The organism is Streptomyces sp. NPDC058620, assembly GCF_042717135.1.
Lineage (GTDB): Bacteria > Actinomycetota > Actinomycetes > Streptomycetales > Streptomycetaceae > Streptomyces.
Genome location: NZ_JBHXQO010000027.1, coordinates 1 through 57,073 on the forward strand (window position 1 = coordinate 1; position 57,073 = coordinate 57,073).

Annotated in this window: 48 protein-coding genes, 2 tRNA genes, 1 other RNA gene, 1 pseudogene and 1 riboswitch (1 of these 53 cut by a window edge); of the genes and pseudogenes, 20 read left to right on the plus strand and 32 right to left on the minus strand. The window is 71.9% G+C overall.

What is annotated here, in order from left to right; genetic code table 11:
- Positions 1-100: 100 nt before the first annotated feature.
- From ACFWSK_RS23005 to ACFWSK_RS23020, 4 genes are all read right to left on the minus strand, one after another.
- Positions 101-1,297: an NAD(P)/FAD-dependent oxidoreductase gene (locus ACFWSK_RS23005; RefSeq protein ID WP_383789254.1), complete on the minus strand. Its 1,197-nt coding sequence runs from the start codon at positions 1,295-1,297 to the stop codon at positions 101-103.
- Positions 1,298-1,391: 94 nt separating this feature from the next.
- Entirely contained in the window at positions 1,392-2,336 is a 945-nt protein-coding gene (gene sigJ, locus ACFWSK_RS23010) for an RNA polymerase sigma factor SigJ (protein ID WP_383789257.1), read from the minus strand.
- Positions 2,337-2,362: 26 nt separating this feature from the next.
- Positions 2,363-2,749: a winged helix-turn-helix transcriptional regulator gene (locus ACFWSK_RS23015; RefSeq protein WP_383789260.1), complete on the minus strand. Its 387-nt coding sequence runs from the start codon at positions 2,747-2,749 to the stop codon at positions 2,363-2,365.
- On the minus strand, positions 2,746-3,198 hold the full coding sequence (locus ACFWSK_RS23020; RefSeq protein WP_383789263.1) for a GNAT family N-acetyltransferase: 453 nt from the start codon (positions 3,196-3,198) through the stop codon (positions 2,746-2,748). The genes ACFWSK_RS23015 and ACFWSK_RS23020 overlap by 4 nt, the downstream gene beginning before the upstream one ends.
- 75 nt (positions 3,199-3,273) lie before the next feature.
- Here ACFWSK_RS23020 and ACFWSK_RS23025 point away from each other — a divergent pair, with 75 nt between their 5' ends.
- The 8 genes from ACFWSK_RS23025 to ACFWSK_RS23060 all read left to right on the plus strand — a co-directional run bounded on the left by ACFWSK_RS23025 (position 3,274) and on the right by ACFWSK_RS23060 (position 13,644).
- Positions 3,274-4,158, plus strand: a complete 885-nt coding sequence (locus ACFWSK_RS23025; RefSeq protein WP_383789266.1) for a DUF2797 domain-containing protein — start codon at positions 3,274-3,276, stop codon at positions 4,156-4,158.
- A 44-nt stretch (positions 4,159-4,202) separates the two neighbouring features.
- Positions 4,203-5,075: an amidohydrolase family protein gene (locus ACFWSK_RS23030; protein WP_383789269.1), complete on the plus strand. Its 873-nt coding sequence runs from the start codon at positions 4,203-4,205 to the stop codon at positions 5,073-5,075.
- A 173-nt stretch (positions 5,076-5,248) separates the two neighbouring features.
- Complete coding sequence (locus tag ACFWSK_RS23035) at positions 5,249-5,986, plus strand: response regulator transcription factor (protein ID WP_383789272.1); 738 nt, start codon at positions 5,249-5,251, stop codon at positions 5,984-5,986.
- A complete protein-coding gene (locus ACFWSK_RS23040) occupies positions 5,979-7,523 on the plus strand; it encodes an ATP-binding protein (protein WP_383789275.1) in 1,545 nt (514 codons plus the stop codon). Before ACFWSK_RS23035 ends, ACFWSK_RS23040 begins: the two co-directional genes overlap by 8 nt.
- A gap of 75 nt (positions 7,524-7,598) precedes the next feature.
- Entirely contained in the window at positions 7,599-8,879 is a 1,281-nt protein-coding gene (locus tag ACFWSK_RS23045) for a glycosyltransferase (protein ID WP_383789278.1), read from the plus strand.
- A complete protein-coding gene (locus ACFWSK_RS23050; RefSeq protein ID WP_383789280.1) occupies positions 8,876-11,026 on the plus strand; it encodes an ArnT family glycosyltransferase in 2,151 nt (716 codons plus the stop codon). Before ACFWSK_RS23045 ends, ACFWSK_RS23050 begins: the two co-directional genes overlap by 4 nt.
- A gap of 140 nt (positions 11,027-11,166) precedes the next feature.
- Positions 11,167-12,720 carry an MFS transporter gene (locus ACFWSK_RS23055; RefSeq protein WP_383789283.1) on the plus strand — a complete coding sequence of 518 codons (1,554 nt, stop codon included), beginning with the start codon at positions 11,167-11,169 and terminating at the stop codon, positions 12,718-12,720.
- 150 nt (positions 12,721-12,870) lie between these two features.
- Positions 12,871-13,644, plus strand: a complete 774-nt coding sequence (locus ACFWSK_RS23060; RefSeq protein ID WP_383789285.1) for a TetR/AcrR family transcriptional regulator — start codon at positions 12,871-12,873, stop codon at positions 13,642-13,644.
- Here ACFWSK_RS23060 and ACFWSK_RS23065 read toward each other — a convergent pair.
- The 5 genes from ACFWSK_RS23065 to ACFWSK_RS23085 all read right to left on the minus strand — a co-directional run bounded on the left by ACFWSK_RS23065 (position 13,638) and on the right by ACFWSK_RS23085 (position 19,143).
- Positions 13,638-14,603 (minus strand): NAD(P)-dependent oxidoreductase, encoded by a 966-nt coding sequence (locus ACFWSK_RS23065; protein WP_383789288.1) that lies wholly within the window; start codon positions 14,601-14,603, stop codon positions 13,638-13,640. The two genes, ACFWSK_RS23060 and ACFWSK_RS23065, sit on opposite strands and share 7 nt — an antisense overlap.
- Before the next feature lie 8 nt (positions 14,604-14,611).
- Positions 14,612-15,082, minus strand: coding sequence for a PPOX class F420-dependent oxidoreductase (locus tag ACFWSK_RS23070; RefSeq protein WP_383789290.1), 471 nt, complete (start codon positions 15,080-15,082; stop codon positions 14,612-14,614).
- 29 nt (positions 15,083-15,111) lie between these two features.
- Positions 15,112-15,927, minus strand: a complete 816-nt coding sequence (locus ACFWSK_RS23075) for a YceI family protein (protein ID WP_383789293.1) — start codon at positions 15,925-15,927, stop codon at positions 15,112-15,114.
- 199 nt (positions 15,928-16,126) lie between these two features.
- A complete protein-coding gene (locus ACFWSK_RS23080) occupies positions 16,127-18,607 on the minus strand; it encodes an MFS transporter (RefSeq protein WP_383789296.1) in 2,481 nt (826 codons plus the stop codon).
- Positions 18,608-18,630: 23 nt separating this feature from the next.
- Complete coding sequence (locus ACFWSK_RS23085; protein ID WP_383789298.1) at positions 18,631-19,143, minus strand: MarR family winged helix-turn-helix transcriptional regulator; 513 nt, start codon at positions 19,141-19,143, stop codon at positions 18,631-18,633.
- A 279-nt stretch (positions 19,144-19,422) separates the two neighbouring features.
- Between ACFWSK_RS23085 and ACFWSK_RS23090 the strand changes: the two genes are divergently transcribed.
- Positions 19,423-19,638 (plus strand): hypothetical protein, encoded by a 216-nt coding sequence (locus ACFWSK_RS23090; protein WP_383789301.1) that lies wholly within the window; start codon positions 19,423-19,425, stop codon positions 19,636-19,638.
- A gap of 26 nt (positions 19,639-19,664) precedes the next feature.
- On the opposite strand, the gene ACFWSK_RS23095 is transcribed toward ACFWSK_RS23090, so the two are convergent.
- The 9 genes from ACFWSK_RS23095 to ACFWSK_RS23135 all read right to left on the minus strand — a co-directional run bounded on the left by ACFWSK_RS23095 (position 19,665) and on the right by ACFWSK_RS23135 (position 25,325).
- Positions 19,665-20,549: a hypothetical protein gene (locus ACFWSK_RS23095; RefSeq protein ID WP_383789304.1), complete on the minus strand. Its 885-nt coding sequence runs from the start codon at positions 20,547-20,549 to the stop codon at positions 19,665-19,667.
- Between the two features lie 57 nt (positions 20,550-20,606).
- The gene (locus tag ACFWSK_RS23100; RefSeq protein ID WP_383789306.1) at positions 20,607-21,473 is read right to left on the minus strand and encodes an RNA polymerase sigma factor SigF; all 867 of its coding nucleotides are present in this window, start codon (positions 21,471-21,473) and stop codon (positions 20,607-20,609) included.
- A gap of 234 nt (positions 21,474-21,707) precedes the next feature.
- On the minus strand, positions 21,708-22,565 hold the full coding sequence (locus tag ACFWSK_RS23105) for an RNA polymerase sigma factor SigF (protein ID WP_383789309.1): 858 nt from the start codon (positions 22,563-22,565) through the stop codon (positions 21,708-21,710).
- A gap of 188 nt (positions 22,566-22,753) precedes the next feature.
- Complete coding sequence (locus ACFWSK_RS23110; RefSeq protein WP_383789311.1) at positions 22,754-23,047, minus strand: Dabb family protein; 294 nt, start codon at positions 23,045-23,047, stop codon at positions 22,754-22,756.
- A gap of 9 nt (positions 23,048-23,056) precedes the next feature.
- A complete protein-coding gene (locus ACFWSK_RS23115) occupies positions 23,057-23,227 on the minus strand; it encodes a hypothetical protein (protein ID WP_383789464.1) in 171 nt (56 codons plus the stop codon).
- A gap of 435 nt (positions 23,228-23,662) precedes the next feature.
- Positions 23,663-23,747 (minus strand) — tRNA-Ser (locus tag ACFWSK_RS23120).
- Between the two features lie 45 nt (positions 23,748-23,792).
- Complete coding sequence (tadA, locus tag ACFWSK_RS23125) at positions 23,793-24,221, minus strand: tRNA adenosine(34) deaminase TadA (RefSeq protein ID WP_383789439.1); 429 nt, start codon at positions 24,219-24,221, stop codon at positions 23,793-23,795.
- 81 nt (positions 24,222-24,302) lie between these two features.
- On the minus strand, positions 24,303-24,875 hold the full coding sequence (locus ACFWSK_RS23130; RefSeq protein ID WP_383789442.1) for a hypothetical protein: 573 nt from the start codon (positions 24,873-24,875) through the stop codon (positions 24,303-24,305).
- A 204-nt stretch (positions 24,876-25,079) separates the two neighbouring features.
- Positions 25,080-25,325, minus strand: a complete 246-nt coding sequence (locus tag ACFWSK_RS23135; protein WP_383789314.1) for a hypothetical protein — start codon at positions 25,323-25,325, stop codon at positions 25,080-25,082.
- Between the two features lie 103 nt (positions 25,326-25,428).
- Between ACFWSK_RS23135 and upp the strand changes: the two genes are divergently transcribed.
- Complete coding sequence (gene upp, locus ACFWSK_RS23140; RefSeq protein ID WP_383789316.1) at positions 25,429-26,064, plus strand: uracil phosphoribosyltransferase; 636 nt, start codon at positions 25,429-25,431, stop codon at positions 26,062-26,064.
- 67 nt (positions 26,065-26,131) lie between these two features.
- Here the strand turns inward: upp and ACFWSK_RS23145 are convergent, their stop codons facing one another.
- The 4 genes from ACFWSK_RS23145 to ACFWSK_RS23160 all read right to left on the minus strand — a co-directional run bounded on the left by ACFWSK_RS23145 (position 26,132) and on the right by ACFWSK_RS23160 (position 29,779).
- Positions 26,132-26,728, minus strand: coding sequence for a LytR C-terminal domain-containing protein (locus ACFWSK_RS23145; protein ID WP_383789445.1), 597 nt, complete (start codon positions 26,726-26,728; stop codon positions 26,132-26,134).
- 141 nt (positions 26,729-26,869) lie between these two features.
- On the minus strand, positions 26,870-27,166 hold the full coding sequence (locus ACFWSK_RS23150; RefSeq protein ID WP_003955420.1) for a type II toxin-antitoxin system VapB family antitoxin: 297 nt from the start codon (positions 27,164-27,166) through the stop codon (positions 26,870-26,872).
- 316 nt (positions 27,167-27,482) lie between these two features.
- Positions 27,483-29,006 (minus strand): M28 family metallopeptidase, encoded by a 1,524-nt coding sequence (locus ACFWSK_RS23155; RefSeq protein WP_383789448.1) that lies wholly within the window; start codon positions 29,004-29,006, stop codon positions 27,483-27,485.
- Positions 29,007-29,134: 128 nt separating this feature from the next.
- Complete coding sequence (locus ACFWSK_RS23160) at positions 29,135-29,779, minus strand: HhH-GPD-type base excision DNA repair protein (protein WP_383789319.1); 645 nt, start codon at positions 29,777-29,779, stop codon at positions 29,135-29,137.
- Positions 29,780-30,330: 551 nt separating this feature from the next.
- On the opposite strand from ACFWSK_RS23160, the gene ACFWSK_RS23165 reads away from it, so the two are divergent.
- Positions 30,331-31,314 carry an aldo/keto reductase gene (locus ACFWSK_RS23165; RefSeq protein WP_383789322.1) on the plus strand — a complete coding sequence of 328 codons (984 nt, stop codon included), beginning with the start codon at positions 30,331-30,333 and terminating at the stop codon, positions 31,312-31,314.
- A gap of 23 nt (positions 31,315-31,337) precedes the next feature.
- Here ACFWSK_RS23165 and ACFWSK_RS23170 read toward each other — a convergent pair whose 3' ends face one another.
- Together ACFWSK_RS23170 and ACFWSK_RS23175 are read right to left on the minus strand one after the other, a co-directional pair.
- Complete coding sequence (locus ACFWSK_RS23170; RefSeq protein WP_383789324.1) at positions 31,338-32,570, minus strand: RNA polymerase sigma factor; 1,233 nt, start codon at positions 32,568-32,570, stop codon at positions 31,338-31,340.
- Positions 32,571-32,592: 22 nt separating this feature from the next.
- Positions 32,593-33,009 carry a YciI family protein gene (locus ACFWSK_RS23175; RefSeq protein ID WP_383789327.1) on the minus strand — a complete coding sequence of 139 codons (417 nt, stop codon included), beginning with the start codon at positions 33,007-33,009 and terminating at the stop codon, positions 32,593-32,595.
- A 218-nt stretch (positions 33,010-33,227) separates the two neighbouring features.
- On the opposite strand from ACFWSK_RS23175, the gene cbiE reads away from it, so the two are divergent.
- Together cbiE and cobM are read left to right on the plus strand one after the other, a co-directional pair.
- Entirely contained in the window at positions 33,228-34,499 is a 1,272-nt protein-coding gene (gene cbiE / locus ACFWSK_RS23180; RefSeq protein WP_383789330.1) for a precorrin-6y C5,15-methyltransferase (decarboxylating) subunit CbiE, read from the plus strand.
- Positions 34,496-35,245, plus strand: coding sequence for a precorrin-4 C(11)-methyltransferase (cobM, locus tag ACFWSK_RS23185; RefSeq protein WP_383789333.1), 750 nt, complete (start codon positions 34,496-34,498; stop codon positions 35,243-35,245). The genes cbiE and cobM overlap by 4 nt, the downstream gene beginning before the upstream one ends.
- Positions 35,246-35,343: 98 nt before the next feature.
- Here the strand turns inward: cobM and ACFWSK_RS23190 are convergent, their stop codons facing one another.
- Positions 35,344-36,462 (minus strand): cobalt-precorrin-5B (C(1))-methyltransferase, encoded by a 1,119-nt coding sequence (locus ACFWSK_RS23190; RefSeq protein ID WP_383789336.1) that lies wholly within the window; start codon positions 36,460-36,462, stop codon positions 35,344-35,346.
- A gap of 20 nt (positions 36,463-36,482) precedes the next feature.
- On the opposite strand from ACFWSK_RS23190, the gene ACFWSK_RS23195 reads away from it, so the two are divergent.
- Positions 36,483-37,235, plus strand: a complete 753-nt coding sequence (locus ACFWSK_RS23195; protein WP_383789451.1) for a cobalt-precorrin-6A reductase — start codon at positions 36,483-36,485, stop codon at positions 37,233-37,235.
- Positions 37,236-37,250: 15 nt separating this feature from the next.
- On the opposite strand, the gene ACFWSK_RS23200 is transcribed toward ACFWSK_RS23195, so the two are convergent.
- Genes ACFWSK_RS23200 through cobG form a run of 3 tightly spaced genes read right to left on the minus strand, consistent with a single transcriptional unit; the run spans position 37,251 to position 40,869 of the window.
- Positions 37,251-38,810, minus strand: coding sequence for a precorrin-2 C(20)-methyltransferase (locus ACFWSK_RS23200; RefSeq protein ID WP_383789454.1), 1,560 nt, complete (start codon positions 38,808-38,810; stop codon positions 37,251-37,253).
- Positions 38,811-38,830: 20 nt separating this feature from the next.
- Entirely contained in the window at positions 38,831-39,457 is a 627-nt protein-coding gene (locus tag ACFWSK_RS23205) for a precorrin-8X methylmutase (RefSeq protein WP_383789338.1), read from the minus strand.
- 44 nt (positions 39,458-39,501) lie between these two features.
- Positions 39,502-40,869: a precorrin-3B synthase gene (cobG, locus tag ACFWSK_RS23210; protein ID WP_383789341.1), complete on the minus strand. Its 1,368-nt coding sequence runs from the start codon at positions 40,867-40,869 to the stop codon at positions 39,502-39,504.
- A gap of 605 nt (positions 40,870-41,474) precedes the next feature.
- Positions 41,475-41,552: riboswitch (cobalamin riboswitch) on the plus strand.
- A gap of 91 nt (positions 41,553-41,643) precedes the next feature.
- On the opposite strand from cobG, the gene cobN reads away from it, so the two are divergent.
- Together cobN and ACFWSK_RS23220 are read left to right on the plus strand one after the other, a co-directional pair.
- A complete protein-coding gene (cobN, locus tag ACFWSK_RS23215; protein ID WP_383789344.1) occupies positions 41,644-45,249 on the plus strand; it encodes a cobaltochelatase subunit CobN in 3,606 nt (1,201 codons plus the stop codon).
- An 87-nt stretch (positions 45,250-45,336) separates the two neighbouring features.
- A complete protein-coding gene (locus ACFWSK_RS23220; RefSeq protein ID WP_383789347.1) occupies positions 45,337-46,416 on the plus strand; it encodes a hypothetical protein in 1,080 nt (359 codons plus the stop codon).
- 118 nt (positions 46,417-46,534) lie between these two features.
- Here the strand turns inward: ACFWSK_RS23220 and ACFWSK_RS23225 are convergent, their stop codons facing one another.
- The 4 genes and pseudogenes from ACFWSK_RS23225 to ACFWSK_RS23240 form a co-directional block, all read right to left on the minus strand.
- Complete coding sequence (locus tag ACFWSK_RS23225) at positions 46,535-48,226, minus strand: lysyl oxidase family protein (protein WP_383789350.1); 1,692 nt, start codon at positions 48,224-48,226, stop codon at positions 46,535-46,537.
- A gap of 259 nt (positions 48,227-48,485) precedes the next feature.
- The gene (locus tag ACFWSK_RS23230; protein WP_383789353.1) at positions 48,486-49,391 is read right to left on the minus strand and encodes a phosphorothioated DNA-binding restriction endonuclease; all 906 of its coding nucleotides are present in this window, start codon (positions 49,389-49,391) and stop codon (positions 48,486-48,488) included.
- 94 nt (positions 49,392-49,485) lie between these two features.
- Positions 49,486-51,913, minus strand: a pseudogene (locus ACFWSK_RS23235) (helicase C-terminal domain-containing protein).
- A 271-nt stretch (positions 51,914-52,184) separates the two neighbouring features.
- Positions 52,185-52,272, minus strand: a tRNA-Ser gene (locus tag ACFWSK_RS23240).
- Positions 52,273-52,393: 121 nt separating this feature from the next.
- Between ACFWSK_RS23240 and ffs the strand changes: the two genes are divergently transcribed.
- The 4 genes from ffs to ACFWSK_RS23260 form a co-directional block, all read left to right on the plus strand.
- Positions 52,394-52,490: signal recognition particle sRNA small type (gene ffs / locus ACFWSK_RS23245), an RNA gene on the plus strand.
- Positions 52,491-52,565: 75 nt separating this feature from the next.
- The gene (locus tag ACFWSK_RS23250) at positions 52,566-54,815 is read left to right on the plus strand and encodes a DNA polymerase III subunit gamma and tau (RefSeq protein ID WP_383789356.1); all 2,250 of its coding nucleotides are present in this window, start codon (positions 52,566-52,568) and stop codon (positions 54,813-54,815) included.
- Positions 54,816-55,020: 205 nt separating this feature from the next.
- Positions 55,021-56,271 (plus strand): phosphoribosylamine--glycine ligase, encoded by a 1,251-nt coding sequence (gene purD / locus ACFWSK_RS23255; protein ID WP_383789358.1) that lies wholly within the window; start codon positions 55,021-55,023, stop codon positions 56,269-56,271.
- 356 nt (positions 56,272-56,627) lie between these two features.
- On the plus strand, positions 56,628-57,073 hold the 5' end (the start) of the coding sequence (locus ACFWSK_RS23260; RefSeq protein WP_383789361.1) for a hypothetical protein. 1,261 nt of this gene lie beyond the right edge of the window; only the first 446 of its 1,707 coding nucleotides appear in the window; the start codon lies at positions 56,628-56,630; its stop codon lies off the right edge, out of view.

The following is a 57,073-nucleotide window of genomic DNA, read 5'->3' on the forward strand; positions in this document are numbered from 1 at the left end:
CGTGGGCCCTATATCTTTTAAAACGCCCTTTTAGTAACGGGTTACTAAGCGGGCTCCCGCGGGGGGGTTTCCGCGCCGGGGGCGCCCACCCCCCGCCGGGTCAGGCCGACTCCCTGACGACCGAGCCCGCCTGGGCCCGCTCCCGCACGACGCGGTGGCGGCGGGTCGGCATCCCGAGTGTCGGGTTGGCGACGCCCCAGGCCGCGCCCTTGCAGATCAGCTCCTTGTAGAGGGCGGCGAACCGTCCGGTCAGGGCCGCCCCCACGGCGCGGTCGTCGGCGGTGACGTACTGGATCAAGCCTTCCTTGCGGCCCAGTGAGATGCACTGGTTGAAGTAGCGGATCGGTGCGTTCGGGAGCTTCCTGCCGGTCAGGCGCGCCGCGATGGCGTCGGCGGCCTGCCACGCGGTGGGGGTGCCCGAGGCGCACGACATCCGCAGCGGCTTGTCGCCGGGGCCCTTCACCATGGCCGCGTCGCCGATGGCGTACACCTCCGGGTGCGAGACCGAGCGCATGGTTTCGTCGACCACGATCTGGCCCGTGCCGGTGACCTCCAGAGCGGTGGCCTTCGCGATCGGGTGGACCGCGAAGCCGGTGGTCCACACGGTGACCGCCGCGGGCACGGACGTGCCGTCGGCGGTGGCGACGCGGTCGGCCTCCACGGCGGTGACGGCGGTGTGCTCGTGCACGGTGATGCCGAGCCCGTCGAAGACCTTCCGCAGGTGCCGGCGGCCCTTGGGCGAGAGCCAGTCGCCGAGCGCGCCGCGTGCGGCGAGGGCGACGTCGAGGTCCGGGCGGGCCTCGGCGATCTCGGTCGCGGCCTCCAGGCCGGTGAGGCCGCCGCCGACGACGACCACGGGCTGTCCGGCCCCCAGGCCGGCCAGGCGCTCGCGCAGCCGGAGCGCTCCGGGGCGGCCGGCGATCTCGTGGGCGTACTCGGCGGTGCCGGGGACGCCTTGGCTGTTCCAGCCGCTGCCGAGGGCGTACACGAGGCTGTCGTACTCCAGCTCTTCGGCGCCGTTCGCGTCGATGACGGCGACGGTCTTGCGGTCGACGTCGACGCCGGTGACCTTCGCGAGCTTCAGTTCGACGCCGGTGCCCGCGAACATCTCGCTGAAGGGCCGGGGCTTGAGGTCCTGGCCGACCGCCAGCTGGTGCATCCGGACGCGCTCGACGAAGTCGGGCTCGGCGTTGACGAGGGTGAGGGTGACGTCCTCGCCGTGCAGCCGCTTGGCGAGGCGTCCGGCGGCGATGGCTCCGGTGTAGCCGGCTCCGATGACGATGATGCGGTGCTGCATGTCCTGGCTCCTGTCTCGCGCGGGTTCGCTACCTGAACCGGGCAGCCCGCCGATTCCTGACAGGGGTCCGATGTGAAGCACGTCACATCGGGGGTCAGAAGGCGTGGAGCAGGGGTTCCCCGTGGTCGGTGGCCGCCCACCGCCGGGTCGCGCGTTCGAGTTTGTCGGGGTTGGCCTGGTTGCGGAACGCGGCGATGCCCTCGGCGGTGACCTCCAGGCACATGACGCCGATGACCCGGCCGTCGAGGACCGCCACGATGGCGGGGGCGCCGTTGGCGGTCGTGGCGTAGATCTCGGGTGAGCCGCCGACGATGGCGCGCTTGGCCGTGCTGGGTTTGAAGAGGCCCCGCATGAACTTCGCGACCGCGAGGGCGCCCTCGAACGCCTTGGCGCGGGCCGGGACCTTCCCGCCACCGTCGCCGATCGCGAGGGAGTCGTCGGTGAGCAGCCGTACGAGCGGCTCGGTCCGGCCGCTGGTGGCGGCCGCGAGGAACTCCTCCACGATCCGCCGGGCGGCGGCCTCGTCGATCTCGGTGCGCGCCTTGCCGTGCGCGATGTGCTTCTTGGCGCGGTGGAAGATCTGCTGGCAGGCGGCCTCGGTGATGGTGAGGATCTCCGCGATCTCCCGGTGCGAGTAGCCGAAGGCCTCCCGCAGCACGTACACCACCCGCTCGTTGGGGGAAAGGCGCTCCATGAGGGCGAGGACGGCGTACGAGACCGATTCGCGCTGCTCGGCGGTCTCGTCCGGGCCGAGCATCGGGTCCCCGGCGAGCAGCGGCTCGGGCAGCCACTCGCCCACGTAGGTCTCGCGCCGGGCGCGGGCCGAGGTGAGCTGGTTGAGGCAGAGGTTGGTGAGGACCTTGGTCAGCCATGCCTCGGGGACCTCGATGCGGTCGACGTCGGCGGCCTGCCAGCGCAGGAACGTGTCCTGCACGGCGTCCTCGGCATCGCTCGCGGAACCGAGGAGGCGGTAGGCGATGGCCTCCAGGCGGGGCATGGAGGCCGCGAACCGGTCCGTGTCGTTCATGGTCGGGGCCATGGCCCGGATCCTAGCTCTCGCGGCAGTCAGTGATCGGTCGCGTCGTAGGCCAGGCGGGCCTGTTCGACCTTGGGCAGGTTGGTGGTCGCCCATGTGGCCAGGGTGGCGAACAGGGGGGCCAGGCTGCGGCCCAGTTCGGTGATCTCGTACTCCACGCGCGGTGGGACCTCGGGGTGGTACGTGCGCTCCACGAGGCCGTCGCGTTCGAGTTGGCGCAGGCGCTGGGTCAGCACCTTGGGGGTGATCGTGCCGATGCGGCGTTCCAGCTGGACGAAGCGCTGGCGGCCGTACTCGTTGAGGTTCAGGAGGATCGGTGTGGTCCAGCGGCTGAACACGATGTCGATGACAGGGCCCACGGGGCAGCTGAGCGGTCTGACCGCCGTGGGTGCGGGGTGGGCTTCGTCCACGGTCATGCGTCGTCCCCTTCGAGCCGCAGCGTGATCCAGTGGACGGTGTCGCCCGGCAGCAGGTAGCGCTTCGTCTCGACGAAACCGTGCTTCCGTGCGAACCGCAGGCCGTCCGTGTCGGAGGCCAGGACCACCGTCTCGATCCTCAGGGCGCCGAGGGTGCGTGCGTGCTTCAGGGAGCGTTCGTAGAGCTCGGTGCCGAAGCCCCGGCCCCGGTGGGCCGTGAGGACGCGGGCGATGACGGTCGCCGTGAAGGTGGCGTCGGCCGGGGGGCGGACGGTCGTGCAGCCCACGAGGATGTCGTCGAGGTACGCGACCTCCAGGTGGTTGTGCAGGGCGTGTTCCCGTGCGTCGTCGAGCGACAGGGGGTGGGCCGGGATGATCACGTTGTGGGCGTGCTGCCAGTCCTTGAGCATGGCGTCGCCGATGGGCTGTTCGATACGGAGACCGGTCATCGGAACAGGATGCCCCACCAGCGGCGCCCGTACCGTGGGTGCGCTGATGTTTCTGTCGAGTGGCGGGGGTTGCGCGTGGGATGGCGGTGCACCGGTCTGCGGTGGCCCGATGAGGGGCCCGAGCTGGGGTGGCGCAAGGACGGTGCGGCCGCTGTCCGGCGGGTGAGCGTCCTTGTGTACGGGAAGGAGCTCGGGTTCAGGGCCGTCGGGGAGCGGCACTGTGTCGGGGCGCGGGGCAACGTCTGTCCGGTGGCGGCCACGGTGCCGGCACGCAGTACCGGGGCGCGGTGTCCGGAGTGCGCGCGGCTGGACCGGGCGCATTCGGTCGCGGCCGACACGATCGCCGACGACCCGCGGACGTACCGCGTCTATCTCGCCTGGTTCGGGCCCGGGATGGTCAAGGTCGGGATCACCGCCGAGGAGCGGGGTGCGGCGCGGCTGCGGGAGCAGGGGGCTGTGGTGTTCAGCTGGCTGGGGCGCGGGCCGCTGATGGCCGCGCGCCGGACGGAGGAGCTGCTGCGGGCCGCGTTCGGGGTGCCGGACCGGATTCCCTACGCGAGGAAGAGGGCCGTGCGCGCCGTTTTGCCGGGGGCCGGGGAGCGGGCGGCCGAGGTGGCGGAGCTGTACGGGCGGGCCGCGGCGCTCGAAGGGGGCGGGTGGCCGGAGTCGTTGGAGCGTCTGCCGTTCGAGGCCGTCGACCATGGTGCGGTGTTCGGGTTCGGCGGGAAGGTCGAGGTGGCGCGGGCGGTGACCGGGCTGGTCGACGGGGGTGTGGTGGCCGGGCGGCTGGTGGCGGCGGCCGGGCCGGATCTGCATCTGGAGACCGGGGCGGGGGGTGTCGTGGTGGTGGACACCCGGCTGGTCACGGGGTGGGAGCTCACGGGGGCCGACGCGGGGGCGGGAGTCAAGGTGCCCGTGGTCGATATCGGGGGCGGGGGGGTGCAGCACGGCTTGTTCTGAGAGGGTCGGGACCGAGCGGGGAGGGTGTGAGAGGGGTGGCGGGCTTGAGCGGTGACAGCGCGGACGTCGTGCGGTTCTGGGAGCGGCTCGGGCTTCCCGGGATCATCGACGTCCATACGCACTTCATGCCGGAGCAGGTGCTGCGCAAGGTGTGGGCGTACTTCGACTCGGTGGGGCCGCTGACCGGTATGGAGTGGCCCATCGCCTACCGGCACGACGAGGACGAACGGCTCGCGCTGCTGCGGTCGTTCGGTGTGCTCCGCTTCACCTCGATGCTCTATCCGCACCGGGCGGGGATGGCGGCCTGGCTGAACGGCTGGGCCGCGGACTTCGCGGCGCGGGTGCCCGACTGTCTGCACACCGCGACCTTCTTTCCGGAGGAGGGCGTGGAGGCGTACGTGCGGGAGGCCGTCGAGGCGGGGGCCCGGGTGTTCAAGTCGCACCTCCAGGTCGGCGCCTACGACGCGAACGACCCGCTGCTGGAGCCCGTGTGGGGGCTGCTCGCGGAGGCCGGGGTGCCAGTGGTGACGCACTGCGGGTCCGGACCGGCGCCCGGCAAGTACACCGGGCCGGAACCGGTGGGCCGGCTGCTGGCGCGTCATCCGCGGCTGCGGCTCGTGGTAGCGCACATGGGGATGCCGGAGTACGCGGACTTCCTCGCGCTGGCGGAGACGTACCCCGGGGTGCGGCTCGATACGACGATGGCGTTCACGGACTTCAGCGAGGAGTTCACCCCGTTCCCCGTCGGGGAACGCGGGCGGCTCGCGGATCTGGAGGACCGGATTCTGCTGGGCACGGACTTCCCGAACATCCCGTATCCGTACGTCCATCAGCTGCACGCCCTGGAGCGGCTGGAGCTGGGCGATGACTGGTTGCGGGCCGTGTGCCACGGGAACGCGAGCGCTTTGTTCCACTGAGGGCTCCGAGGGCTCTGGGGGCTCTGGGGGCTCCGAGGTTGTGAAGGTCCGAGGGTTCTGAAGGCTCCGAGGCTGCTGAGGCCGCGCGGTCGTTTCAGTCGCTCCTGCCGTTTCTCAGGGAATTCACAGGAATGGGCAAGAGCTCTCTCACGGGCGCCTCCCAGGGTGGACGCATGACGATGACGACCTCGCCCCAGGGGCGTACCGAACTGCTCAGGCCGGACCGCAGTCCGGTCCGCGTACTCGTGGTGGACGACGAGGCTCCGCTTGCCGAGCTGCTCTCCATGGCCCTGCGGTACGAGGGCTGGGACGTGCGCAGTGCCGGGGACGGCGCGGGGGCCGTGCGCGCGGCGCGCGACTTCCGCCCCGACGCGGTCGTGCTCGACGTGATGCTGCCCGACATGGACGGGCTCGCCGTACTCGGCAGGATGCGCCGGGAGCTCTCCGACGTGCCGGTGCTGTTCCTGACGGCCCGCGACTCCGTCGAGGACCGCATCGCCGGGCTCACCGCCGGGGGCGACGACTACGTCACCAAGCCGTTCAGCCTGGAGGAGGTCGTGGCGCGGCTGCGCGGGCTGATCCGCAGGTCCGGTACGGCGGCGCGGAGCGATTCCACGCTCGTCGTCGGTGACCTGGTACTCAACGAGGACAGCCACGAGGTAAGCCGGGGCGAGCAGTCGATCCATCTCACGGCGACCGAGTTCGAGCTGCTCCGCTTCCTGATGCGCAATCCCCGCCGGGTGCTGAGCAAGGCCCAGATCCTGGACCGGGTGTGGAACTACGACTTCGGCGGCCAGGCCAATGTCGTCGAGCTCTACATCTCGTACCTCCGCAAGAAGATCGACGCGGGCCGCTCCCCGATGATCCACACCCGGCGCGGGGCCGGGTATCTGATCAAGCCCGGTGAGTAGGCGGGTGCGGCCGGCGGGCCGGCCGAGGCGGCCGTGGACGCTGCGGACCCGGCTCGTCGTCTCCGCCGTCTCGCTCATCGCGGTCGTGGCCGCCGTCATCGGCACGGTGACCGCCATCGCTTTCCAGAGCTACATGTACGGCAAGCTGGACGACCAGCTGCACTCCATCGCCGTACGGGCCGAACGTCCGCCCGGTTCACCGCTTCCGGCGGAGCTCCAGGACGCCGGACCGCTGGTGTTCGTCGGGATGGGCGGCCAGCCCCTCGGCACGGTCGGCGCGGCGGTCGCCGACGGCTCCGTCACCGAGTCGAAGGTGGTCGAGTACACGGGGCAGCGCGCCCAGGAGAGCACGAGAGCGCTGACCGGCACCGAATCACGGGCGCTGGAGGCGGCCGGGGCACACGTGGGTTCCGGGGTGCACGGCGTCGAGCTGCCGGGCCTCGGCAGTTATCGCGTGGTGGCCGTCGGTACGTCCGACGGGACCACGATCCTCGTCGGCATTCCCGCCGACGAGGTGCGCAGCGACCTCACCGCCCTGATCCTCGTGGAGGTCTGCGTCACCGCGGCCGGGCTCGTCGCCGCCGGGATCGCGGGCGCTGCCATCGTCGGCGTCGCCCTGCGACCGCTGCGACGGGTGGCCGCCACCGCGACCCGGGTCTCCGAACTCCCCCTGCACAGCGGCGAGGTGGACCTCGCGGAACGGGTGCCGGACGCCGAGGCCGATCCCCGTACCGAGGTCGGCCAGGTCGGTGCGGCGCTCAACCGGATGCTGGGACACGTCGGTTCGGCCCTGGAGGTGCGCCAGGAGAGCGAGACACGGGTACGGCAGTTCGTCGCCGACGCCAGCCATGAGCTGCGCACCCCGCTGGCCTCGATACGCGGCTACGCCGAACTGACCCGGCGCGGACGCGAGGACACCGGCCCCGACACCCGGCACGCCCTGGGGCGGATCGAGTCGGAGGCACAGCGGATGACCCGCATGGTGGAGGACCTGCTGCTCCTGGCCCGGCTCGACGCGGGGCGCCCGCTCTCGTACGAGAGCACCGATCTCTCGCCGCTCGTCGTCGACGCGGTGAGCGACGCGCGCGCGGCCGGCCGGACCGGGGAGGGCGGTGCGCGGGACGAGGAGCGCCACTGGCGGCTGGAGCTGCCTGACGTTCCCGCGTCCGTACGGGCCGATCCCACCCGGCTTCATCAGGTCCTGGTCAACCTCCTGGCGAACGCCCGTACCCACACCCCGCCCGGGACCACGGTCACCACGCGCGTCCGGGCCGCGGGCGCCGGGCGTCCCTGGGTGACGCTGGAGGTGCGGGACGACGGGCCGGGCATCGCGGCCGACCTGCTGCCGCACGTCTTCGAACGGTTCGCGCGGGGAGACGCCTCGCGCTCGCGCAACGCGGGCTCCACGGGTCTCGGACTCGCCATCGTGCAGGCCGTCGTCGCCGCCCACGACGGGCGGGTGGAAGTGCGGTCGGTGCCGGGGAACACGGTGTTCTCCGTGCGGCTTCCGGCCGATCCGGTGTACGCCGGGACGTAGCGCGATCCGCGGCTCACAGCACCGGCACAGGCTCAGCACACCGGTGTGACAGCGCGGTCGGCGAGCGTCAGTGGCATGCGAACCGACACCCCTTGGAGCACCCTGCCGGCCCGGGAGCATCTTCTGGCCGGAGCGGTCGACGCGGCCGGTGCACCCGTACTCGACGTCGTGGTCCCGGTCTTCAACGAGGAGAAGGATCTCGAACCCTGTGTGCGCCGGCTGCACGAACACCTGGTGCGGACCTTCCCGTACCCCTTCCGGATCACCGTCGCGGACAACGCGAGCACCGACCGTACGCCCCAGGTGGCGGCCCGGCTCGCGGCCACCGTCCCGGAGGTGTGCTCGTACCGGCTGGAGGAGAAGGGCCGCGGGCGGGCCCTGCGCACGGTCTGGTCCCACTCGGACGCGCCGGTCCTCGCCTACATGGACGTCGACCTCTCGACCGATCTCAACGCGCTGCTGCCGCTGGTCGCGCCCCTGATCTCGGGCCACTCCGACCTCGCCATCGGCTCCCGGCTGGCGCGCAGTTCGCGGGTGGTGCGCGGCTCGAAGCGGGAGTTCATCTCGCGGGCCTACAACCTCATCCTGCGCTCCTCGCTGGCCGCCCGTTTCAGCGACGCGCAGTGCGGATTCAAGGCGATACGGCGTGAGGTCGCGCAGCGGCTGCTGCCGATGGTCGAGGACACCGGCTGGTTCTTCGACACCGAGATGCTGGTGCTCGCCGAGCGGGCCGGTCTGCGCATCCACGAGGTGCCGGTCGACTGGGTCGACGACCCCGACTCCACGGTGCACATCGTGCGGACGGCGACCGACGACCTGAAGGGCGTGTGGCGGGTGGGGCGGGCGCTGGCCGTCGGCGCCCTGCCGCTGGACCGGCTGGCCCGGCCCTTCGGGGACGATCCGCGCGACCGCGCGCTGCCCGGGGTGCCGGGCGGGCTGGCCCGCCAGCTGGTCGGGTTCTGCGTCGTGGGCGCCCTCTCCACGCTCTTCTACCTCGTCCTGTACTCGCTGTTCCGGATGGGCTTCGGCCCGCAGTTCGCCAACGGCGGCGCGCTGCTGGTGTCGGCCGTCGCCAATACGGCAGCCAACCGGAGGCTCACCTTCCGAGTGCGGGGCCGGAGCGGAGCCGTACGGCACCAGGCGCAGGGGCTCGTCGTCTTCGCCATCGGTCTCGCGCTGACCAGCGGCTCACTCGCCGCACTCGGCTCGGCTTCCGGATCGCCCTCGCACGGCACGGAACTCGCCGTCCTGATCACGGCCAACCTCGCGGCGACGGTGCTGCGGTTTCTGCTCTTCCGCGCCTGGGTCTTCCCGGACCGGAGCGGCTCCGAACACGAACTGAGGAACGTCCGATGACCACCCGTCCCGACCATTTCCCCGGCCACCTCGCCACCCATCCGCCGGGCGTCTCCGCGGCACACGGCCGCCCCCGGGAGCCGCTCCCGCGCCGCATCCTGCGGGGCAGGGCGGACGACCCGCGCTGGGTGCGGCCGGCCGTGCTCGGCATGCTGCTCGTCGTGGGCCTGGCCTACCTGTGGAACCTCAGCGCCTCCGGGTACGCCAACTCCTTCTACTCCGCCGCCGTACAGGCCGGCAGCCAGAGCTGGAAGGCGTTCTTCTTCGGCTCGCTGGACTCCGCCAACGCCATCACCGTCGACAAACCCCCGGCCACGCTCTGGCCGATGGCCCTCTCGGTGCGGATCTTCGGCCTCAACACCTGGGCGCTTCTGGTCCCCCAGGTGCTGATGGGCGTGGCCACGGCCGGGGTGCTGTACGCCTCCGTGCGCCGCCGCTCCGGCGCGCCCGCCGGACTGATCACGATGGCGGTGTTCGCGCTCACGCCCGTCGCCGCGCTGATGTTCCGCTTCAACAACCCGGACGCCCTTCTCGCGCTGCTGATGACCGTCACCGTCTACTGCGTGCTGCGCGCGCTGGAGAACGGACGGACGAAGTGGCTGGTCTGGGCGGGCGCCGCGGTCGGGCTCGCGTTCCTGACGAAGACCCTCCAGGCGTTCCTGATCCTGCCGCCGCTCGCCGTGCTGTACGCGGTGTGCGCGCCCGTCTCCGTACGCGAGCGGCTGGGTCAACTCGCGCTGTCGGCAGGTGTGATGGTCGTCGCCGGTGGCTGGTGGGTGGCGATCGTCGAGCTGTGGCCCGCCTCTTCGCGTCCGTACATCGGCGGTTCGCAGAACAACTCGTTCCTGGAGCTGACCTTCGGCTACAACGGACTCGGCCGTCTCAACGGCGAGGAGACCGGCAGCGTCGGCGGTGGGGGCGGCGGCGGTCAGGGCGGCGGCTGGGGTGAGACCGGCATCGGCCGGATGTTCAACTCCGAGATCGGCGGCCAGATCTCCTGGCTGCTGCCCGCCGCGCTGATCCTGCTGATCGCGGGCGTGTGGCTGACCCGGAAGGCGAAGAGGACCGACGCCGCCCGTGCGGCGTTCCTCGCCTGGGGCGGCTCGCTGCTGATGACCGCGCTCGTCTTCAGCTTCATGGCCGGCATCTTCCACCAGTACTACACGGTGGCTCTGGCGCCCTGCCTCGCGGCGCTCGTCGGCATGGGCGTCACGGTCCTGTGGGAGGAACGCTCTCTGTGGTGGGCGCGGGCGGTCCTCGCCTGCACGCTCGCCGTCACGGTGTACTGGGCGTACGTCCTCCTGGGACGGACCCCGGACTATCTGCCGTGGCTGCGCTGGACCGTCCTGATCGCCGGACTCATCGGCGCGGTGGGCCTGCTGTTCGTCTCCCGGCTGGGGCGCCGGCTCGCGCTCGCCGTCGTGGGGCTCGGCTTCGCCGCGTCGCTCGCGGGGCCGACGGCGTACACGGTCAGCACGCTCGGCACGGGGCACCAGGGCTCGATCGTCACGGCCGGTCCGTCCGCCGGCGGAATGATGGGCGGCGGCCGGGGCGGTCCGGGCGGCGAGGCCCCGGGCGGCGGAATGGGCCGTCCCCCGGGCGGCGGCCAGCCGGGCCAGGCACCGCAGGGCCAGGGCCAGCAGCCGGGAGCCGTGCCCGGCGGTACGGCACCCGGCGGTACGGCCCCGGGTGGCACCGCACCTGGCGGTACCCCGCCCGCCGGCACCACCGGCGAAGGCCGCATGGGCGGCGGCGGTATGGGCGGGCTGCTCAACGGTGCGTCCGTCGGCGCGGAGGCCAAGAAGCTCCTGGAGGCGAACGCCGGGGACTACACCTGGGCCGCCGCGGCCATCGGTTCGCAGAACGCGGCGAGCTACCAGCTCGCCACCGGGGAGCCCGTGATGGCCATCGGCGGTTTCAACGGCAGCGACCCCGCCCCGACGCTCGCCCAGTTCAAGAGCTACGTCGAGGACGGGAGGATCCACTACTTCCTCTCGGGCGGCATGGGCGGCATGGGCGGCGGTGGCGGCGGAAACAGCGGCACCTCCTCGCAGATCTCCGCGTGGGTGGAGGACTCCTTCAAGAAGGTCACCGTCGGCAGCGCGACCTTCTACGACCTGACCCAGCCGACGGACGGGGCGCAGTAGCCGGAGGGAGCAGGGGCCGGAAACCCGTCCGGGCGGTGGTCGCGAAATGGACTTGTACGGCGTACAAGGGTGCCTTACGGTGTACGACGCCAGGCACTCCCATACACCGTACGAGCAGCAATGGAGCTCAAGGAGCCCGCATGACGGCGACCACCGCCGAGCCGAACGACCTCGCCCCCCAGGGGCACCCGCAGCGCTGGCTGATCCTCGGCGTCATTTGTCTGGCCCAGCTCACCGTGCTGCTCGACAACACCGTCCTGAACGTCGCCATCCCTTCCCTCACCACCGAACTGGACGCGTCCACCGCCGATGTGCAGTGGATGATCAACGCCTACTCGCTCGTCCAGTCCGGTCTGCTCCTCACGGCCGGCAGCGCCGCCGACCGCTACGGCCGCAAGCGGATGCTGGTCGCCGGACTCGCCCTCTTCGGCATCGGTTCCCTGGTGGCCGGCCTCGCGCAGTCCTCCGGCCAGCTCATCGCCGCCCGTGCGGGGATGGGCATCGGCGGCGCGCTGCTGATCACCACCACCCTGGCCGTGGTGGTCCAGATCTTCGACGACACCGAGCGGGTCAAGGCGATCGGCCTCTGGTCCACCGTCAACTCGCTGGGCTTCGCCACCGGTCCCCTCATCGGCGGGATCATGCTCGACCACTTCTGGTGGGGCGCCATCTTCCTGATCAACATCCCGGTCGCGATCGTCGGCCTGATCGCGGTCCTGCGCCTCGTGCCGGAGTCCAAGAACCCGCAGGGCGACCGGCCCGACCTGCTCGGCGCGCTGCTCTCCACGATCGGGATGACCGCCGTCGTGTACGCGATCATCTCCGGCCCGGAACACGGCTGGGCATCGGGCCAGGTCCTGCTCACGGCCTTCACGGGAGTCGCGGTGCTCACCGGGTTCGTCCTGTGGGAGCTCCACATCCCGTACCCGATGCTGGACATGCACTTCTTCCGGAACCAGAAGTTCATCGGGGCGGTCGCGGGCGCGATCCTGGTCGCCTTCGGGATGGGCGGTTCGCTCTTCCTGCTGACCCAGCACCTGCAGTTCGTGCTCGGGTACGGGCCGCTGGAGGCCGGACTCCGTACGGCTCCGCTCGCCCTCACCGTGGTCGCGCTCAACCTCACTGGTCTGGGTGCCCGCCTCGTACCGAAGCTGGGGACGCCCGCCACGATCGCGGCCGGGATGAGCCTGCTGGCCGCCGGGCTCGGCGCCATCGCGGTGCTGGGCAGCGACGGGTACGGCGGAATGCTCCTCGGCCTGGTCGTCATGGGTGCGGGAATCTCGCTCGCGATGCCCGCCATGGCCAACGCCATCATGAGCGCCATTCCGCCCGAGAAGGCGGGGGTGGGCGCCGGGGTCAACGGCACGCTCGCCGAATTCGGCAACGGCCTGGGGGTCGCCGTGCTCGGCGCCGTACTCAACTCGCGCTTCGCCGCCCTGGTACCTGCCGCCGTGGGAGCGGCCTCGCTGCCCGCTGCGCTCGCCGCGGCGGACGGCGAGGGGGAGCGGCAGCGCATCACGGACGCCTTCGCTTCCGGACTGGAGACGAGTCAGCTGGTCGGAGCGGTGGCGGTGCTCGCGGGCGGACTGCTGGCCGCGGCGCTGCTGAGGCGGGCCGAGCGGATGGAATCCGGGCCCGCGAGCCCTGCCGTGAAGGACTCGGCCGAGGCAGACTCGGCCGGAGCGGCGGCATAGCATCGGAGGGGACGCGTACCGGACTGTGGCCGTCCGGTACGTACCCCGCCACCCCGGTACGTCCCCACCACCCCGGTACGTACCCCGCCACCCCGGTACGTCCCCCATCGCCCCGGTCCGTCCCGTCCGGCAGAACGAGGAGAGTGCGTCATGGTGTCCGCGGCCGACCGTGTGAAGAACCCTGCGCGGACCAGCGTGTGGCTGGACCGGACACCTTCGCGTGCCCGCAGGTCCGAGTCGCCGGTGGGCCTGGACCGGGACAGGATCACCGAGGCGACGGTACGGCTGCTGGACGCGGAGGGCCTCGCCAAGTTCTCCATGCGCCGCCTCGCCGCCGAGCTGGACGTCACCGCGATGTCCCTCTACTGGTACGTCGACACCAAGGACGACCTGCTGGAGCTGGCGATGGACTCGGTCTTCGCCGAGATCGTGCCCCCCAGTGAGGACGAGGACTGGCGCGACCGGCTGCGCGCGATGGCCCGCAGCTACCGCGAACTGATCGTCCGCCACATCTGGGTGTCGCCGCTGGCCGGTCATTTCCTCAACATCGGCCCGCACGCCATGCTGTTCTCGTACGCCGTCCAGGACATCATCCGCGCCACCGGGCTGCCGACGAAGAACCAGACCGGCGCCCTGGCCGCCGCGTTCCACTTCGTGTACGGATTCGGCACCATCGAGGGCCACTTCGTGGAACGGTGCAGGGACGCCGGCCTCAGCCAGGACGAGTACTTCCAGCAGGCGATGGGCACGATCGAGGCCGAGCCGCACCTCAGGAAGCTCGCCGAATCCTCCCTCCAGGTGATGGAGGCGCGCGGCGGCGACACGGTCGACGAGATGCGCGAGCGGGACTTCGTCTTCGCGCTGGACCTGGTGGTCGCGGGCATCGAGGCCATGTGCGCCAAGGCGGGCGTCTCCGCTCAGTAGCCCCGGGCCACGTCCACGGCGAGCGCCGGCGTCCGGCCCGCACACAGCTCGTCCCAGCACGCCTCGAAGTCGCTGACGACGTCCTCGTCGGCCGTGATCCCGGCGGAGTGCGACGTGATCACCGTACGAGGGAGCTGCCAGCAGTCGGCGCCGGGAGCCGCGGGTTCCTCCGCGAGCACGTCGAGCACCGCCCGCCGTACGGTCCCGGCGCGCAGGGCCGCCCCCAGCGCCTCCATGTCCACGGTCGCCCCGCGCCCGACGTTGACGAAGCTCGCGCCCCGCACGGCCGCGAAGCGGCGCGCACCGAAGTACCCCTCCGTCGCACCGGTCAGGGGAAGCGCGGCGACCACCCAGCGCGCGGTGCCCAGCTCCTCCGTGTCCGCGTCCGCCCCGATCACCAGGTCGAAGCCGGGCGGCGGTACGGCACGCGGGCCGCGGGCCACGCCCACCGTACGGATGCCGCACCCCCGCAGCAGACCGGCGACCGCCGAACCGATGCGTCCGGTGCCGTAGACCAGGGCGGTCTGCCCCGCGACGAGTTCGGAGGGGATACGCCGCCATTCGGCGCGCGCGTGCTGGGCGGCGAACTCCGTGACGGACTGGCACTCGGCGAGCACCCAGGCCAGGACGTACTGGGCGATCCGCTCGCCCATGCGCCCCACCGTCCGGGTGAGCAGTGCATCGGCCGGCCAGGGGCCGGAGTCGAGCAACGCGTCCGTACCGGCGTTGACGCTGTGGAACCACGTCAGCCGCCCGGTGCGCAGCGCGTCCGGCAACGAGGCGCCCACGTACAGGTACGGCTCGCTCGGCGCGCTCCCGGACTCCCGCTCCACCGGTCTCCCGGTGATCCGCTCCAGCCCCCGGACCACGGGCTCGCCGACGGTGGGCGCGACCAGCACCCGGGCCCGCGCGAGGAGGTCCGGGGCGGGCGGTACGGGCACGGGTCCGGGGCCGGGCATCCGGGGCGTCAGCTGCCGGAGGCCAGGTGGGCCGGGAAGCCGCCGGTGGCGATGGGCCCCCAGCGCTCGGGAGTGATCCGGATGATCGACTTGCCCTGCTTCACCATCGCCGCCCGGTACTCGTCCCAGTCCGGGTGCTCACCGGAGATGTTCCGGAAGTACTCGACCAGCGGCTCCACCGAATCCGGCGTGTCGATCACCTCGGCCGAACCGTCGATCTGGACCCAGGGTCCGTTCCACTCGTCCGACAGGACGATCACGCTCACCCGCTCGTCCCGCTTGGCGTTGCGGGTCTTCGCCCGCTCCGGATACGTCGAGACGACGATCCGGCCCGCGTCGTCGACGCCGCAGGTGAGCGGGGAGCCCTGGGGGCGGCCGTCGGACCGGGTGGTCAGCAGGACCGCCCGGTGCCGGGGCCGCACGAACGCCAGCAGCTCGTCGAGCTCCACGGTGGTGTTGGTCGCGATGTGGGGTGCCATGCCTCCGACCCTATGACGCCCCCGAATCCCTACGACGGCAGGGACTCGCCCTGCACGGCCTGGATGTCGAGTTCCACGCGGAGCGTCGTACCGATCGCCGAAATGCCCGCCCGCACCACCTGGTTGTAGTTCATGGCGAAGTCGTCGCGGCGCAGTTCGGTCGTCGCGTGGAAGGCCGCGCGGACCCCGCCCCACGGGTCGGGTCCCGTGCCCAGATAGCTGAGGTCGAGGTCCACGGCGCGCCTCACGCCGTGCAGCGTGAGTTCCCCGTGCACCGTCCAGCGGTCGGGGCCCGCCGGGGTGAGCCCGCTGGAGCGGTACGTGATCTCCGGGTAGCGGTCCACGTCCAGGAAGTCCGGCGACCGCAGGTGCTTGTCCCGCATGCTGTTGCCGGTGTCGATCCCGGCCGCGCCGATGACCGCGTCGACCCGCGACCGCTCGATGTCCGGCGCGATCTCGATCCGGCCGGAGAAGTCGGTGAACCTGCCGTGCACGCTGGAGATCCCCAGGTGCTGCGCGGCCGCGCCCACCGAGGAGTGCGCCGGGTCCAGCGACCAGATGCCCGGGGGCGGAAGCGCCGCCCCGCCCTGGCGGGCCATCACGACCGTGCCCGCGTCGATCCGGCCGCCGGCCGTGACGAGCGCGGTGGAGGCGGTGGGGGCGTACCCGACCGCCGTGACGATCACGGTGTACGCGCCGGCCTGCAGAGGGTCCTCGGTGCGGACCGCCCCGTCCTCGTTCGCGGCGGCGCGCAGCACCTGGGTGCCGGTCATGTCGGTGACTGTCACGACCGCGTGCTGGACCGCCCAGCCGTCCCGCGTCCGTACCTGTGCGCGAAGTGCCATCCCGTATCTCTCTTTTCGCTCCATGACCCGGTGGGTCAAATGAGTCGGGCCCCGGGGGCGGGTGCGGCAGGCCGTCCCCTGCCTGCCGTACCCGCCTCCGGGGCCCATTTCCGCCGGCCGGGACAGCCTCTCCGCTCGAAGCGCCGTCCCGCCAGGGGTCTTTGTTACCCGAGTGACGTGAGTTACCCGAGTGACGTGGTTACTCGCCGGGGTGGGCGAGCTCGATGTCGTGGCCGTCGACCCCGTGACCGGCCACGGTCAGGGAGCCGGCCACCGGCGGGTAGCCGGTCGCGATGACCGAGTACTCGCCCGCGTCCAGGTCGGTGAAGGCGTACGCCCCGTCCTCCCCGGTCGTCGCGGTGGCGACCACGTTCCCGGCCGCGTCGACGAGCGTGACGCGGGCGTCGGACAGCGGGGCCCGGGCGGACCCGGCCCGTACGACACCCTGGACCAGCGCACCGGCCCGCAGCGCCGCCTCGACCCGGGTGACGCCCTGGCCGCCGATCTCGACGGGCAGCGCCAGCGGACGGAAGCCCGCGGCGTTCAGTGCGACGGTCACCGCGCCGGGGACCAGCTCACCGAAGGTGAACTCGCCCGCCCCGCCGGACCTGCCGGTCGCCAGCACGTCGCCGCGCACATCGGTCACGACGACCATGGCGCCCTCGACCGGATCCCCGGTCTCCTCGGCCCGCACGGTCCCGGTGAGGCCGCTCGTACCGACGAGGAGGATGTCGTACGCCACCGGCTCGTCGCCGACGACCACGGTGGACGCCTGCGGCTGGAAGCCGTCGGCGGACGCGATCAGGACGTACGAACCGGCTCCCGGCGCGTCCAGTACGTACCCGCCGTCGGCCTGGGCGACCGAGCGCCCCAGCTGTCGGCCGGCCGGTGAGATCAGCGTGACGGCGGCCCGTGCGACCGCAACGCCCTCGGCGCCGAGGACCACACCGCGCACCGCCGTGCCGCGCACCGTCTCCACGGGCGCTTCGAGGGTGGCGACCGAGGTGACCCCGGCGACGCCCTTGGCGATCTGGGAGGCTTCCGCGCCCTGGGACGCCTCGGTGACCTCAGCGGCCTCCGCGGCGGCGGGGGTGTCGTTCGACGCGCTCGTCTTCAGCGCGACCTCCTTGATGAAGATCGTCACGATGAAGGCGACGAGCGCGGCCGGAGCGGCGTACAGGAAGACATCGCCGACAGCGTGCCCGTACGCGGCCTCCACGACCGTACGGAACGGGCCGGGCAGGGTGTCCAGGTCGGGGATGCCCCCGCCGCCGGTACCGCCGTGGCCCATGGCCGCACCCTCGGGACCGAGGTCGGCCAGGCCGTCCTTGACGTAGTGGGTGACGCGGTTCGCCATGACGGCGCCCAGCGCCGAGACGCCGATCGCACCACCGAGCGAACGGAAGAACGTGACGACGGAGCTGGCCGAACCGAGGTCGGCGGGAGCGACCTGGTTCTGCGTGGCGAGCACCAGGTTCTGCATCATCATGCCGATGCCGAGGCCCATCACGAACATGTAGACCGCGATCTGCCAGTACTCGGTGTCGTACCGGATGGTGCCCAGCATGCCGAGCCCGGCCGTGACCAGGAAGCCACCGCTGACCAGCCATGCCTTCCAGCGGCCCGTCTTGGTGATGACCTGGCCGGACACGGTCGAGGAGAGGAAGAGTCCCGCGATCATGGGGATCGTCATGACGCCGGACATCGTCGGCGACTTGTCGCGCGCCAGCTGGAAGTACTGGCTGAAGAAGACGGTGCCCGCGAACATCGCGATACCGACGAACAGCGAGGCGACCGAGGCCAGCGTGATGGTGCGGTTGCGGAAGAGGCGGAGCGGGATGATCGGCTCGCTCGCCTTCGACTCGACGAGCAGGAAGAGCCCGATGAGCACGACGGTGCCGCCGAGCATCGCGTACGTGGGTCCGGAGATCCAGTCGTACTTGTCGCCCGCGAAGGTCACCCAGAGCAGCAGCAGGGAGACGGCGGCGCTGATGAAGAAGGCGCCCGCCCAGTCGACCTTGACCTCGCGCTTGACGACCGGCAGCTTCAGGGTCTTCTGGAGCACGACGAGGGCGATGACCGCGAACGGCACGCCCACGTAGAAGCACCAGCGCCAGCCCATCCAGCTGGTGTCGGTGATGACTCCGCCGAGCAGCGGACCGCCGACGGTGGCGACTGCGAAGACCGCGCCGAGGTAACCGCTGTACCGGCCGCGCTCACGCGGGGCGATCATCGCGGCCATCACGATCTGGGCGAGGGCGGAGAGACCGCCGACGCCGATGCCCTGCACTACGCGGCAGGCGATCAGCATGCCGCTGCTGGTGGAGAGACCGGCGACGATCGAGCCCGCGACGTAGATGATCAGCGATATCTGGACCAGCAGCTTCTTGCTGAACAGGTCGGAGAGCTTGCCCCACAGCGGGGTGGTGGCGGTCATCGCCAGCAGCGAGGCCGTCACGACCCAGGTGTAGGCGCTCTGGCCGCCGCCGAGGTCGGAAATGATCTCGGGCAGGGCGTTCGAGACGACCGTCGACGACAGGATCGCGACGAACATGCCGAGCAGGAGCCCGGTCAGCGCTTCCATGATCTGCCGGTGTGTCATCGGCGTGCCGTCGGGGACTTCGGCGCCCCCGTGCTTGGCGTGGCCGCCCCGCACACCGGTGGGTGTGGTCGTAGCCATTGAGTTCCTTCTCTTTGCATCTGTTACATAGGTGTACGGGTGTGCGAATGCTCGAAGTGCCGTGTGCGGCAGTCCCCGCTGTGCTTTCCGGGCAGGCACTCACCGGAGCCGCGACAGGCGAAGCTGTCGCGCAGCCGGGACAGCAGGGTGTTCAGCCGGCCGACGTCGTCGTCGGACCAGTCGATGAGTCTCTGGGCGAACATCTCGGTCGTCCGGCGGCTCAGCTCGTCGAGCTGTTCGCCCCCGGCAGGGGTCAGCCGCAGGATGCGGGACCGCTTGTCGGCGGGGTCCGGGGACCGTTCTATCCAGCCGCGTTCGGCCACGTGTGCGACATGACGGCTGGTCACCGACATGTCCACGGCCAGGAGTTCGGCCAGTCTGCTGATCCGCATCTCGCCGTGTTCCGCCAGGAGCGCCAGCACGGCGGCGGAGCCGGCGGGGCATTCGGGGGGAAGGGTCCGGGCGAGCCCGCGCTTGACGGCGCCGACCGCGCTGAGCTGGCGGGCCAGTTCCTGGTAGTGACTCCGAGCGGCCACGGACCCTCCTGGACGTCTCGGCGCCAACTAATTGCTTAGGGCAACCATAGAAGCCGATGGTTGCTACAGGCAAACGAAAAGAGCTGTGCAGAAGTAAAGGAACGCAAAAGCCTGAGTAGTGTCCGGGTCAAACGCGCAGCGTGTGCCGCGGACCCCCTCCCGGCTGTGACTCGCGCCACCCTGCGCGGCCCGGGGGAGCGGCCGGCCGCCCGTGGGACACCGGCCTCCACGGCACCCGGGGGTTGGGTGGTAACGCCGAGTTCGCTAGGGTCCTGGCCCATGGCACACAACCCCCACGCCCCTCAGCAGGGCCCCGAGGGCACCAACGACCCGGCGGGCAGCACCCAGATGTTCCGCGCTTTCGTCGACGAGGGCGAACCGCAGCGCCGGCAGCAGCCGGCCGCGACCTCGTCCGGACCGAAGGCAGGGGTGATCGCGGCCGTCGTCGCCGTCGTACTCATCCTCGGCGCGGTCGCCTGGCTCGCACTCGGCTGACCGTACGTCCCCCATTTCCGTGGGGGTCACTTCCAGGTGGCGGTGACGTCCTGGGTCTCTGTCCGCATGCCCAGGGGCACCCGCCAGGACTCCACACAGACGGTGTACGTCTTCTTCCGCACCGCTCCCGCGCCGATGGGCGTGGGGAGCGGCTGCGTCGACTCGACGGTCGCCCAGTCGACTCCGAGCGCGCCGATGATGTGCGTCTCGAAGGTGGCGGTGCCCGAACGGACCGGTGATCCACCGGTGTTGCGGAACTCCACAGTCACCTTCTCGCACCAACGGCGGTCCGCCTCCGCGGGCACCGGGTCCCCGACCTGGAGCGCGGCGGGGGTGGCGGGTTCGGTGGGGGCGGGGCTGCCGGAGGGCGGCGGGACGCTGCCCGTACCCCCGGAGCCGCCGGTGCTTCCCGGGCCGGCGCTGCCGGTGCCTCCCGTGGCCGCGGTGCCGGTGCCACTTGAGCCTTCCGGGCCACCGGAGCCGCCTGCGTCTCCTGCGCCTCCTGAGCCGTCGGAGTTCCCCGCGCTTCCCGAGGCCGCTGCCGCACCGCCCGAGCCGCCCGAGCCGCTGCCGGAGCCCGTGGCGGCGTCGTGCCCCCCGGGACCCGGAGCGCCGTCCGGTACGCCGGGCAGCTCACCGCCGGGCCCCGGCTCGTCCGTGTCCCCTCCGCCGCTCACGTCGCGCTCCGCGCCCGGAGCGTCCAGCGGGATCAGCGTGACATCGTCCGAGGGCAGGCCCCCGGCCCTCGGCGTCTCGGCCGGGCCCGCGCCCGCCGCCCCGACCGCCACATAACCGTCGTCGCCCCCGCCCCCGCCGCAGGCGGCCATCGCGCCGCCCAGGCACAGCACGGCCGCCGAGGCGGCGATCACGGTGCCCCGGCGGCCGGTCCAGCCGAATGTCTGACGTCGCATCGCGCCAGTGTGGCTGACGGTCCGTCAATTCGGAACCCTCGCGCGTCAGCGCGGGGCTCAGTCGGCGATGAGCCCCTCCCTGAGCTGGGCGAGCGTCCGGGTCAGCAGGCGTGAGACGTGCATCTGCGAGATGCCGACCTCCTCGCCGATCTGCGACTGCGTCATGTTGGCGAAGAAGCGCAGCATGATGATCTGCCGTTCGCGGGGGGCGAGTTTGGCCAGCAGCGGCTTCAGGGACTCGCGGTACTCGACGCCTTCCAGGGCCGTGTCCTCGTACCCCAGACGGTCCGCGAGCGAGCCCTCGCCGCCGTCGTCCTCGGGCGAGGGGGAGTCCAGCGACGAGGCCGTGTACGCGTTGCCGACGGCCAGGCCGTCGACCACGTCCTCCTCGGAGACCCCGAGGGCCTTGGCCAGCTCCGGCACCGTCGGCGAGCGGTCGAGCTTCTGGGCGAGCTCGTCGCTGGTCTTGGTGAGGGCGAGCCGCAGCTCCTGGAGCCGGCGCGGCACGCGCACCGACCAGGAGGTGTCACGGAAGAAGCGCTTGATCTCGCCGACCACGGTGGGCATCGCGAAGGTCGGGAACTCGACGCCCCGCTCGCAGTCGAAGCGGTCGATCGCCTTGATCAGGCCGATGGTGCCGACCTGGACGATGTCTTCCATGGGCTCGTTGCGGCTGCGGAACCGCGCCGCGGCGTACCGCACGAGCGGGAGGTTGAGCTCGATGAGCGTGTCCCGCACGTACGCCCGCTCCGGGCTTTCCGTTCCGTCGGGCCCCGGTGCGGGCCCCAGCGCGGCGAGCCGCAGGAACAGGGAGCGGGACAGCGTGCGGGTGTCGATGGCTTCCGACGAGCTGGTGAGCACGGTAGGTGCCGGCACGCTCTTCGTGAGCGTGAGCACCTTCGAGCTGCCCTGTTCTGCGGACATGCCACCCCCTTGAGGTCGCGGACGGTCGCGGTGGCCGCGACCATCGGAGGAACGCAGCCTCCACCTGAATACCGGAGGGGAGGCTGCGGCAAACGCGCTTCCAGCAGAATGTCACATGTCGGCAACACGCTGTAGTGACATGTCGACAAGTAAACGCCATGTCTGTGCAGGAAACAGGGGGTGTGGGGCTTTTACGCCGCCCGAACCGGGCGAGTTGCGGTCTACCCGATCCGGTTACGCCTCGATCCTATTTGCGGATCGAAGTCGGGCGAAGCTTCTGGCCAGCAGCCTTGACACATGCATCTGGGAAACGCCCAGTTCCGCGCTGATCTGTGACTGCGTCAGATTGCTGTAGTAGCGCAGCAGCAGGATGCGCTGCTCACGCTCGGGCAGCTGGACGAGCAGATGCCGTACGAGATCGCGGTGCTCGACCCCCGCGAGGGCGGGGTCCTCGTACCCGAGCCGGTCCAGGAGTCCAGGCAGTCCGTCGCCCTCCTGCGCGGCCTCCAGGGAGGTCGCGTGGTACGAGCGGCCCGCCTCGATGCAGGCGAGCACCTCGTCCTCGGGGATCTTGAGCCGCTCGGCGATCTCCCCGGTGGTGGGGGAGCGGCCGTGAGCGGTCGTCAGGTCCTCGGTGGCGCCGGTGACCTGGACCCACAGTTCGTGGAGCCGCCGCGGTACGTGGACGGTCCGTACGTTGTCCCGGAAGTACCGCTTGATCTCGCCGACCACGGTGGGCATCGCGAAGGTCGGGAACTGGACGCCGCGTTCCGGGTCGAATCGGTCGATCGCGTTGATCAGGCCGATGGTACCGACCTGGACGACGTCCTCCATCGGTTCGTTCCGGCTGCGGAAGCGGGCTGCGGCGTACCGCACGAGAGGCAGGTTCGCCTCGATCAGGGCCGCCCGGACCCTGCCGTGTTCAGGAGTGCCGGGCTCCAGCCCCTTGAGGCGGCCGAACAGCACCTGTGTGAGCGCCCTGGTGTCCGCGCCCCGGGTTCTGGCGGGCGTGGAGGGGTCGGGCGTCTCGGTCTGGATGTCGTCGGTCTGGACGTTCTGGGGAGGCACTTGAGGCGCTGTACTGGCCGGCACGGTGACGCCACCCCTTTGCGGTCAACTACGGTCAACTCATCCGTCAAAAGCGGTCATAGCATCACAAGACATGTCCACTGTGTGCAAGCACCGCTTATAGCCGTGTTGAGGACAAGGTGGTTTAAACGCACAGAAAAACCCCTCACCTGAGAGGTGAGGGGCCAGGCGGACCAAGGGTCCGCGCCACATCAGAACGGGTAGTCGGCGATCACCCAGGTGGCGAATTCCCGCCACTGTCCGGCCGCGGCCTGATGGGCCGGATGCCCGATGTAGCGCTTCAGCGCTTCCTCGTCGGCGACCGCCGAATTGATCGCGAAGTCGTACGCGATCGGCCGGTCGGTGATGTTCCAGGCGCACTCCCAGAACTCCAGCTCCGGGACCTGCCCGTCGAGCTCCTGGAAGGCCTTCACACCGGCGACGACCCGCGCCTCGTCCCGTTCGACGCCTTCGTTCAGCTTGAACAGGACCAAATGACGGATCATCGGGTTCTCCTACTTGATGAGCTCGGACATGAAGTCGCCGACGCCCTGGGCGGCACTCGCTATGCCCTCGAACCCTACCTGGACAAGATCAGCGGCCCGTTCCGGGGACGTGATGATCGTGTACAGCACGAAGACCGAAACCGCGTAGAGCACGATCTTCTTCGCTTGCACCACAGCCACTGCCTCTCCCGTTCGCTCCCCTGTACGGTCGGGCGATTCTAGCCGCACGAATGGCCGTATCCGGAGGATGTTTGCGATCAGTGATCAGATCACTGATGTGGCCTTTAAGGACCAAGGGCCCTGCCTTCGGGGCCCTTCGCCCGGCCATGCCGCTTTCGTGCGGAGGCAGGATGAAGAACGAGCCCCGCGGGCCTGGCAGGAAACCGCAGGGCGAGGAACAGGACCCCTCCGGGGGTCCGCGCCGCGACCGTCCCCCCGGGCAGCGGTGAGGACCGGTAGGCCCTGTTCTCACCGGGGGAAGCGGCTTGTCCCCCCGATGCCGCTTCCCCCGGTGACCTGATCTTCCGGCCTGATCCTCCCGGCCGTCCGCCGGACGCTCACCTCACCCGGAACGCTCGAAGGGCCCGACGCGATGCGTCGGGCCCTTCGTAAGAGCGGTAGCGGAGGGATTTGAACCCTCGGTGAGTTTCCCCACACTCGCTTTCGAGGCGAGCTCCTTCGGCCGCTCGGACACGCTACCGAGAGAGAGCTTAGACCATCCCGGGCCGTGATCAGAAATCAGATCTCAGAGCGCGCGGAAGAAGGCCGTCAGCTGGGCGGAGCATGCCTCCTCCAGCACCCCGGCGACGACCTCGGGCCGGTGGTTCAGTCTGCGGTCCCGTACGACGTCCCAGAGCGAACCGGCGGCCCCGGCCTTCTCGTCCCGTGCCCCGTAGACCACGCGGTCGATCCGGGACTGTACGAGGGCGCCCGCGCACATCGTGCACGGCTCCAGGGTGACGACCAGGGTGCAGCCGGACAGCCGCCACTCGCCGAGCGCGGCGGCGGCCCGGCGGATGGCGAGCACCTCGGCGTGGGCGGTCGGGTCCCCGGACGCCTCGCGTTCGTTGTGGCCCGTGGCGAGCAGCGAGCCGTCGGGGCCGAGGAGCACGGCGCCGACCGGCACATCGCCGGTCAGCGCCGCCTGCGCGGCCTCGGCCAGGGCATGGCGCATGGGTGCCTGCCACGGGTCCCGTACCGGGTCGTGGAGAGGCGGTGAGGAGGGTGGGGGTGGTGGTGCGTTCACCCGCGGACCCTAACGGACGGACTCCATGACCTCGGCCGCTCCCAGCGCGTCCGCGATCTCCACCAGCGCATCGGTGCGCAGGGTCAGCAGCTCCTTCTCCGAAAGGCCGAAATCGGCGAGGAGCCCGAGGTCGCCGAGCGGCCCCGAGGGTACGGCGTCGAGGGGGGAGACGTCGTCGTCGACGACCGGATCGGCCCGGCCCTCCACGGCGTCGTCCTCGGACACTTCCGGCTCGCCGTCCTCCGTGCCGTCGAGGTCGACGAGCTCTTCCAGTGCGGCGATCTCGTCCTCGGCCCCCGGTTCGCGGCCGAGCAGTTCGTCGGTGAGCAGGATCTCCCCGTACGAGGAGCGGGCGGCGGCGGAGGCGTCCGACACGTAGATACGGGGGTCCTCCTCACCGTCCACCCGGACGACGCCGAACCAGGCGTCCTCCTGCTCGATGTAGACGAGGACCGTGTCCTCGTCCACAGAGGCGTCCCGTGCCAGATCGGTCAGATCGGACAGGGTCTCCACATCGTCCAGCTCCGTGTCGCTCGCTTCCCACCCGTCTTCGGTGCGCGCGAGCAGTGCGGCGAAGTACACCGTGACTCTCCCACTTGTCATAGGTGAATCGGTCCGACGGGAGGGCAGCCGTTGTTCCGGCTGCTCTGTGCCCGCCCAATCGGCATCGTGGCAGAAACAGCGGCGGAGCGAGACCTCTTCGACCGTTGCGTCGGCCATCAGTTGGCTGAGTGCCTGCTGGGCGGCGGTACGCCGGGGCCGGTCCACCGGCCCGTAAAGCGCCGGTCACCAACGGAACGTACGCATCCGCATCGCTTGGCGCATCCGGGCCGCACGGGCCCTGCGCGGCTGGACACGGTCGCGCAGCTGCTTGGCCTCGTGGAGCTCACGGAGGAACTGGGCGCGGCGCCTGCGCCGCGCGGTCTCACTCTCCCGGGTGTCCGGCGCGTCCGGCGCGTCGTCCGGCGCGTCCGGCGCGTCCGGGGGGACACGTGCGGCACGTGCCCGTTTCGGCTGCTCGCCGTCCGCCATCGACACACCACCCCAATGCTGGGTCCGTATGCCACCACCTTCCCTCCGAACAGGTGGTTGATGCCAGCGCAGAGTGCCGCGAGGCACGGCTACTGTTGACGTCATGCGCATTCATGTCGTCGACCACCCGCTGGTGGCGCACAAACTCACCACGCTGCGCGACAAGCGCACCGACTCCCCGACCTTCCGGCGTCTCGCCGACGAGCTGGTCACCCTGCTCGCCTACGAGGCCACCAGGGACGTGCGCACCGAGCAGGTCGACATCGTGACCCCTGTGACGGCCACGACCGGGGTCAAGCTCTCGCACCCCCGGCCCCTCGTCGTGCCGATCCTGCGCGCCGGTCTCGGCATGCTCGACGGCATGGTGCGGCTCCTGCCGACCGCCGAGGTCGGCTTCCTCGGCATGATCCGCAACGAGGAGACGCTCCAGGCGGAGACGTACGCGACGCGGATGCCCGAGGACCTCTCCGGCCGTCAGGTGTACGTCCTGGACCCCATGCTGGCCACCGGCGGCACGCTGGTCGCGGCCATCAGGGAGCTGATCAAGCGCGGTGCGGACGACGTCACCGCCGTCGTGCTGCTCGCGGCGCCCGAGGGCGTCGAGGTGATGGAGCGCGAGCTGGCCGGCACGCCGGTGACCGTGGTCACCGCCTCCGTCGACGAGCGGCTCAACGAGAACGGCTACATCGTGCCGGGCCTGGGCGACGCGGGCGACCGGATGTACGGCACGGCAGGCTGACGCCTGTCCGAGACCGGTACGGGGCGGGTACGCGCGTTGCGCGGCCCGCCCCGACGGCTGTCCGGGGTCAGCAGGGCGAAGGGGCCGGGGCCGGCTTCGTGAGGGCGGTCAGTGCGGTCGCGGCGGCCCCGGGGGTGTTGAGCGCCTTGAACTTCGTACCGAGAATCAGGTCGACGTCCGCCGTCTTACGGGCGTCCGTCCTGTGCGCGCTGCCCGGCAGCTGCGTGCCGAGCACCGTGAACGGGCCGTCCACGGCCGCCGGGGCGCCCAGCAGCATTCCGGTGCCGGGGACCTTCTTGTCGTACGCGGCGGGGGCGTTGCCCACCTTGCCGATGGCGAAGCCGCGTTTCTTCAGTTCGTCGGCCGCGGCCTTGGCGAGCCCGCTGCGCGGGGTCGCGTTGTAGACGTTGACCTTGATGCCGGCCGGTCTGGGCAGCGCCTTCGCGGGGGCCGCCGGCTTCGACGCGGCGCACTTCTTCTTGTGGTCGGCGGCGGCCGCCTTCTTGTCGCCGCCCGTGAAGACGTCGATGAGCTGCAGCGTGCCCCAGCCGGCCAGGCCGAGGGCCACCACTGCGGCGACGGCGGCCAGGACCAGCCTGCGGCGGTGACGGGGGCGGCGCATCCGCGGGTACGCGTTGCCCGTGATGCGGTACTTTCCGCCCATGCCGGGGGGAGTGAGCATGCTCATGTGCGAAGCGTAGTGCGACCCAGTGATGATGCCTACTAAATGATCAATGGATTGCACCCACATGGGCCGGAAAGCACCCGAAAGGCCCGAAGAGGGGCACGGGGGGCGGCGGAGGGGTCAGCCGAGTTCGAGGACGCGGGCGTGCAGCACCTGGCGCTGCTGGAGCGCCGCGCGGACCGCGCGGTGCAGCCCGTCCTCGAGGTAGAGGTCGCCCTGCCACTTCACGACGTGCGCGAACAGGTCGCCGTAGAACGTGGAGTCCTCGGCGAGCAGGGTTTCGAGGTCCAGCTGACCCTTGGTGGTCACGAGCTGGTCGAGGCGGACCGGACGCGGGGCGACATCCGCCCACTGTCGGGTGCTTTCCCGGCCGTGGTCGGGATATGGCCGCCCATTTCCGATGCGCTTGAAGATCACACGGAAAGCCTACCGGGCAAGGGACTCCGGGCGCAGCCGGGGACGGGGACTGTGATGGCGGCCGAAAGCGGCAAAACCCCCGAAGACGGAGCGCTCTGCCGTGGCGGACGCGGCCGGGTTCGCCCGTATGCCGTCCCCGGCGCCGCCGCCCGGTTCCGGGGCGCCCGGCCGGGCGCCCCGGTGGCGGAGCCGATTCCCCCGAAAGGGGCCGGGAGCGGCATGCCGCGGGCGGGTGGTGCCCCGTCCGCGGCGTGCCCTTGACCGTGGCCGCCCCGGGTGCCGGGCTGCTCGGTGACGTACGCCCCGGAGTGCGGATCTACTCGGTGACGCCGTGCGCGTGGCCCTCGCGGAGGCCGCCGCCGCTGCCGGGCTCACCGGTCGTGGGCTCGTCCGGGACCGGACGGGTCAGCGAGCGCAGGTCGTGGGCGTAAGTGCCCACGGCGTTGGCGATCACGTCGATGTTCGTGTCGAACAGGCCCATGTCGACGTTGTCGATGTCGTCGCAGGCGGCGTGGTAGCAGGGGTCGTACGCGATGCCCGCCGTGCCGCCGAACTTCTCCACCTGGGCCGGGGTCTTGATGCCCTCGGCGCCGGTGTCCGTACCGCCGGACGGGATGCCGACCTCGATGAACGGGCCGTAGTCGGAGCGCCCGGTGAAGTCCGTGCCCTCGTGCGCGGTGCCCTTGCCGTCGAGGAAGTCGTTGATGTCGCGCTCCAGCTGCGCGGAACCCTCGGGGCCGGCGCCCGCGCCCACTCCGTCGGAGTTGTTGCCGTCGAACACGAACTGTCCGCCGTTCGGCGAGGCGATCATGTCGAAGTTGAGGTAGAGCGCGATCTGCTCGCGCTGCTTCTCGGTGAGCGCGGCGACGTACGCCTCCGAGCCGAGGAGGCCGTTCTCCTCCGCCGACCACCAGGCGAAGCGCACCTTGTTGGCGGGGGCGCGGTGGGTCTTGGCGAGTTCCAGCGCGACTTCGAGGAGGCCGGCCGAGCCGGAACCGTTGTCGTTGATGCCGGGGCCCTCGGTGACCGAGTCCAGGTGGGCGCCGAGCATGACGGTCTTCGCGGCGTCGCCGCCGCGGGTCTGCGCGATGACGTTGCGCGTGGTGCGCTCCTCCTGGAACTCACGGATCTCGAAGGAGACCGTCACCTCGCCCTTGGCCAGGTCGGCGGCGAGCTTCTCGCCCTCGGCCATGGTGAGTCCGCCGGTGGGTATCCTCCCCGACGCGACGTCACCGAGCGTGCCGGAGAGCACGCCCTCGACGTTGTTGTAGATGACCGCTCCGGCCGCTCCCGCGGTGGCCGCCGTGGCCTGCTTCTGGGCGAATGAGCAGCCGCCGCGCTTGATCAGCGCGATCTTGCCGGTGAAGTTCGCCGAGGCGTAGTCCGCCGCCTCGCAGCCGGTGGTGCCGTCGAGTGGAACGGCGACCAGGGCCGCCCGCACTCCGCCGACCTCGGTCGACTTCGTGTACGTCATCGCCTTGATGGCGATGTCGCGCGGGGTGGGCGAGACGACGGAGAGCTTCTCGGCGAGGGGCTCGGTGTACATGAAGTCGAAGGATTCGTACCGGACGTCGTACCCGGCCTTCCGGAGCAGCTGGTAGACGTACGCGGCGGAGGCGTCGTGGCCCAGTGAACCGGCCGCGCGGTGACCGTCCGCGGAGTCGGCGATCGCCTGGAAGCGCTGGAGATGGCGGTAGGCGTCGTCCGCGGACGAGCTCTTCACCAGCTTCCGCGCCAGCTTGGCCGCGTCCTTCGCGGGATTGTGCGAGGACTGCGCCTGGTGCGGGGACGCGCCCAGGAGGAGCGGTGTGGCCAGTGCGGTGGCGGCCACAACAGCCATGGCTCTGCGACGAGTTGCGTGCACAGGAGTCCTTCCGGTGTGAACAGATGTGCACGAAAGCTAGCGAGCGCAGTGACATCTGGGAACTGCTGTGGCCGGTTGAGGTCAGTTGTGTGGCTTGTTCGTGATCACTTCTTGGCTCCGGGTTTCCCGGACGCGCCGGTGCCCGCCGTCTTCCTCGCCTTCGCCGCCGCCTTCGCCTCCTGCTTGTGGGCACGCACCTCGGCGAGTGATTCCGGACCGGTGATGTCGGCGACCGAGCGGTGCGAGCCCGCCTCGCCGTACGGCCCCGCCGCCTCCCGCCAGCCCGTGGGCTTCACACCGAACTGCTTGCCCAGCAGCGCCAGGAAGATCTGCGCCTTCTGAGTGCCGAATCCGGGCAGCGCGTTCAGTCGTTCCAGCAGCTCGGCCCCGGTCGCGGCGTCGGCCCATACGGCGCTCGCCTCGCCGTCGTACTCCTCCACGAGGTACTGGCACAGCTGCTGTACGCGCTTGGCCATCGAGCCGGGATACCGGTGCAGCGCGGGTTTCTCGGTGAAGAGCGCGGTGAAGGCGTCCGGGTCATGGGCGGCGATCTCGTGGGCGTCCAGATCGTCGCCCCCCATCCGCTGCGCCAGGGTGTACGGGCCGGTGAACGCCCACTCCATCGGCACCTGCTGATCCAGCAGCATCCCGACGAGCGCGGCCAGCGCGCTGCGGCCGAGGAGCTCGTCCGCCTCGGGCTGCTGGGCGATCCGCAGGGTGACGTCCTTGCCGTTGTCGCTCTTGGTCATTCTTCGATGATCCTGAGAGCAGGGGCCGTCTGCGAGTCGGGTTGGTGCCGATGGCCCCGGAGGCATCCGTTCGCGCCGGGGGCCCGTGAGCCACTCGGAGCTCCAGGCGTGATGCGGTGCCGTCGTCGAGCGACGCGCGCATCCGGCGGTCGTGCGTGACGACCACCAGCGTGCCGGTGTACTGCGCCAGGGCCGCTCCGATCTCCTCGACCAGGGCGGAGCGAGGTGGTTGGCCCGCTGAGGAGCGGGAGGCCGGCCGGGGCGGTGACGAGGGCGACCAGTTCGAGCCGGCGCCGCCGCCCGGTGGAGAGTGCGCGTACGGGGGTGGTCAGGTCACTCGTACGGAACAGGCCGAGCGGGAGCGGTTCGCCGGCGAGCAAGACGTTCCGTCTCGCGGGGAGTCCGGGCCGGGCCGGGGCAGGGTCGGGTCCGGGTCGCGCCGGGTCCGCGCCGGTCAGGGCCTGCCCTGTGCCTGTTGACTTCGAGTGCACGCGAAGATCCAGACTCCCCCTCGGCGTCCGCATCCGACGGGCGCAGGAGGGGGAACTCCCATGCGTTACCGCACGATCGGCACCACCCCGGAGACCCGGCGCGAGGTCAGTGTCCTGAGCCTGGGCGCCATGCTCTTCGGCACCGCCACCGACGAGAAGACGTCCTTCGCGATCCTCGACCGGTACGTCGAGGCGGGCGGCACCTTCGTCGACACCTCCAACAACTACGCCTACTGGTTCACCGGCAGCCGCGGCGGCGAGAGCGAGAACGTGCTCGGCCGGTGGCGCCGCAGCCGTGCCGTCGGGGACGAGATCGTCGTCGCCACCAAGCTCGGCGCCAGTCCGCTCGCCGAAGGCACCGGCTACCTCGACAACGCCGAAGGGCTCTCGGCCAAGGCGGTCCGGGCCGCCGCCGAGCAGAGCCGTGAGCGCCTCGGGATGGCGAAGCTTGACCTGCTGTACGCGCACATCGAGGACTCGGCGGTCCCGCTCGAAGAGACCGTCGAGGCCCTCGCCGGCCTGGTCGCCGAGGGCACGGCCGGGCTGCTGGGCGTGAGCAACCACAGCGTGTGGAAGGTCGAACGGGCCAGGAACATCGCCGCGGCGGCCGGACTGCCCGGATACGAGGTCCTCCAGTACCACCACACGTACCTGCGGCAGCGCACCGATCTGCCGGGCCAGATCTCCGGCGGCGGCCAGGGCGTGGTCGGCGGGGACATGCTCAGCTATCTCCGCGCCGAACCGGACCTCGCGATGGTCGCCTACTCCCCGCTGCTGTCGGGCGGTTACGTGCGCACGGACAAGCCGCTGGGCCCCGAGCACGACCACCCCGGCACGCCCGCGCGGCTGGCGGCGCTGGGCGAGGTGGCGAAGGACACCGGAGCCACCGTGAACCAGGTGGTGCTGTCCTGGCTGATCGGGGGCGAGGTGCCGATGATCCCGCTGGTCGGTGCGTCATCCGTGGCGCAGCTCGACGAGAGCCTGGCCGCCGTGGACCTGGAACTGACGCCGGAACAGCGCGCGAAGCTGGACGTGACCGGCTGACCGCGGGTCCACCCGTGCGCGCGTCAGGGCGGCAGCCTGGCCGCCCGCATGCGCAGATAGCGGACCTCCGGTTCGCTCAGCGTGCGGGCGGCGGCCCGTCCGTAGGCGGCGCGTGCCCCGTCCGGATCCCCCGCCTTCTCCAGCAGATGGGCCCGCACGGCATCCAGCCGGTGGTGGCCCGCCAGCCGGTCCTCCAGCGCGTCGATCTCCGCGAGCCCCGCGCGGGGACCGTGCACCATGGCGAAGGCGACCGCCCGGCCGAGCTCGGCCATGGGGTCGGACGCGTGTCGCACGAGGACGTCGTACAGCGCCAGGATCTGCGGCCAGTCGGTGTCCTCGGCGCGCTCCGCCTCGTCGTGGAGTGCGGCGATCGCCGCCTGCACCTGGTAGGCCCCGGCGGGCCCTTCGGACAGCGCCTCGGCCACCAGGGCGGAGCCCTCCGCGATCGCGTGGCGGTCCCAGCGGGTGCGGTCCTGCTCGTCCAGCGGGATGAGTTCGCCGTGCGGTCCGGTGCGGGCCGCGCTGCGCGCCTCCGTGAGCAGCATGAGGGCGAGCAGGCCCGTCACCCGGCCCTCGCGGGGCAGGAGTGCGCGGACGGAACGAGTCAGCCGGATCGCCTCGCGGGCCAGGTCCGCACGGTGCAGATCGTGGCCCGAGGTCGCCGTATGGCCCTCGTTGAAGATCAGATAGAGCACCTGGAGCACGACGGCGAGCCGCTGGTCACGGTCCTCGGGAACCGGCTGCCGGAACGGTGTGCCCCGCACCTTCTGCTTCGCCCGGCTGATCCGCTGCGCCATGGTCGCCTCCGGCACCAGGTGGGCGCGGGCGATCTCGGCCGTCGTCAGACCGCCCACCGCACGCAGGGTGAGCGCGACCTGCGCCGCCGGGGACAGCACGGGGTGGCAGCACAGGAAGAGCAGGGTGAGGGTGTCGTCCTCGGACGGGGCGCGGCTCTCGCCGGGCGGCGGGGCCGTGAAGGCGTCCCGGGGGGTGAGCGCCGCCACCGTCTCCTCGCGCCTGCGCCGCGCCGACTCGCTGCGCAGCTGATCGGCCAGCCGGCGTGAGGCGATCCTGATGAGCCAGCCGCGCGGGTTCTCCGGCAGCCCGTCGGCCGGCCACTGCCGGGCCGCCGCGAGCAGTGCCTCCTGTACGGCGTCCTCGGCCGCGTCGAAGTGCCCGTACCGCCGTACGAGCGCGCCCAGGACCTGCGGCGCGTGCCGGCGCAGCAGGTCCTCGACCTCGGTCGTACGGCTCACACGGAACCTCTCCGGACGGAATTCAGGACGGCTCTCCCGGGCCCTCGTCGATCGGCCGGATCACCACCGGGTACACGGGCGCGCCTTCGGGCTGCGGGCATCGCACGATGCGCTCGGCGATCTCGGTGACCCTCTCCAGGCTCTCGCAGTCGAGGACCCAGTACCCGGCGAGCAGTTCCTTCGTCTCACCGTACGGCCCGTCCGTGATCACCGTCCGCCCATCGTCACCGACACCGACGAAACGTGTCTTCGCGGGTGCGGCCAGGCCCTGACCGTCCACCATCTCGCCGGTCTCCGCGAGGTCGTCGTTGATCCCCTGCATGAAGGCGAACATCGCCTGCACGTCCTTCTCGCTCCAGGCCGGGCTCTGCGGGGACGCCTTGCCGCTCATCGCGTCGTAGTCGGCCTGTGAGCCCTGAACCATCACCAGGTACTTCATGATTCCTTCTCCTCGGTCCGGGTGCCGCCCCCCGTGGGCGGCTCTCACAGGGGACGTCGGAACCGGGCGGTGAGTCTCGACACCGCGCGGAGGTATTTCCGGAATCACCCTGCCGGAATCACTCCGCGGCCGAGTGGCACCGGGTGCGGCCGGGGTGCCCGGCGGGGCCTGACAGTAGAGTTCGGCTGCGTCTTTCCCCGATCACCGAGGTACCGGCCTTGTCTTCCGCACCCTCCATACCGTCCGAACCATCCGCCCCCGAGCCCTCGCGTGCCGTGAGCGTCGTGGGGATCGGTGCCGACGGGTGGGCGGGTCTGCCGGACGCCTCCCGCACGGCGCTCCTGACGGCCGACGTCGTGATCGGCGGCGCGCGTCAGCTCGCGCTCCTCCCGGCGTCCTGCGCGGGGCAGCGCGTGCCCTGGCCCTCGCCGCTCAGGCCGGCCGTCCCCGGGCTGCTCGCCGCACACGCAGGACGCGCCGTCGCCGTCCTGGCCAGCGGTGACCCCATGTTCTACGGCATCGGCCGCACCCTCACCGAAGAGCTGGGCGCCGGAGCGCTGCACGTCCTGCCCCACCCGTCCTCCGTCTCCCACGCATGCGCCCGGCTCGGCTGGCCGCTGGAGGACACGGAGGTCGTCACGCTGGTCGGCCGCCCCGCCGCCCGGCTGTCCGCCGCCCTCCACGACGGGCGCCGGCTTCTCGTGCTGAGCGCCGGTGCCGCCTCACCCGCGGCCGTGGCCGCCCTGCTGTGCGAACAGGGCTTCGGGCCGAGCCGCATGCGGGTGCTCGAACAGCTCGGCGGGGAGCGGGAGTCCTGCGCGGAGGGGGTCGCCGAGACATGGGCGCACCCGGCGGGCGACCCGCTGAACGTCGTCGCGGTGGAGTGCCGGCGCGCACCGGACGCCCTGCGGCTCGGTGCCGTACCGGGGCTGCCCGACGAGGCGTACGAACACGACGGGCAGCTCACCAAGCGGCATGTCAGGGCCGCGACGCTCGGCGCGCTCGCGCCCGCCCCCGGTGAACTCCTCTGGGACATCGGCGGCGGCTCGGGATCGATCGCCGTCGAGTGGATGCGGACCGCTCCGTCCTGCCGGGCGATCAGCGTGGAACGCGCCCCGGAGCGGGCCGGGCGCATCGCGCGCAACGCGGACCGGCTCGGGGTCCCCGGTCTGCGGGTCGTCACCGGCCGGGCGCCCGACGTCCTCGCCGGACTCCCCGTGCCCGACGCCGTGTTCATCGGCGGCGGACTCACCGTCCCGGGCCTGCTCGACGCCTGCTGGGACGCGCTGCCCGACGGTGGCAGGCTGGTCGCCAACACGGTCACCCTGGAGTCCGAGGCGCTGCTCGCCGAGCGGTACCGGTTGCACGGTGGGGAGTTGGTGCGCCTGGCGGTGGCCCATGCCGTTCCCGTCGGCGGCTTCACCGGCTGGCGCCAGGCCATGCCCGTAACCCAGTGGTCCGTACGCAAACACTCAGGAGACAACACATGACCGTGTACTTCATCGGCGCGGGCCCGGGTGCGGCCGACCTGATCACGGTGCGCGGCGCCCGGATCCTCGCCGCGAGCCCCGTCTGTCTGTACGCGGGCAGCCTCGTGCCGCGCGAACTGCTCGACGACTGCCCTGCGGACGCGCGGCTAGTGGACACCGCGCAGCTCGACATCGAGCAGATCACGACGGAGCTGCTACGGGCCCACGCGGCGGGGCACGACGTGGCGCGGCTGCACTCGGGCGACCCGTCGGTGTTCAGCGCGGTCAACGAGCAGATGCGGCGGCTGGACGAGGCGGACGTGCCGTACGAGGTGGTGCCCGGGGTGCCGGCGTTCGCGGCGGCGGCCGCCGCGCTCAAGCGGGAACTGACCGTGCCGACGGTCGGCCAGACGGTGATCCTGACCCGGATCGCACAGCGGGCGACCGCGATGCCCAAGGGCGAGGACCTGGCGACGCTCGGGCGCAGCGGGGCGCTGATCGTGCTGCACCTGGCGGCGCGGTACGTGGACCGGGTGGTCGAGGAACTGCTGCCGCACTACGGTGCCGACTGCCCGGCGGCCGTGGTGGCGATGGCGTCGCGGCCCGACGAGCTGATCCTGCGGGGCTCGCTGGACTCCATCGCGGAGCAGGTGAAGGCGGCGGGGGTGATCCGGACGGCGGTGATCATGGTGGGCCGTACGTTGGGGGCGGAGCAGTTCCGGGACAGCCACCTGTACTCGCCGGAGCGTGACCGGCACGTGTGCTGAACCCTGGGGGCGCCGCCCCCGGACCCCCGGACCCCCGGACCCGCGGACCCGCGGTCCTCAAGCGCCGGATGGGCTGGGGGTGCTGCGGCCGGTCGCGCTCACCGGACTCCGCTGCGGCCCACCACCGTGCCCGCGCGGTCGATGCAGATGACGTCCACCACCACCGGCGCCCCCCGCAGCACGGACAGTGCCTGGTCGCGCGCCGCCACCGCGACCAGGTCGCCCAGGGGGACGCCCGCCGCCGCGCACAGCTGGAGCGCCGCCAGGCCCGTGTTCGCGGAGGCGATCCGCGCCGCCAGGGCATCGTCCGCGCCCCCCGTCCGGGCCAGCTCCGCGAGGAACGGCTTGTCGACCTGGGAGCGGGCCGAGTGCAGGTCGAGATGGCCCGCCGCCAGCTTCGACAGCTTCGCGAAGCCGCCGCACACGGTCAGCCGGTCCACCGGGTGCCTGCGTACGTACTTGAGCACCGCACCCGCGAAGTCCCCCATGTCCAGCAGGGCGATCTCCGGCAGCCCGTACTCGGCCACCACGGTCTTCTCCGAGGTCGAGCCCGTGCATCCCGCCACATGGGTGTGCCCGGCGGCCCGGGCCACGTCCACCCCGCGGCGGATCGAGTCGATCCAGGCCGAGCAGGAGTACGGCACCACGACGCCCGTCGTCCCCAGGATCGACAGGCCACCCAGGATGCCGAGGCGCGGATTCCACGTGGAACGGGCGATCTCCTCGCCGTTGTCGACGGAGACGGTGATCTCCACGTCCCCGGAGCCGCCGTGCTCCGCCGCCACCCGCACCATGTGCTCGCGCATCATCTGCCGGGGCACCGGGTTGACGGCCGGCTCCCCGACGTCGAGCGGCAGCCCGGGGAGGGTGACCGTGCCCACGCCGGGGCCGGCCCGGAACACCACCCCGGAGCCCGGTGCGGAGCGGCGCACGGTCGCCCGTACCAGCGACCCGTGCGTGACGTCCGGGTCGTCGCCCGCGTCCTTGACCACCCCGGCCATGGCGTGGCCGGCGGACAGCTCCTCCACCGCCAGGGCGAAGGACGGCGTCTGTCCCCGGGGCAGGGTGATCGTCACCGGATCGGGGAAGTCGCCGGTCAGCAGCGCCGTGTACGCGGCCGTGGCCGCTGCGGTCGCGCAGGCACCGGTCGTCCACCCGGGCCGCAGACCGGTGTGTTTGAGTTGGGCGCTGCGCCCGCCCTTCGCCTCACTGCTCATGGATGGACCATCCGATGCGTCTGCATGTACTCGTGCTCGGCGGCACGACGGAAGCCCGGCGGCTCGCCGGGGCACTGGTGGACACCCTGCCCGCCGGCACGCGGGTGACCAGTTCGCTCGCGGGCCGTGTGGCCCGTCCGGCACTCCCGCCCGGCGAGGTGCGGATCGGCGGCTTCGGCGGGGCCGCCGGGCTGGCCGAGTGGCTGCGGGCGCACCGGGTGGATGCCCTCATCGACGCCACCCATCCTTTCGCAGGGACGATCAGTTTCAACGCGGCGGAGGCCGCCGCCACGGCCCATGTTCCCCTGTTGGCGCTGCGCCGCCCAGGGTGGGTGCCCGTCGCGGGCGACCGCTGGCACCCGGCCGGCTCCCTGACCGCCGCCGCCGGGCTCCTGCCGGAACTCGGCCGTCGTGCCTTCCTCACGACGGGGCGGATGGGACTGGCCGCGTTCGCGGGGCTCGACGAGCTGTGGTTCCTGATGCGCTCGGTGGACGCCCCCGATGCGCCGCATCCCCAGCGCATGGAGGTCCTGCTCGACCGGGGGCCGTTCACCCTCGACGGGGAGCGGGAGCTGATCGGCCGCCACCGCATCGACGTCCTCGTCACCAAGGACAGCGGCGGCGCGGCGACCGCCCCCAAGCTCACCGCCGCCCGGGAGGCCGGAATCCCGGTGATCGTGGTCGGCAGGCCACCGGTCCCCGAAGGGGTCCCGGTGGCCGGTACGCCCGAGCAGGCCGTGGCCTGGCTGCGGGAGACCGTGGCGTACGAGTAGGGCCTCCCGCTCGGATCAGGCGGACGCGCCCTGGCCCTCCGGATACCGCCGTGGCGTCCAGACGATCTCCTGACCGCCTCCCCGCCGTACCCACTGGGTCTGCGAGGACCCGACGATCAGGATCGTGCGCATGTCGACCTCGTCCGGGTCGAGATCGGCCAGCCGCACCGTACGGACGCTCTCCGCCGGCCCGCCGACGTCCCGGCCCAGCACCACGGGCGTGTCCGGGGAGCGGTGTTCCAGCAGCAGGTCGCGGGCCTTGCCGACCTGCCAGGTCCGGGTGCGCGAGCCGGGGTTGTACAGCGCCATCACCAGGTCGGCCGTGGCCGCCGCGCGCAGTCGCTCGGCGATGACCTCCCACGGCTTGAGACGGTCGGACAGCGAGATGGTGGCGTAGTCGTGGCCGAGCGGGGCGCCCGCGCGGGCGGCGGCGGCGTTGGCCGCGGTCACGCCCGGCAGCACCCGCACCGCAATGTCCTTGTACAGGTCCTGCGACGCCACCTCCAGCACCGCGGTCGCCATCGCGAAGACCCCAGGGTCGCCGCCCGACACCACGGCCACGCGCCGGCCGCGCCCGGCCAGGTCGAGGGCGAACTCGGCACGCTCCGACTCGACCTTGTTGTCGGAGCCGTGGCGCGCCTGGCCCGGCCGGACCGGGACCCGGTCCAGGTACGTCGTGTAACCGACCACGTCGTCGGCGGCGGCCAGCGCCCCGCGTGTCTCGGGCGTCAGCCACAGCGGTCCGGCGGGACCCGTGCCGACGACGACGACCTCGCCGGAGCCGGCCGCGCGCTCGGGGCGCGGTGCGTCGATACGGCTCGGCAGTACCGCGACCGCGAAGTACGGCACCGAGTCCGGGTCCGTGTCCGCGAGGTCGCCGGTGCGCTCCCCGGCCATCGTCGCCCGCTCGACGTACCGCGCCTCGGGCAGCCGCCCGGACGCCTCGAAGGCGCGGCGCACGGCCGGGAACGTACGGCCCAGCTTCATCACCACCGCTGAGTCGGTGGCCGCGAGACGTGCCGTCAGCTCCTCCTCGGGCAGCGTGCCCGGCAGGATCGTCAGCACTTCCTCGCCCTCGACGAGCGGGGTGCCGAGGCGGGCGGCGGCGGCGCTGACCGAGGTGACACCGGGGATGACCTCGGTGGCGTAACGGTCCGCGAGCCGCTTGTGCATGTGCATGTAAGAGCCGTAGAAGAGCGGGTCGCCCTCGGCGAGCACGGCCACGGTGAGCCCGGCGTCGAGGTGCACCGCGAGGCGGGCCGCCGCCTCGGTGTAGAACTCCTCCAACGCGCCCCGGTAGCCGCCCGGGTGATCGGTGGTCTCCGTGGTGACGGGGTAGACCAGCGCCTCTTCGATGTGGTCGGCACGGATGTGCTCGGCCGCGATGGAACGGGCGATGGAACGGCCGTGCCGGGCGCTGTGGTACGCCACGACGTCGGCTTCGGCGATGATCTGGACGGCCCGCACGGTCATCAGCGACGGGTCGCCGGGCCCCAGGCCCACGCCGTACAGCCGGCCGGTGGTCCGTGAGCTCCGCGTGCCCTCCGCGTTCTCCGCGGTCGCGCCGCTCTCCATGCTCTGCTGGGTGCTCACAGTCACTCCTCCTCGCTGGCGATCGCGTTGAGGGCGGCCGCGGCGATCGCGCTGCCTCCGCGACGGCCGCGCACGATCATGTGTTCCAGACCGGACGGGTGGGCGGCCAGGGCGTCCTTGGACTCGGCGGCTCCGATGAAGCCGACCGGCATGCCTATGACGGCGGCGGGGCGCGGGGCACCCTCCTCGATCATCTCCAGCAGCCGGAAGAGTGCGGTGGGCGCGTTGCCCACGGCGACGACGGCGCCTTCCATGCGGTCCCGCCACAGTTCGAGGGCGGCGGCGCTGCGGGTGGTGCCCATCCTGGCCGCGAGGTCCGGCACGGACGGGTCGGAGAGCGTGCAGATCACTTCGTTGTCCGCGGGCAGGCGCTTGCGGGTGACGCCGCTCGCGACCATGGCCACGTCGCAGAGGATCGGTGCGCCGGACCGCAGCGCGGTACGGGCGTGCGCCACGGCGTCCGGGGAGAAGGCGAGATCGCGTACGAGGTCGACCATGCCGCAGGCGTGGATCATGCGGACGGCGACCTGGCTCACATCGGCGGGCAGCCCTGCCAGATCCGCCTCCGCGCGGATGGTGGCGAAGGACTGGCGGTAGATCGCCGGTCCGTCCTTCTCGTACTGATGCACAGTGCCTTCGCTTTCTCCGTCGGGGTGAGGGTGGTGACGGTTCGTCATGAGGTGCTGCCGCCGGCGGTCCGGTGATCGCCGCGCGCCGCCGCCACCGCGGTGGCGAGCGAGCCCGTGCCGGGCGGAACGGTCACCGGGTCACGCGGTCCGTCGTCCCGGACGACGGTGATCCGGTGACCGCCGTCGGGGGTGGCGACCACGTCGACCCTCTCCCCGTGCGGGTGGCCGCACCGGCGTTCGCAGCCGGACCAGTAGACGGGCAGGTGACCCGGCGGTCCCACGGCGGTCGCCGCGTCGGCCCGTACGTCGGCCAGCGACTTGGCGCAGCCGGGCCGTCCGATGCAGGCGCCCACGCCCGCCCACGGGGAAGCGGGGCCGGTGATCAGTCCGGCCGCGTCGAGGGCGGCCAGCAGTCCGGGGGCCCGGTCCGCGGGTGCGCCGGGTACGACGACGCCGCGCCACGGGGTGAGGCGGAGTTCGCCGGCGCACCGGCGGGCGGTCTCGACGAGCAACTGCCACTGGGCGGGGCCGAGACGGCCCAGCGGTATGTCTGCGGAGAGCGCGACGACGGTGCTGGACGTGCTGCGATGACCGGCGGGTGCGGGTGCGGGGCCGGGGCGTGGCGGGGTCGCCCGGGTCGGGCGGGGGGCCTCTGCCGCGGTGGTCCCGGTGAGCCGCCCTGCGATGCGGGCCGGCAGGACGGCCCGGATGTCGTCGGGCAGGTCCTTCACGCGCCAGGCGCCGGAGGGCCGGGCGGCGTCCAGGAAGGTTTCGGCGGCCAGGAGGGCGGCGCGGGGGGCCGCGGTGCTGTCGTCGGTGGCCGGCAGGCGCAGGACGGTGTCGCTGTCGCCGATCCGCAGGAGGGCGGTGCTGCCGGTCGTGGGGTCCGCGATCAGGGTCACGTCGGCGCCGAGGGCGTCCACGTCGCCGCGGCCGTCGTCGAGCGCGAAGAGGAAGCGGCCGGAGAGGGCGGTCGCGCTCCCGCTCCGGCACAGCAGCCGGTCCAGCTCGGTCAGCCACGGGCGGATGTCCGGCAGCTCGCGGTCGTCGAGGCCCGAGAGGGGGGAGGCGACGATGTTCCGTACGCGTTCGTGGCGTTCGGAGGGCAGGAGTCCGGCGTCGCCGAGCAAGCGGGCCAGTTCGGGCCCGCAGTCCGGGGCGAGGCCGCGGAGCTGGGCGTTGCCGCGCGAGGTGAGGTGGACGTCACCGTCACCGAGTCGCCGGGCGGCTTCGTGCAGGGCCTCCGCCTGAGTGACGGTCAGGACCCCGCCGGGTATCCGGACCCGGGCGAGCGAGCCGTCGTCCGCCCGGTGCAGCCGCAGGGTGCCGGGGCAGGCATCACCACTGCTCCGGGCACAGGCGGCGCCCTGGGACCGGGGCGAAAGGGCGGATGCGGACATGGCGGCGAGCATACCGACCATCACACCGGCGTCGGCCGGGCCCAGTGGGATGGCCGGAACGCACGCTGAACGGTCCGCGGTGTCCGGTGGGCGGGGCCGGGGTCCTGCGGGGTGTCTCCTCGGAGCGGGCGAGGCACCCGGAACGCCGACGAGACCAGCACGTACGCCCGCTCCCGCGGGGACCCCTGCACGTCTCCTCGGCCGATCCGGCGACTCACAGCCGCCGAGCCCGGCCGCCCTGAACCGCGACCGGCCAACTTTCCGGCCACAGACGAAGGCCACAGACGAAGGCCACGAACGAACCAGGCCCCCCCCTCAGCCACCCGGACCACGTTCCCTCCAGCCCGCCCGGCCCTTGAGGACGGAACCGGTGCTGCGTTCCCGGGCTCCCGGACGCAGGCGGCAGCCACGCCTCCGCGGCCCGCCCGGCCCTTGAGGACGGGACCCGGCCCCGAGGCCCGGTCCCACCGAACCAACCCGCGCCCGGACAAACCCCCCGCAACTCGCCCCTCCGGCAACCCAGGGCAAGATCCCGGGCGCCCCCCACCCGCCCACCACCGCCGCTTAGGATGCACACGGCGGTCCATTCGGTCCGCCATCGCCAGACGGCGACAGGGGAGGAAGCCCGGTGAGATTCCGGCGCGGTCCCGCCACTGTGAGCCCGGCCGAGACCCGGCCGGGCGAGTCAGGAACTCCCTTCCCCGCACGCTCGGACCCGCCCGGGCAGGGGAACCCCATTCCGACACCGCCCGGGGCGTGGACACCCCGAGGAAGGCCTGACGCAGCATGATTCTGCTTCTGTCGACGTCCGACACCGACCTGCTGAGCGCCCGCGCATCGGAAGGCCCGGTCAGCTACCGCTACGCCAACCCTTCCCGGCTCCCGCTCGAAAACCTCCCGGAACTCCTCGACGGCGTGGACCTCGTCGTCGTCCGTCTGCTCGGCGGCGTACGCGCCTGGCAGGACGGCCTCGACCAGCTGCTGGCCACCGGCCGCCCCGTCGTCGTACTGACCGGTGAACAGGCCCCCGACGCCCAGTTGATGGCCGCCTCCACCGTCCCCATAGGGATCGCCGCCGAGGCGCACGCCTACCTCGCGCACGGTGGCCCCGCCAACCTGGCGCAGCTGGGCCGGTTCCTGTCCGACACCGTCCTGCTCACCGGCCACGGCTTCGACCCGCCCGCCCCGGCCCCGGCCTGGGGCCCGCTGGAGCGGACCGCCCGCCAGGTCGGCGAGGCGGCACCCACCATCGCGGTGCTCTACTACCGCGCCCACCACATGAGCGGGAACACCGCGTTCATCGACGATCTCTGCTCGGCCGTGGAGGACGCGGGGGCCCGCCCCCTGCCGCTGTACGTGGCCTCGCTCCGTACCCCCGAGCCCGAACTCATCGACGAACTCCGCGCCGCCGACGCCATCGTGACCACGGTCCTCGCGGCCGGCGGCACGCGGCCCGCCGAGGCGTCCGCGGGCGGCGACGACGAGTCGTGGGACGCGGGCGCGCTGACCGGCCTCGACGTACCCATCCTGCAGGCGCTCTGTCTGACCGGTTCGCGCAGCGACTGGGAGGACAACGACGAGGGCGTGTCCCCGCTGGACGCGGCGAGCCAGATCGCGGTCCCCGAGTTCGACGGCCGGCTGATCACGGTGCCGTTCTCGTTCAAGGAGATCGACGAGGACGGACTGCCCGCGTACGTCGCCGACTCCGAACGCGCGGCCAGGGTCGCCGGAATCGCCGTACGGCACGCGCGGCTCCGCCACATCCCGGCCGCCGAGAAGCGGATCGCGCTCGTCCTCTCCGCGTACCCGACCAAGCACTCCCGTATCGGCAACGCGGTCGGCCTCGACACCCCCGCCAGTGCCGTCGCCCTGCTGCGCAGGCTCCGGGCCGAGGGGTACGACTTCGGCCCCGAGGAGGAGATCCCCGGCCTGGTCTCCGGCGACGGCGACGAGCTGATCTACGCCCTCATCGAGGCCGGAGGCCACGACCAGGAGTGGCTCACCGACGAGCAGCTGGCCCGCAACCCGGTCCGCATCCCCGCGGCCGACTACCGCCGCTGGTTCGCCACGCTCCCGGCCGGACTCCGCGAGGCAGTCGAGCGGCACTGGGGTCCCGCGCCCGGCGAGATGTTCGTGGACCGGTCCAGCAACCCCGAGGGCGACATCGTCCTCGCGGCCCTGCGCCGCGGCAATCTGCTCATCCTGATCCAGCCGCCCCGCGGCTTCGGCGAGAACCCGATCGCGATCTACCACGATCCCGATCTGCCGCCCTCGCACCACTACCTGGCCGCGTACCGCTGGATCGCCGCGTCCGCCGACGACAACGGCTTCGGCGCCGACGCGATGATCCACCTCGGCAAGCACGGCAACCTGGAGTGGCTGCCCGGCAAGAACGCCGGCCTCTCCGCCGCCTGTGGTCCCGACGCGGCCCTCGGTGATCTGCCGCTCGTCTATCCGTTCCTGGTCAACGACCCCGGCGAGGGCACCCAGGCCAAGCGCCGGGTCCACGCCACCCTGGTCGACCACCTCGTGCCGCCGATGGCCCGCGCCGACAGCTACGGTGACATCGCCCGGCTGGAGCAACTCCTCGACGAGCACGCCCAGATCGCGGCGATGGACCCGGCGAAGCTCCCGGCGATCCGCGCCCAGATCTGGACACTCATCCAGGCGGCGAAGCTCGACCACGACCTGGGGCTCGAAGACCGGCCCGAGGACGAGGGCTTCGACGAGTTCATCATGCATCTCGACGGCTGGCTCTGCGAGATCAAGGACGTCCAGATCCGCGACGGTCTGCACGTCCTTGGCGGCGCCCCGACCGGCAAGGAGCGCGTCAACCTCGTCCTGGCGATTCTGCGCGCCCGCCAGATCTGGGGCGGTACGTCGTCGCTGCCCGGGCTGCGCGAGGCCCTCGGCCTCGACGAGTCGGCGGCCACCCGCACCGCGGCCGACGAGATCGAGGAGCAGGCCCGCGCCCTCGTCCAGGCGATGGAGGACGCGGACTGGGACCCGTCGGCCGTGGCGGCCGCTGCCGCGGGACGGCCGCGGGCGGTCGCCGACATCCTCGACTTCGCCGCCCGCGAAGTCGTGCCGCGCCTCGCCGCGACGACCGACGAACTCACGCACACCGTGCACGCGTTGAACGGCGGTTTCGTGCCCGCCGGTCCGTCCGGGTCGCCGCTGCGCGGCCTGGTCAACGTCCTTCCGACCGGCCGCAACTTCTACTCCGTCGACCCGAAGGCCGTCCCCTCCAAGCTCGCCTGGGAGACCGGACAGGCACTCGCCGACTCGCTGCTGGAGCGCTACCGCACCGACAACGGCGACTGGCCCACCTCGGTCGGCCTGTCGCTGTGGGGTACGAGCGCGATGCGTACGGCGGGCGACGACATCGCCGAGGCGTTCGCGCTGCTCGGCGTACGCCCGGTGTGGGACGACGCCTCGCGCCGGGTGACCGGGCTCGAAGCGATCCCGTACGAGGAGCTCGGCCGGCCGCGCATCGACGTCACGCTGCGCATCTCCGGTTTCTTCCGCGACGCGTTCCCCCACACCATCGGCCTGCTGGACGACGCGGTGCGGCTGGCCGCCTCGCTCGACGAGCCCGCCGAGCAGAACTACGTACGCGCCCACACCCAGGCCGACCTGGCCGAGCACGGCGACGAGCGCCGCGCCACGACGCGTATCTTCGGCTCCCGCCCCGGTACGTACGGCGCCGGTCTGCTCCAGCTCATCGACTCGCGCGACTGGCGCACGGACGCCGACCTCGCCGAGGTCTACACGGTGTGGGGCGGATACGCCTACGGCCGAGAGCTGGACGGCCGCCCGGCGCGGGACGAGATGGAGACCGCGTACAAGCGCATCGAGGTCGCCGCGAAGAACACCGACACCCGTGAGCACGACATCGCGGACTCGGACGACTACTTCCAGTACCACGGCGGCATGGTCGCCACGGTCCGTGCGCTGAAGGGCACCGCCCCGGAGGCGTACATCGGGGACTCGACCCGCCCCGAGACCGTCCGGACGCGGACGCTGGTCGAGGAGACGTCGCGCGTCTTCCGCGCCCGGGTGGTCAACCCCAAGTGGATCGAGGCGATGCGCCGCCACGGCTACAAGGGGGCCTTCGAGCTGGCGGCGACGGTCGACTACCTCTTCGGGTACGACGCGACGACGGGCGTGGTCGCCGACTGGATGTACGACAAGCTCACCGAGACGTACGTCCTGGACCCGACGAACCGCGAGTTCCTCCAGCAGGCCAACCCCTGGGCGCTGCACGGCATCGCGGAACGCCTCCTGGAGGCCGAGTCGCGCGGCATGTGGGCCAAGCCCGATCCCGCGGTGCTCGACGCCCTGCGCAAGGTCTTCCTGGAGACGGAAGGCGACCTGGAGGGCGAGGACTGAGCCCGGCCGCCGCCACGGCGGCGCAGGGGCAACGGAGTTGGGCCGAAGCACGCGTGGTGACTCTTCCGGCACGGCACAATCGCGGTCATGGGGACCTCGGATGCCGGGCTGGAAGAGACCACGGGGCCGATAGCCCTGATCCGCGGATTCCTGGCCGGGGCGATGACCGGCGCCGCGCTGACGTGCATGGTCTGCGGGGTGGTCATCGAGCGCGTGCCCGTCTTCCTGCTGGGTGCCGGGGTCCAGGTGCTCACCGTGGTGGCGCTGCTGATCCTGGAAAGCCGGATCAGGGCCAGGAAGCCCGTCCCGGCCACGCGGACCGCGCCGGCGCTGATCGAGGACCTGCGCGCCACCGGCGGGGAGTCTGCGGACGTCCCCGTCAGATTCGATCTCACGGTCGTCCCCGACGACCGTCCGGCGTACCGGGTCACCATCTCCCAGGCCATCAACCTGGCCGACCTCCCCGACTACCGGCCGAAGTCCATGACGGTCGTCGAGTACCGCCCCGACGAGCCGTGGGAGGTCGAGATCGTCACCCGGCCCACGCCGTCGTGGACGGCGCGGGCGGCAAGGGAGAAGGCGGACTCCGCGCCCGAGGCCACCCGCGTGAGCGCTCCGGCCAGGAAGGGGTCGAGCTGTTTCGCCGGCATCCTGGGGCTGCTTCTCGGAGCGGCGGTCGTGGTGGTGCTGCTGCGGGGGGAGCTGTTCGGCGACGAGGCCGCGGCGAGGCGGGCCGACTCCTCCTCCTCCTCCTCCGAGCGCACCTTCTCGTCGTCGACGACGGTCTCGGGGCCGTCCTCGTCGCTGCTGGTGGCGGGCCGGATGCGGGAGACCGCCGAGTCACTGACCGGCCGCGTGGGTACGCCGACGGTCGCCGAACTCACCATCCAGGAACACCGCATGGCGGTGAGCGGCACAACCGGCGGCTCGCAGGACGCGGCGAGGGCCATCGACCTGCGCGCCCTCCCGTACGAACTCTTCCCCGGCCTCGTGCGCGAGGCCCGGACCGGACTGGGCGTGGGCTCCCCCGGGACCTGGCGCATCGACGTCGAGCCGGCGTCGGGTGGCCGGGACCTGACCATCCGGGTGTCGGTGACCGGCGAGGGCGGCGAGGCGTCCCTGGAGGCCGACGCGCAGGGCCGGATCACCGAGCGGCACGGCACCTGAAGACCGGGTCCGATCACGTGAACTGAGGTCCGGGGCCGATCACGGGAACGGCCCCCGGAACCGTCAGGTCCCGGGGGCCGCGCACCGTGCCGGCTGTCGTACGCAGGCTGGAGAGACGTCAGTTGGCGTTCACCAGGTCATGCGCGGGCACGGTCACCGTGCGCGCTCCCGGCGTGCCGCCCAGGACCACCTTGCGCAGGGCGCTGTTGTTCTTGAGGTTGGTCTCCTTGAGCCGCTTCTCCGGGTTGGCGAGCACCTGGATGTAGTAGGTGCCGTTCGCCAGACCGGTGATGTCGAAGGACTGACCCGGAAGGTCCTGCGTGTACGTGTCGCCGGAGCCCACGTCGAGCACCTCGCGCACGGAGATGGAGTTCTCCTGGCCGCACGCGGTGGACAGGTCGGTGTTGCCCGGGTGCCAGTTGGCGTTCTTCACCGTGTAGTCGACGGCGTCGGTGTTGGCCAGGCAGAACGCCTCCTTGCCGCTGCGCACCGTCTCCTTCTTGTCGGCCTTCAGCAGCCGGTAGCTGGCGAAGTCGGTGAAGTGCCAGTGCTCGTGACCGGGGCGGGGGTCCCACTCCATGGTGCCGGTCGGCGTGTAGCCGACCTGCTTGCCCTTGGCGTCGTAGAAGTACTGGTAGGCGTCCATCAGCTTCTTGCCCGGGGAGCGGAAACCGTCCACGACGAGCTGGGCGGGGCCCGCGTTCCACACGTTGGCGCTGAAGGCGAGGTAGTCCTTGCCCTTCACGTTCTCCTGGCCGTCGCTGATCGTGATGCCGTAGGCCGGCAGCGAACGGAGGTCGGGCTTGGGCACGTCCGGCACGGACGCCTTGCCCTTCGGCCGTGCGGCGTTGGGCGCGACGGCCGGCGCCTTCCTCGAACCGTCCGTCTGGCCGGGAGCGTCACCCGTGTTGGACGCCCGCAGCGCGCTCTTCTTGAGCGCCCAGGGGAGGGCGGGCGGTGCGGGGGTGAGGGGGCCGTGACCCACGTTGTACGAGGGACCGGCGCCGCTCGTCGCGGACGCGGGGGCCGGCGAGCGCACCGGGCCGCCGTGACCGGCGTGGCCGGCCGTCGCGGACGCCTTGCCCCGCGCCTCCGCCCCGCCGGGCTCGTCCTCCCAGCTGCGCTCGCGGACCGTGACCTTGATCGACCGGGGCTTGTCGGCGATGCCGAACAGGTCCCGGTACTTCTTGGTCACGGACACCTTGGCGGTGTACTTGCCGGGCTTGAGGTCGACCGGGGCACCGTAGTAGCCCGCGTACGTGTTGGAGGCCCAGCCGTTCTCGATCCCCCACACCGAACCCAGGGTGAACGGGTTGACCGGGCAGCTCTCCGGATACTTCGACGTGGACGGCGCGTCGGGCCGTACCCGCCCGGAGGCGTTGTTCGGGCAGAAGGCTTCCGTCCGGTTCGCCACGACCTTGCCCGCGGCGTCGGTGAGGATGATCCGCGCGAAGTCGGGCAGCCCCGCGAAGTCCTTCACCACACCGCGGGGAAGGGTCTTGGTCCGCGTCTTCTTTCCTTCGCGGATGATCTGGGTGGCGACGACCGGGTCCTTGTAGGACTTACGCGTCACCTTGAGTTCGAAGGGCCCGTTCTCGGCGGTGAGGTACGTACCGAGGTCGAGGTAGACACCCGGGTCGTCCTTCCACGAGTCGAGGGTCACCGAGGTGGAGGCCGCGATCAGGTTGAGCTTCGGCGTGGTCGACGCCTTGCTGTCGGGCGCGGCGGCCACGACTCCGGCGGTCACCGTGATCGCCGCGGCGGCGGCCATCGTAGAGCGCCACAGACGGGTTGGGCGGGATGTGGTCATTTTCCCCGTACTCCGTTTCATACGCGGGTTCCGCAGCCTGCTGGGAGCGGAACTCTTTCCCCGGCTGTGAAGAGCCGGTGAACGGCATCAGAGGTTGTCTGCGAACCCAGGAGTCACCCATGGTTGGCCGAAAAGTGCTGTAGGAGCATCGAATCGAGCCGTATGAGGACGGTTCCGGGGGCGCGGGGGCCGTGGGTGTAGTACCGCGCTCGGGCGGGGAGGCGGGCGCCATAGCGCGGGATGCCCGCCGGGTCGGTGGTCAGGCGGCCGGGGCGGGACGTGGGCTGCCGTGGAAGACCTGGCTGGTGTGCCAGGAACGGTGGGCGGCGGCGATGGGGCGGACGCCTGGCTGGGGGCCGATGAGCGGACGGCCGGCGAGTGTGATGACGCCATCGCGGGCGGCGGTGCTGTGGCCGACGAAGCTCTGGGAGACCAGGACGCGGTGGCCCTCGCCCTGGCCCTCGCCGAGACCGAGTACGCCTTTGTCGAACAGCTTGTGGTGCAGCGAGCACAGGCACAGCCCGTTCTCGATGTCGTCCGGTCCGTCGAATGCCCACCAGCGCACATGGGCGGCCTCGAGCCCGACCGGCACCGCGCCGATCCTGCCGTCGTACCCGCAGAAGGCGCACTGGTACTCGTACGCGGTCAGGACCATCTCCCGCATCCGCCGGTCCCGACGCCTGCGCGCGGCCGAGAGCAGTCCGGTCCCGGCCTCCTCCAGCTCCAGGCCGATGGCTTCGCACAGCTCGTTGTGGAGGGAGGGCGGGAAGTTCAGATCGAGCAGCACCCGTGTCATCCGGCCGAGAAGGGACGGCTCCCGCCGCAGCGCCGCCCGTAGCTCCGGCGTCAGCCGCCCAGCGGCGCCGGTGGCGCGCAGTTCCCTGACCCCGGTTCCGGGGCTGCCCGGCCCGTGCGCGGTGCGCACCTCCCACACGCCGTCACTCACCAGGTGATGGAAGGGATAGGCGGGCGTGGTCCGGTTACCGGGACCGTATTCGGCGAGGAGTCCCCGTAGGTCCTCCTCCACGGCGCTGTACCGCAGCTCGTCATCGGCGTCCTGCTGGAACCGGCCGAGCGCGTACAGGAAAAGCAACGGCTTGTGCGGAGCCCGCGTCCCGTTCCTCGTCCACTGTCTCAACTGCGCGGTGCGCTCGACCCAGTCCATGGTCGGCGATCGTAGTGGCGGCTCGTCGCAGCGCCTGGCCGTGGGGCATCGCCGCAGCGGCCGGCCGGACACCGAGCCACGACGCGGTTCCCGGCTACCCGGGCATGACGCCGTGGATCCGGGAGAGGGTGAAGACGCGTTCGGCGTCCCGCAGGTGGCACCAGGCTTCGAGATAGGGCGGTTCGAGGGCGAGGCGGTCGAGGGTGCGTACGGTGCGGCCTCCTGAGGCGGCGACGTAGTCGACCGTGACGGCCCTCCCGGTGTCGATGGCATGGGCCAACTGCCGGACATCGCTGTACGACAGCCGCTTCGCGTACCAGGCGACGATCTCCTCGGTATCCGTGCCGAAGGGCACTCCGCCGGGCCCGAGCGGGTCGGGTTCCGGTGTGGTCGGTGGCGCGGTCAGGAGCTGGGTGGCCAGGGCGTTCAGGTCGGCGGCGGGGGCCTTCGCCGTGTGGGGAGCCGTCGGGTTTCGGAGGCCGGCCTGCGCACGGGCTTCCCGTGGGGCCGGAACGGGTGCGGCGGCCCGCTGGGACCGGGTCTTCTCGACGCGTACGGTTCCGTCAGCCGTCTCGGCCACGGGCGCGTAGCCCTCGGCTCGAAGCGCGGCGAGGGTCTGGTCGAGTGGGCTGCGGCTTACCAGGACCGTCGGAGCGAGCCGGCGGAGGCCGAGCTCGGCGAGCTTGCTGTGGACGGCGAGTTCGGCCAGGAGTGAGGGCTCCTCGCCGTGGATGACGCAGGCAGCGGGGGCGATGCGTACGCGGCCGTGGCTGCGAGCGGTGTCGGCGATCAGGTACGCCAGGGACTGGGGCAGGGGTCCGGCGGCGATGGCGGACAGCTCTGCCTTGATCTCGTCCGAGGTGCGTCCGGAGTCCAGGGCGCGGCGGATGCTGCCGGCGCTGAAGCGCCAGACCGAGGCCGTGCCGCGGGTTTCCCGGTCCGCGGCGGAATCCAGGAGCGCGTCCAGTCGCGCCGTCGGTGTTCCGGCGACGACGGCAGTGAGGTCGACGCCGATCCGGGCCGTGCCGGTGGCCGTGGGCAGCAGACGTCGGCACTCGGCGGCCAGTCCGTCCGTTCCGGCTCGTAGGGCGGTGCCGAGGGGCGACAGGGCGCCGCGAGCGAGTACGCCGAGCAGCTCGGCCTCGCGGATCGCGGTGGCGAACGGTGTTTCACCCTGGGGCGTGGGGTCGGCGAGCGGGCGGTGCCATGCCACGAGCATCCCCAGGTCCGACGTGGCTCGCGCTCCCTGCCCTGGCGGGAGGTGGGCCGCCGCGGCCAGCAACCCGTGCCGGGTCTGCAAGCAGCCGCCGCAGGGCGGCGCCCCGGAAACCGCGGGGAGTGCCTTGTCGTCCTCGTCGCGCGCCCGGGAGGGGGTGAGGGGCAGGTTCCACCATGCCTGGAGCAGCGCGGCGAACCGTTCCGGGGGTTCCTGCGCCGCCCAGGCGTCGTACGCCTTGGTGGGGGCGACGCGGTTGCCGTCCCCGGGCGAGTAGCCCTGCCGCGTACCCGGCTTCCAATGTGATGCGTACGACGGCGTCATCGGCTTGGGCGGCCTTGCCGATGCGGGCCAGTTCACGTGCGCCGACACCGCCGGACTTCAGCCTGGCCGGCGGCGCTGTCGAGCATGCCGACAGGACCGAGGCGGCATGTGCTGCGAACGCCGTGGCCGTGGCTGCCGCCTCCCGGTCCGCTTCCGCCGCGGTGACGGACACCAACTCCACCGAGGGCGGCCCGGGTTCGAACGGGGCGTGCCAGGCGGGCCCGCGCAGCGCGAGTGCCACCTCGACGGGCATCCGGGCGGGACCGAACCAGCGGCGTTCCCGGATCAGAAGCCCTCGGTCCAGTGCCCATCGCTCGCCCGGTCCCGAGTCGGTGCCGGGAGCCGGGAACATGATGGACCCCGGCTGCCGCGTCCCGGACTTCGCCCGACGCTCCAGCAGCTTCCGGGCTGCCGCAGGAGCCTTCGCGACCACCGAGGCGATCCCTTCCGGATCGCTGTGGTGTGCGATCAGCGCCGCCATGCGCTGTTGCTTGATGGCGGGCGGCCTGACGCCGAGCGCCGCCAACATGCCGCGCAGCTCGTCGGACGTCATGTCCGCCAGCAGCTCCGCCAGCGGTGCGTCCAGCCCGAGCGGCGCCTCCCACGCCTGTCGCAACGGTGCGGCAATGTGGAGCCTCCCGCTGTGGTCCGGCCAGACCAGCGCATGGCCGGCCAGCGCCTCCAGGACCGCGTCCAAGGCGCGGCCGGCATCGCCGGCCGTCGCTCCCAGCAGCTTCGCCAGGTCCTCGCGCGACGCGGGCGCCCCCAGCGCCGCCACGGCCTCGGCCACCTGCAAGTCGGGCAGGGTGAGCAGGGGCAGCGCGAGCGCCACCGACGCCGGCCGCTGAAGACGGTCCGCCAGTTCCCCCACCGAGCGCGGCTCAGGAGGGGACGCGGTGTCCTTCCGTGTCGCGAGCACACGTGCCAGGCGCGGGCCGTCGAGACCGTGCAGCCAGGCTGTCAGCGTTGATCCGGATGCCATGGAGAACCTCTCGTCAGGTCGAGGAACGCGCCATGCCGGATCTCAGCCAGTCCGGCGCCGGGCTCAAGGATGGCCCATCCGGTGGGCCTGGATGTGTCGCACAGCGGCAGATTCCCGCCTGCGGGTGTCGTCGAGCTGCGGGGGCACGCCCTGCCCGCCGGAATACTTTGGACTATCCGGACGAAGGCAACCAGAACCGCGACCGCGGAACGCAGAAGGCCCCGGCCGGTTTCCCGGTCGGGGCCTTCGACGTATTGCCCGGTGAGAGCAATGGCGGAGGATACGAGATTCGAACTCGTGAGGGGTTGCCCCCAACACGCTTTCCAAGCGTGCGCCCTAGGCCACTAGGCGAATCCTCCGCGGCAAACAATACAAGACGTTGAGGAGTGCTCGCGAACCCGTTCCCCCCGAGACCGTCCGGAGGCATCCCCGGGGCCGGATCAGGTGGACTTCGGGGGGTGGGGATCGGCTAAGGTGGGCGTCAGCCCCTCACGTGGCGCTATCTGACTGAACTCCCCCAGGGCCGGAAGGCAGCAAGGGTAGGTTGGCTCTGGCGGGTGCGTGGGGGGCCCTTGTGTTTCCAGGGGCTCGTCCGCCGGTGGTGTGCCCGGTGCGGGGCCGGTTGTCAGTCCGCCCCGATAACCTCGTATGTGTGTCGTCCCTTGCGCTGTACCGCCGCTATCGCCCCGAGTCGTTCGCCGAGGTCATCGGTCAGGAGCATGTCACTGACCCTCTCCAGCAGGCCCTGCGGAACAACCGGGTCAATCACGCGTACCTGTTCAGTGGGCCGCGCGGCTGTGGAAAGACGACCAGCGCGCGCATCCTCGCCCGCTGTCTGAACTGTGAGCAGGGGCCGACGCCGACGCCGTGCGGGGAGTGCCAGTCCTGCCAGGACCTCGCGCGCAACGGGCCGGGTTCCATCGATGTGATCGAGATCGACGCCGCTTCGCACGGAGGCGTGGACGACGCCCGTGACCTGCGGGAAAAGGCGTTCTTCGGGCCCGCGTCGAGCCGATACAAGATCTACATCATCGATGAGGCGCACATGGTCACCCCGGCAGGGTTCAACGCCCTGCTGAAGGTGGTCGAGGAGCCGCCGGAGCATCTGAAGTTCATCTTCGCGACCACCGAGCCCGAGAAGGTCATCGGCACGATCCGGTCGCGTACGCACCACTACCCGTTCCGGCTGGTCCCGCCGGGCACGCTGCGCGGATATCTCGCCGAGGTGTGCGGCAAGGAGAACAGCTACGTCGAGGACGGCGTGCTGCCCCTGGTCGTGCGAGCCGGGGCCGGCTCCGTGCGTGACTCGATGTCGGTCATGGACCAGTTGTTGGCCGGAGCGGGCGACGACGGTGTGACATACGCCATGGCGACCTCCCTCCTCGGGTACACCGATGGGTCCCTCCTGGACTCCGTCGTGGACGCTTTCGCGGCCGGGGACGGGGCCGCGGCCTTCGAGGTCGTGGACCGGGTGATCGAGGGAGGAAACGATCCGCGCCGCTTCGTCGCCGACCTCCTGGAGCGCCTGCGCGACCTGGTGATCCTGGCGGCCGTTCCGGACGCGGGCGACAAGGGCCTCATCGACGCGCCCGCCGATGTGGTCGAGCGGATGCAGGCCCAGGCGGCGGTCTTCGGCGCCGCCGAGCTGAGCCGCGCCGCCGACCTGGTCAACGAGGGGCTCACGGAGATGCGCGGGGCGACGTCTCCCCGGCTCCAGGTCGAGCTGATCTGCGCCCGGGTGCTGCTGCCCGCCGCCTTCGACGACGAGCGTTCGCTCCAGGCCCGGCTGGACCGGCTGGAGCGCGGTGCCTCCTTCGCCACCGCCGCGGCAGGCCCCGCCATGGGGTACGTGCCGGGGCCGGAGGCCCACACCATGGCGCCGGCCGCGCCCTCCGCCGCCGTACAGCCCGGTCAGCCCGAGGCCGGTCCGGCTGCCGCGCGAACGGCGGTACGGGGCGAGGCGCCCGCCGATGTGGTCGAGCGGATGCAGGCCCAGCCCGCCCCTGCGGCTCCGGTGGCTCCTGCAGCCCCCGCCCAGCAGCCGCCTGCGGAGACCCCGCCCGCCGGGCAGCGGCCCGGCGCATGGCCCGCACCGGCCGGAGCCGATGCGGGACGTCGTCCCGGCGGCTGGCCGGCCGCCTCCGTCCCCGGCCGGACGCCGCCCGCGCCCTCGGCGCCCGCTCCCGCTCAGGCCGCACCTGTCGCCTCCGCGCCCTCGCCGCCCGAGCCGGGCCAGGGCGTCGCGCCGGGTGTCGGCGCCGCCCAGGTGCGGAACATGTGGCCGGACATCCTGGAGGCCGTCAAGAACCGCCGTCGGTTCACATGGATCCTGCTCAGCCAGAACGCCCAGGTCACCGGCTTCGACGGGACCACCCTGCAGATCGGTTTCCTCAGCGCCGGCGCCCGCGACAACTTCGCGACCAGCGGGAGCGAGGAAGTGCTGAAGCAGGCACTCGCCGAGCGCTTCAACGCCCAGTGGAAGGTGGAGGCGGTCATCGACCCCTCGGGCGGCTCGGGCCAGCCGCCCCAGACCGGTGGCGGACGCCCGCCGGCCGCCCCCTACCAGCCGCCCGCGCCCGCCCCGCAGTCGCACGAGCCCCCGGCGCAGCAACAGGGTCAGCAAGGACAGCAGGGTCAGCACCAGGGGTACCAGCAGGGGCAGCAGGGGCAGCAGTCCCCGTCCTCGGGCTATGCGTCGCAGTCGCAGGGCTCCGGTGGGCCCGGTTCCGAAGCCGCGCCGCAGACCCACTACGCCCCCGAGCCACCGCGTTCCGTGGCGCCGGAGGACGACACCCCGGAGGCCGACGATCCGGATCTCGTCGACTCGGCACTCTCGGGCCACGACCTGATCGTCCGCGAACTGGGCGCCACGGTCGTGGAGGAGTTCATCAACGAGCAGTGAGTCGCGAACGAGCAGTGAGTCGCGAGTGGTGGGTCGCGAGTGGTGAGTCACGAGCGGTGAGTCGTGACGGGAGCGATGCGGCGGGCCTGAGCCCCGCCCCCATGGCCCCACCGGTTCGCCGTCCCCTCACTCACACCCGTACCCGCCACGTCCACGGGCCGGAGCGCGTCGAGCGCCCCGGTCCCCGGCGGCTAGGCTGCACCCCGTGAAGGTCCTCGTCATCGGCGGCGGCGCCCGCGAACACGCCCTGTGCCGCTCTCTCTCCCTCGACCCCGACGTCACCGCTCTGTACTGCGCCCCCGGCAACGCCGGCATCGCAGAGGTGGCCGAACTGCACCCGGTCGACGCGCTCGACGGCGACGCCGTCGCGCGCCTCGCCACCGAACTGGGCGCCGAGTTGGTGGTCGTCGGCCCGGAGGCACCGCTTGTCGCCGGAGTCGCCGACTCCGTGCGCGCCGCCGGTATCCCCTGCTTCGGGCCCTCGCGCGAGGCGGCCGAGCTGGAGGGGTCCAAGGCGTTCGCCAAGGACGTCATGGCCGGTGCCAACGTCCCGACCGCCCGCAGCTACGTGTGCACCACCCCCGCGGAGATCGACGCGGCCCTCGACGCCTTCGGTGCCCCCTACGTAGTCAAGGACGACGGTCTGGCGGCGGGCAAGGGCGTCGTCGTCACCGACGACGTCGAGGAGGCCCGTGCCCACGCGCTGGCCTGCGACCGCGTGGTCATCGAGGAGTTCCTCGACGGCCCGGAGGTCAGCCTCTTCGCGATCACCGACGGCACCACCGTGGTGCCGCTCCAGCCCGCCCAGGACTTCAAGCGGGCCCTCGACAACGACGAGGGCCCGAACACCGGCGGCATGGGCGCGTACTCGCCCCTTCCCTGGGCCGACCCGAAGCTGGTCGACGAGGTCATGGAGAGCGTCCTCCAGCCGACCGTGGACGAGCTGCGCCGCCGCGGCACCCCCTTCTCCGGGCTGCTGTACGCGGGCCTCGCGATCACCTCGCGCGGCGTCCGGGTCATCGAGTTCAACGCCCGCTTCGGCGACCCCGAGACCCAGGTGGTCCTGGCCCGCCTGAAGACCCCGCTGGCCGGTGTCCTCCTGGCGTCCGCCAACGGCACCCTCGACCTCCTGCCGTCGCTGAAGTGGCGGGACGACGCCGCCGTCACCGTCGTCATCGCCTCGCACAACTACCCCGGTACGCCCCGCACGGGCGACCCGATCGAGGGGCTGGCGGACGTCGCGGCCGAGGACGCCCCGCACGCGTTCGTCCTGCACGCCGGGACCCGGCAGGACGGCGACGCGGTCGTCAGCGCCGGGGGCCGTGTGCTCTCGGTGACCGCGACCGGCAAGGACCTCTCCCAGGCCAGGGAGCGGGCCTACACGGCGCTCGGCCGTATTCGTCTCGACGGTTCCCAGCACCGTACGGACATCGCTCTGAAGGCCGCCGGGGCCTGACACCCTCCCCGGCCGCCCCGCGGCGTCACACGTGCCCGGCACCTCTCCGGAGGCGCCGGGCACCTGTGTATCCGCCCTCGTCCGTATGTCTACCGTGCGCCGGGGTGCACGGCTCCCGCGCGCCGTAGGCCATACGAAAAGGCGAACCCACGTGAACCGGCGCGTCAGCAGCTTTAGCCAAAGCCATTCCATCGGGTGACGACTCGGCCAACCGGATGACGCCCACCGGGCTCCCAACTAGGGTGCGGCGCAAGCGTTCCGGCACTTGGCCCAGCGGCATTGCGATGTCAGTGACGGGTGCCACAGTGGGGGAGTGAGCAACACCGTCGCGGGGGCAGAGGGGGTGACATCCGGCCGTGTCCGGTACCGGGTTGGGTGAGGAGCTGGGCGCGCTGGCTGCGCGTGCCCGAGCTCTCGCGCTGCTGCGCATCCGCGGCAGAGCAGTGGCCGTGGCGATCCTGCCCGCGGCCGTGGCCGTCGTGCTGCAGGCCGCAGCGATGCAGGGCCGCATCAGCGGCAGCGTCTGGGACGCGGTGCGCTGGACGGTGACGGCCGGCGCGCTCGTCGTGCTGCTGGTCGCCGCCGCGGTGGCCTTCGCGGTCGCCAGGGCGAAACCGGCGGTCAGCCCGACCGTCGCCGTCACCGAGGAGTCCGCGCCCGACCTCTACCGACTGGTCCGGGATCTGGCCGACCGGCTCGACGTGCCGGCCCCGTCCGCCATAGCGCTGACCCCGGACTGCGACAGCTGGCTGGAGGACCGTACGCATCCCTCCGCCCAGCCGCGCGCATCGGCCGTGGCCAA

Coding starts and splice junctions, on each gene's coding strand:
- ACFWSK_RS23035 (WP_383789272.1), top strand. CDS start 5,249: ATGACGATGACGACCTCGCCCCAGGGGCGTACCGAACTGCTCAGGCCG.
- ACFWSK_RS23230 (WP_383789353.1), bottom strand. CDS start 49,391: ATGGACTGGGTCGAGCGCACCGCGCAGTTGAGACAGTGGACGAGGAAC.
- ACFWSK_RS23045 (WP_383789278.1), top strand. CDS start 7,599: ATGCGAACCGACACCCCTTGGAGCACCCTGCCGGCCCGGGAGCATCTT.
- cobM (WP_383789333.1), top strand. CDS start 34,496: ATGACCGTGTACTTCATCGGCGCGGGCCCGGGTGCGGCCGACCTGATC.
- ACFWSK_RS23225 (WP_383789350.1), bottom strand. CDS start 48,226: ATGACCACATCCCGCCCAACCCGTCTGTGGCGCTCTACGATGGCCGCC.
- ACFWSK_RS23100 (WP_383789306.1), bottom strand. CDS start 21,473: ATGTCCGCAGAACAGGGCAGCTCGAAGGTGCTCACGCTCACGAAGAGC.
- ACFWSK_RS23160 (WP_383789319.1), bottom strand. CDS start 29,779: ATGACCAAGAGCGACAACGGCAAGGACGTCACCCTGCGGATCGCCCAG.
- ACFWSK_RS23075 (WP_383789293.1), bottom strand. CDS start 15,927: ATGGCACTTCGCGCACAGGTACGGACGCGGGACGGCTGGGCGGTCCAG.
- ACFWSK_RS23065 (WP_383789288.1), bottom strand. CDS start 14,603: ATGCCCGGCCCCGGACCCGTGCCCGTACCGCCCGCCCCGGACCTCCTC.
- cobG (WP_383789341.1), bottom strand. CDS start 40,869: ATGCTCGCCGCCATGTCCGCATCCGCCCTTTCGCCCCGGTCCCAGGGC.
- ACFWSK_RS23060 (WP_383789285.1), top strand. CDS start 12,871: ATGGTGTCCGCGGCCGACCGTGTGAAGAACCCTGCGCGGACCAGCGTG.
- ACFWSK_RS23055 (WP_383789283.1), top strand. CDS start 11,167: ATGACGGCGACCACCGCCGAGCCGAACGACCTCGCCCCCCAGGGGCAC.
- ACFWSK_RS23220 (WP_383789347.1), top strand. CDS start 45,337: ATGGGGACCTCGGATGCCGGGCTGGAAGAGACCACGGGGCCGATAGCC.
- ACFWSK_RS23095 (WP_383789304.1), bottom strand. CDS start 20,549: ATGCGACGTCAGACATTCGGCTGGACCGGCCGCCGGGGCACCGTGATC.
- ACFWSK_RS23005 (WP_383789254.1), bottom strand. CDS start 1,297: ATGCAGCACCGCATCATCGTCATCGGAGCCGGCTACACCGGAGCCATC.
- ACFWSK_RS23015 (WP_383789260.1), bottom strand. CDS start 2,749: ATGACCGTGGACGAAGCCCACCCCGCACCCACGGCGGTCAGACCGCTC.
- cobN (WP_383789344.1), top strand. CDS start 41,644: ATGATTCTGCTTCTGTCGACGTCCGACACCGACCTGCTGAGCGCCCGC.
- ACFWSK_RS23080 (WP_383789296.1), bottom strand. CDS start 18,607: ATGGCTACGACCACACCCACCGGTGTGCGGGGCGGCCACGCCAAGCAC.
- ACFWSK_RS23165 (WP_383789322.1), top strand. CDS start 30,331: ATGCGTTACCGCACGATCGGCACCACCCCGGAGACCCGGCGCGAGGTC.
- ACFWSK_RS23145 (WP_383789445.1), bottom strand. CDS start 26,728: ATGGGCGGAAAGTACCGCATCACGGGCAACGCGTACCCGCGGATGCGC.
- ACFWSK_RS23135 (WP_383789314.1), bottom strand. CDS start 25,325: ATGGCGGACGGCGAGCAGCCGAAACGGGCACGTGCCGCACGTGTCCCC.
- ACFWSK_RS23155 (WP_383789448.1), bottom strand. CDS start 29,006: ATGGCTGTTGTGGCCGCCACCGCACTGGCCACACCGCTCCTCCTGGGC.
- ACFWSK_RS23200 (WP_383789454.1), bottom strand. CDS start 38,810: ATGGAGAGCGGCGCGACCGCGGAGAACGCGGAGGGCACGCGGAGCTCA.
- ACFWSK_RS23090 (WP_383789301.1), top strand. CDS start 19,423: ATGGCACACAACCCCCACGCCCCTCAGCAGGGCCCCGAGGGCACCAAC.
- ACFWSK_RS23070 (WP_383789290.1), bottom strand. CDS start 15,082: ATGGCACCCCACATCGCGACCAACACCACCGTGGAGCTCGACGAGCTG.
- tadA (WP_383789439.1), bottom strand. CDS start 24,221: ATGCGCCATGCCCTGGCCGAGGCCGCGCAGGCGGCGCTGACCGGCGAT.
- ACFWSK_RS23110 (WP_383789311.1), bottom strand. CDS start 23,047: ATGATCCGTCATTTGGTCCTGTTCAAGCTGAACGAAGGCGTCGAACGG.
- ACFWSK_RS23020 (WP_383789263.1), bottom strand. CDS start 3,198: ATGACCGGTCTCCGTATCGAACAGCCCATCGGCGACGCCATGCTCAAG.
- upp (WP_383789316.1), top strand. CDS start 25,429: ATGCGCATTCATGTCGTCGACCACCCGCTGGTGGCGCACAAACTCACC.
- ACFWSK_RS23175 (WP_383789327.1), bottom strand. CDS start 33,009: ATGAAGTACCTGGTGATGGTTCAGGGCTCACAGGCCGACTACGACGCG.
- ACFWSK_RS23190 (WP_383789336.1), bottom strand. CDS start 36,462: ATGAGCAGTGAGGCGAAGGGCGGGCGCAGCGCCCAACTCAAACACACC.
- sigJ (WP_383789257.1), bottom strand. CDS start 2,336: ATGGCCCCGACCATGAACGACACGGACCGGTTCGCGGCCTCCATGCCC.
- ACFWSK_RS23050 (WP_383789280.1), top strand. CDS start 8,876: ATGACCACCCGTCCCGACCATTTCCCCGGCCACCTCGCCACCCATCCG.